Raw genomic sequence first — 56485 nt, forward strand, 5'->3', positions numbered from 1 at the left:
GCCACGGTGGGTGATGCGCACCGTGGCGCTCACTTGCGCGACCGAGTTATCCACAGCGGTTTGAACCGGTGCGGACGTACGCAGGGCAATGCGCACCAGCGCTTCACCGACCTTCACTGTCTTGCTCGCAATCGGTTGCAGCTCGAAGCGCTCACTGTTGGTCAGGATGATCAGGCTCACCAGGCTTTTGCACTGGCGCGCTATGCGGTCCAGATCAAATTGCACCAACGGCTGACCCTCGCTCACCCGTGCGCCATCCTTCACCAGCAAGGCAAAGCCTTCGCCATTGAGCTCCACGGTGTCGATGCCCACGTGCATCAGCACTTCAGCACCGTTGTCGGCGCGGATGGTCAATGCATGACCGGTGCGGGCGACATGGATGATCACGCCGTCACAGGGCGCGTGCAGACAGTCGTTCAACGGGTCGATGGCAATACCGTCGCCCATGGCGCCGCTGGCGAATACTTCGTCGGGGACGCTGTCCAGGGCCAGCACCGGCCCACTCAAGGGGGCGCTGAGGGTCAGTCGATTATTATTGTTGGACATGGGCACGGTACTCATCAGGAAAACGCCGCTTCAGTGGGTGCGGGTGACTTTGCTCAGGTGGCGCGGCTGGTCCGGGTCCATGCCCCGTGCCTTAGCCAGGCCTGCGGCCATCACGTAGAAACTCTGGATCGCCAGGATCGGGTCCAGGCTCGGGTGTTCGGCGCGGCTCAGGGTCAGGTCGCGTTCGGCGATATCGTCGGGCGCGGCCAGCAGCACGCGGGCACCGCGTTGACGCATATCGGCGGCCAGGCTCAGCAAGCCGGCCTGCTCGGCGCCGCGTGGGGCGAACACCAGCAGCGGGTAGTGTTCGTCGATCAAGGCCATCGGCCCGTGGCGCACTTCGGCGCTGCTGAAGGCCTCGGCCTGGATCGCCGAGGTCTCCTTGAGTTTTAGCGCGGCTTCCTGGGCGATGGCGAAACCGGCGCCACGGCCGATTACCATCAAGCGCTGGCTGCCTTTGAGGGCATCGACGGCCAGGCGCCAATCCTGCCTGGCGGCGTCGCGCAGGCCATCGGGCAGCGTCTGGCAGGCTTGCAGCAGATCGGCTTCCTGGTTCCAGTGGCCGATCAACTGCGCGCTGGCGCTGAGGGTGGCGATAAAACTCTTGGTCGCGGCCACGCTGAGTTCCGGCCCGGCGCACAGCGGCACATGAAACTCACACGCGGCTTCCAGCGGCGAGTCTTCGGCATTCACCAGCGAAATGCTCAAGGCCCCGCGTTTGCGCAACAGGCGCAGGCTGTTGACCAAATCCGGGCTCTGCCCCGACTGGGAGAACCCGAACGCCACTTGGCCGCTGACTTTCATTGGCGCCTGCAACAGGGTCACCACCGACATCGGCAACGACGCCACTGGAATGCCCACATGCTGCATGGCCAGGTAGGCGAAGTAGCTGGCGGCATGGTCCGAGCTGCCACGGGCAATGGTCATCGCCACTTGCGGCGGCTGGCGGCGCAGGCGAGCGGCGACTTCCGCCAGCAGCGGGTCCAGGCGTTGCAGTTGTGCGGCGACGGCGTCGCAGGAGGCCAGGGCCTCTTCAAGCATTTTTGAAGTCAATGGCTTCTCCTTCGACCATTACGTCGGTGAGTGTCAGGGAGCGGTCCAGGCGCACGCAGTCGGCAAAGCTGCCCGGTTGCAGGCGGCCGCGCTCTTCCAGGCCCAGGTAGTCCGCGGGAAATTGCGACAGGCGTTGTGAGGCTTCGCTGATGGGCAGGCCGATTTTCACCAGGTTGCGCAGCGCCTGGTCCATTGTCAGGGTGCTGCCGGCCAGGGTGCCGTCGGCCAGGCGTACGCCGCCCAGGCATTTGGTCACGGTGTGGCTGCCCAGCTTGTATTCGCCATCGGGCATGCCGGCGGCGGCGGTGGAGTCGGTGACGCAATACAGGCACGGGATCGAACGCAGCGCCACGCGCATGGCGCCGGGGTGGACGTGAAGCAAATCCGGAATCAATTCGGCGTATTGGGCGTGGGCCAGCGCGGCGCCGACGATGCCCGGCTCGCGGTGATGCAGCGGGCTCATGGCGTTGTACAAATGGGTGAAGCTGGTGGCGCCGGCGGCGAGGGCGGCGACGCCTTCTTCATAGCTGCCCAGGGTATGGCCGATCTGCATGCGCACGCCGCGCTCGCTGAGGGCGCGGATCAGGCCGTCGTGGCCGGCGATTTCCGGGGCGATGGTGATCACCCGGATCGGTGCCAGGCGCAGGTAGGCTTCGACTTCGGCCATCAAGGCGGTGTGGGCGAAGTTGGGTTGGGCGCCGAGTTTGCCCGGATTGATGTAAGGGCCCTCCAGGTGCACGCCCAGGACCCGGGCGCTGCCCGTCGGACGTTGTTCACAGAACTTGCCGAGCTCACCGAGCACTTGGGTGATTTCTGCCACCGGCGCCGTCATGGTGGTGGCCAGTAGCGAGGTGGTGCCAAACCGCACGTGGGTACGGGTGATGGTCTCGAAGGTGTGCGCACCTTCCATGATGTCCGCACCGCCGCCGCCATGCACATGCAGGTCGATAAAGCCCGGCAGCAGGTAGGGCAGTTCGTTGTCGGCCGGGTCGCACGGTGTGCCTTCAATGGCAACCACCTTGCCGTGCTCGTGCACCAGGCGGCCGCGCATCCAGCCGTTGGGCGTGAGGATATTGTCTTCTGACATGGGCAGTTCTCTAGATTCGCAGTTCGGCGGAGTAGTCATGACGACGCAGCTCTACGACAAAGTCGTAGTAGTCGTTGCGGCAGTAGGTGTCTGTGATTTCAATCGGCGTGTTGTCGGCGGTGTAGCCCACGCGGGTCATCAGCAGCATCGCGGTGCCGGGGGCGAGGCCCACCAGCCTGGCGAACTCGTCCGACGCATTGATTGCCTGGATATGCTGCAGGGCGCGCACGACGGGCTTGCCGACGCCTTCCAGGTATTCGTACAGCGAGTTGCCGATGGCTTGCGGCTGGGGCAGCACCGAGGCGGGCAGGGTGGTCATTTCAATCGCCATCACCGTGTCATCCGCTTTGCGCAGACGCTTGAGGCGCGCCACTTTGTCGGTAGGCGACAGGCACAGGCGGATCAGCTCTTCGTGGGTTGGCGGGGTGATGTCGCGTTCCAGCCATTGGGACGTGGGTACAAAGCCTTTGAGCCGCAACATTTCGCTGAACCCCGACAGGCGCGACAACGGTTGTTCCAGGCGCGGCGTGATAAAGGTGCCGGAACCCTGGCTGCGGCGGATCAGGCCCTGGGCAAGCAACACTTCCAGCGCTTTGCGGGCGGTCACCCGCGAGATGCTCAACTGCTCGCTGAGGGCGCGTTCGGAGGGCAGGGCCTGCTCGGATTTCCACTGGCCGGCATGGATCGCCGTTTCAAGGCTGCGGGCCAGTTGCAGGTACAGCGGCGTGGATTGCTTGTCGTCGGGGCGCAGGGCCAGGATGGGATTCATCTGTCAGGTTTCCGATGCGTTATTGGAGTGTTGTCGCCCGGTAATGGCCGGAAATTAATACCACTTAAATACCATGTCAATGCCACCAAAACGGTGCGCGCCTCGGTTTCACGGCCTGTTAACGGTGCGTGGTATCAAGTGGTATTAGAGAGGTCTTTGTTGCGCGCGCAAACGCACGGCGCGCGGGATGAATTGGTATTCACCGGCAGCGCGCTGCTCGGGGCAGGAAATATCTTCGAATTATTTTACGGGCGGTGGCGGATCAGGGCCGAATCTCGATCAGGGTACCGTCCTTGACCAGGCTCCAGACTTCGCGCATGTCCACATTGCGCATGCCGATGCAGCCGTCGGTCCAGTCCAGGGTGTGGAACCACTGTTCCGGGTAGTCTTCGGTGTCGGGCGTGCCGTGGATCATGATCATGCTGCCCGGTTTCACCCCTTCGCGGCGCGCGCGGGCGGCGTCGCTGATATTGGGGTAGGAGATGTGCATGGCCAGGTTGAAGCGTTCGCTGGTCTTGCGCCAGTCGATCCAGTAGAAACCCTCGGGGGTGCGGCGGTCGCCCTCGATCAGCTTGTGGCCTTTGGGGTTTTTACCCAGGGATATGCGATAGGTCTTGAGGGGCTTGCCGTCGTTGATCAGCTGCAACTGGTGGGCGGATTTGAGCACCAGGACCTTTTCGACCGGTTTGCCGCCGAGGGTTTGCACCGTGGAGGCCGAGGACAGGGCAGCGAACGACAGGCAGATCAGAGCAAGCAACCAACGCATTGAAACGATTTCCCTTTGGCGACGAGTGGCCGGCTTGTTATTGGGCGGGCTTGGACTGGGGCGGCACGGACTCGCTGCGCACCGGGAACAGCTGTTGCGCACGGTCAGCGAAGAAGCATTCTAAGGTACGCCCGACCGTGCGGAAAGCCAGCTCGGACCAAGGGATGTCGGCCTCGGCGAACAGCTTCACTTCCAGGCTTTCGATGCCTGCGGCAAAGTCCAGGTCGGCCAGCTCGGCGCGATAGAAAATATGCACCTGATTGATGTGCGGCACGTTGATCAAGGTATAGAGGCTCAGGTCGCGCACGCGGGCGCAGGCTTCTTCCAGGGTCTCGCGCATGGCGGCCTGTTCCACGGTTTCGCCGTTTTCCATGAAGCCTGCGGGCAGGGTCCAGTAACCCAGGCGCGGCTCGATGGCGCGACGGCACAGCAGCACTTTGTCGCCCCATACCGGCACGGTACCGGCGACGATATTGGGATTCTGATAATGAATGGTCGAGCAGTGATCGCACACATGGCGCAGGCGCGCGTCGCCTTCGGGAATGCGTTGGGTGACCGGTTTGCCGCACTGGCTGCAGAAATTCATGCTGGGGTTCCTGGAGAGTGGGCACATCTTGGCTTGGTGCCAGGCGTTCCTGCAAGTTGTCGTTTCGCGACACCCCGGTGGTTTTGGGCTTGGGCGCCTGCGCGCTTTGGTGCATGATGCAAGGTAGCCAACAGACCGAGATGACTCATGCTGGACGAGCTACTTCGCCGGGTAAGCAACCACACCCCCCATACCCTGGAGACCGACGGGCGTTTCCCCGAGGCCGCGGTGCTGGTGCCGATTACCCGCAGTGACGAACCCGAGCTGATCCTGACCCTGCGCGCCAGTGGCCTGTCGACCCATGGCGGCGAAGTGGCCTTTCCCGGCGGGCGCCGTGACCCCGAAGACCCGGACCTGATCTTTACCGCCCTGCGCGAAGCCGAAGAAGAAATCGGCCTGCCGCCGGGTCTGGTCGAGGTCATTGGCCCATTGAGCCCGTTGATCTCCCTGCACGGTATCCGTGTAACGCCCTATGTGGGCGTGGTCCCTGATTACGTCGAGTACCTGGCCAACGACGCCGAAATTGCCGCTGTCTTCAGCGTGCCCCTGGATTTTTTCCGCCAGGACCCACGCGAGCACACCCACCGCATCGACTATCAGGGTCGCAGTTGGTATGTGCCAAGCTACAGGTTCGGCGAATACAAGATCTGGGGCCTGACGGCAATCATGATCGTCGAGCTGATCAACCTGCTCTACGACGACGCCAAGATCAGCCTGCATCAGCCACCCAAGAGCTTCATCAATATCTGAGCCATCGTTTGAATGGCAACGCCGTGAGGGAAAACCATGAAATACCGCCTGGGCGACGCCCGCGTCGAGACGCATCCCAACAGTTGGGTAGCCCCCAATGCCACGCTGGTGGGCAAGGTCAAGCTGGAGGAGGGCGCCAACGTCTGGTTCAACGCGGTATTGCGTGGCGACAACGAACTGATCCTGATCGGCAGGAACAGCAACGTGCAGGACGGCAGCGTGATGCACACCGACATGGGCTACCCGCTGACCCTCGGCACCGGCGTGACCATCGGCCACAACGCCATGCTGCACGGCTGCACCGTCGATGATTACAGCCTGATCGGCATCAACGCGGTGATTCTCAATGGCGCGAAGATTGGCAAGCACTGCATCATCGGCGCCAATTCGCTGATCGGCGAAGGCAAGGAAATTCCCGATGGCTCGCTGGTGATGGGGTCGCCCGGCAAGGTGGTGCGTGAGCTGACCGAGGCGCAAAAACGCATGCTCGAAGCCAGTGCCGCGCACTATGTGCATAACTCGCAACGGTATGCGCGTGATCTGGTCGAGCAGGAACAATGAGTGCGGTTGAACGGCCTGTCGCTTCGCCTTGTGTGAGTATTTGCGCACTGGATGATGACGATATCTGTACTGGTTGCCAGCGTACCGTGGACGAGATTACGCGTTGGAGCCGCATGGACAATGCCGAACGCCGGCTGGTGTTGGGGTTGTGTCATGAGCGGGCGGTGGCGAGTGGGTTAGTGTTTATGGTTTCTGGTAAATCCGGCGCCTGACTGCTGCCCCCCCCTGTAGGAGCGAGCTTGCTCGCGAAAAAACCAAGAACACCGCGTATAGTCAGATTCCCCGCGTCATCGTTAACGTTTTTCGCGAGCAAGCTCGCTCCTACAGGTTTTCGCCCCATGCTCTTCCTGATCGCCTATATCAGCAGCGTCGTGCTGATCAACTTCGCCTTCTCCACCGCCCCGCACCTGGACGTGATCTGGTCCGCCTGGGGTGGCCTGGTCTTCATTCTGCGCGACATGGTGCAAACCCGCTTCGGCCACGGTGCGATCATCGCCATGCTGGCGGCGCTGGTGTTGTCGTATATCACGTCGGACCCGTCCATCGCCCTGGCCAGCGCCACGGCGTTCGCGGTGTCCGAATGCATCGACTGGCTGGTGTTCAGCATCACCCGGCGCCCATTGCACGACCGCCTGTGGATCAGTTCGGCGCTGAGCATTCCCCTGGATACCTTTATCTTCTTCGGCCTGATCGGCGCGCTGACGCCAGCGGTGGCGGGCACGGCGCTGGTGTCGAAATTCGCCGGGGTCACCGTGGTGTGGCTGGTCATGGCCTGGCGCATCCGCCGGCGCGCCGTTGCTAACTGAGGCCAATTTCTACAGTTCATGTAAAATGCCGGCCTTTCTCCCCCATGATCCGCTCCCCTGAGGACCTGAGATGACCCGAATCGGAACTCCATTGTCGCCAACCGCGACCCGCGTTTTGCTGTGTGGCTGCGGTGAGCTGGGCAAGGAAGTGGTAATCGAGCTGCAACGCCTGGGCGTTGAAGTGATTGCCGTGGATCGCTACGCCAACGCGCCGGCCATGCAGGTGGCGCACCGCAGCCATGTGATCAACATGCTCGACGGCGCCGCCTTGCGCGCCGTGATCGAGGCGGAGAAGCCGCACTTCATCGTGCCGGAAATCGAAGCCATCGCCACCGCTACCCTGGTGGAACTGGAAGCCGAAGGCTTCACCGTGATCCCGACCGCGCGCGCCACCTCGCTGACCATGAACCGTGAAGGCATCCGTCGCCTGGCCGCCGAAGAGCTGGACCTGCCGACCTCGCCTTACCACTTCGCCGACACCTTCGAAGACTACAGCAAGGCCGTGCAGGACCTGGGTTTCCCGTGTGTGGTCAAGCCGGTGATGAGTTCGTCGGGCAAGGGCCAGAGCCTGCTGCGCAGCGCGGACGATGTGCAGAAAGCCTGGGACTACGCCCAGGAAGGCGGTCGCGCCGGTAAAGGCCGGGTGATCATCGAAGGCTTTATCGACTTCGACTACGAAATCACCCTGCTGACGGTGCGCCATATCGGCGGCACCACCTTCTGCGCGCCGGTCGGCCATCGTCAGGAGAAGGGCGACTACCAGGAATCCTGGCAGCCCCAGGCCATGAGCCCGATTGCGCTGGCCGAGTCCGAGCGCGTCGCCAAAGCCGTGACCGAAGCCCTGGGCGGCCGGGGTCTGTTTGGCGTGGAGCTGTTTATCAAGGGCGATCAGGTGTGGTTCAGTGAAGTCTCGCCGCGCCCCCATGACACGGGCCTTGTGACCCTGATTTCCCAGGACCTGTCGCAGTTTGCCCTGCACGCCCGCGCCATCCTCGGCCTGCCGATCCCGTTGATCCGCCAGTTCGGGCCTTCGGCTTCGGCGGTGATCCTGGTGGAAGGGCAGTCGACCCAGACCGCATTCGCCAACCTCGGCGCCGCGTTGAGCGAGCCGGATACGGCGTTGCGTCTGTTTGGCAAGCCAGAGGTGAACGGCCAGCGCCGCATGGGCGTGGCGCTGGCGCGGGATGAGTCGATTGAAGCTGCTCGGGCCAAGGCGACCCGGGCTTCCCAGGCTGTGGTTGTAGAACTCTAAAAGCATCGGGGGCAAGCCCCCTCCCACACTTGAATGCGTTCACAAATCAAAATGTGGGAGGGGGCTTGCCCCCGATAGCGGTCTATCAGGCGACCTTGTTCAAATCATTATCCCGCGTCTCTTTCAGGCACAGCACGGCAATCAAGCTCAGCAACGCTGCCGCCGACACATACCCCCCCACATAACTCAGCCCGCCCATCGCCACCAGCTTGGTTGCGAAGAACGGTGCCGCCGACGCGCCCACGATCCCACCCAGGTTATACGCCGCGGAAGCGCCGGTATAACGCACGCGGGTCGGGAACAGTTCCGGCAGCAGCGCACCCATCGGCGCGAAGGTTATGCCCATCAGGAACAGTTCCAGCGCCAGGAACAACGCCACGGCCCAGGTCGAACCGTGGGTCAGCAGCGGCTCCATGGTAAAGCCCGACAGTATTGCCAGGATCGCGCCGACGATCAGCACCGGTTTGCGCCCGTAGCGGTCGCTGGCCAGCGCCGCCAACGGCGTCGCCAGGCCCATGAACAGCACCGCGAAGCACAACAGGCCGAGGAAGGTTTCACGGCTGTAGCCGAGGGTCGACACCCCGTAACTCAGGGAAAACGCCGTGGTGATATAGAACAGCGCATAGCACACCACCATCGACGCGGCCCCCAGCAGCACCGGCAACCAGTGTTGGCTGAACAGCTCCACCAGCGGCACTTTCACCGGTTTTTCATGGGCCACGGCGTTGGCGAACACGGGCGTCTCGTGCAGCTTGAGCCGTGCGTACAGGCCCACCATCACCAGCGCCGCGCTGAGGATGAACGGAATGCGCCAGCCCCAGCTGCGGAACTGCTCGTCGTTCAGGCTCATGGCCAAAATCAGGAACAAACCATTGGCCGCCAAAAAGCCAATCGACGGGCCCAGTTGCGGGAACATGCCGAACCAGGCGCGTTTGCCTTTGGGCGCGTTCTCGGTCGCCAGCAAGGCTGCGCCGCCCCATTCCCCGCCCAGGCCCAAGCCTTGGCCGAAGCGCAATACACACAACAGGATCGGTGCCCAGGCGCCAATGCTGTCGTAGCCGGGCAGCAAGCCGATCAGGGTAGTACACACGCCCATCAGCAGCAGCGAGGCCACCAGCGTCGACTTGCGACCGATGCGGTCGCCAAAGTGGCCGAACAGCGCCGAGCCCAGCGGGCGGGCGATAAACGCGATGCCGAAGGTCAGGAACGACGCCAGCATCTGCGCGGTGCCGGACGTCTGCGGGAAGAACACCGGGCCGATCACCAGCGCGGCAGCCGTGGCGTAGATATAGAAGTCGTAGAACTCGATGGCGGTGCCGACGATGCTCGCGGTCGCCACGCGAGCCGTCGAGTTGGTCGGAGCAGCGGTGGCGGCCTCGTTATAGGGGGTGCTCATGGCGGTAATCCCTGACGTTCATTGCGCGTTTGGACGCGGATTATTATTGGTCGTACACCCATGGATCAGGGTTGTGCGCGGAGCGGCTTGGGTAAGCCGCAGGGATTATAGGAAGGGGGGTGGAATTACAACAAGTGGCTGAAGTAACACAGATCCAATGTGGGAGGGGGCTTGCCCCCGATGGCGGTGTATCAGTCACCAGATGCAGCGACTGACACTCTGCTATCGGGGGCAAGCCCCCTCCCACATTGGATTGTGGTTTATCAGAAAGTCAGGCGGCTACAGGCACATGGCTGGTATGCCAGATCAGCACCTTGCTTACCCGGTTGTCCTCGGTCTCGAGGATTTCCAGGCGATAGCGGCCAATCTTCAGGCATACCGCGCAGTCAGGAATGGTCTCCAGCGCCTCGGTGACCAGGCCGTTGAGGGTCTTGGGGCCGTCGCTGGGCAGGTGCCAGCCCAGGCTTTTGTTCAGTTCGCGGATCGAAGCCGCGCCGTCGATGATGTAGCGGCCGTCCGGCTGGGCTTCGATGTGGGGGTTATCCACCGTCTGATCATTTTCGAATTCGCCGACGATTTCTTCCAGGATGTCTTCCAGGGTGACGATGCCCAACACTTCGCCGTACTCGTCCACCACCATGCCCAGGCGGCGCTGTTGCTTGTGGAAATTCAGCAGTTGCAGCTGCAACGGCGTGCTTTCCGGCACGAAGTAGGGTTCGTGGCAGGCGGCCAGCAGCGCTTCCTTGGTCAGGCTGGCGTCGGCCAGCAGGTGCTGGATCTGCCGTGTGTTGAGCACCGCTTCGACCTGGTTGATGTCACTGTGGAACACCGGCAACCGCGTGCGCTGGGAAGTGCGCAGTTGCTCGATGATGTCCTCGATCGCGTCATCCAGGTTGATGCCGTCCACTTCGCTGCGCGGCACCAGGATGTCATTGACGGTTATGTTGTCCAGGGCATGGATGCCAGGCATGCCGGGCATAGGCTCTTCGTCGGCATCAGGGTGCGGTTCGTCGTGGTGGTCGGACGAAGGCTCGTCGCTGTTTCTCACCACGCCGGCCTTGCGCGCGAACGGGCGCAGCAGCATCAGGCTGATGCCATTGAGCAGCCAGGCCACGGGATACAGGATTTTCAGCGGCACGCCCAGCAGCGCATTGCCGAAACCCAGTATGGCGTGCGGATAGCGGGTAGCCAGGGCGCGGGGCAGGTAGTCGGCGAGGATCAGCAGCAATGCGCAGGCGATCAACCCGCCGAGCCATGGCCCGTTCTGCGCCCAGGCATGGATCGCCAGCAGTGTGCAGAGGATGACCACGGCTGCGCGGCTCAGGCTGTTGCACAGGATCAGGCTGTGGCGCGGGAAGCTCAGGCGTGCCGCAGCCTTGTCACCCTGGCGTGTGCCGGGGCGCAGGGCCAGCAGGTGTTGTTGCGCGGCTTCGATGGCGGTAAACAGTGCCGCCCATAAAAGCAGCAGGGCAATTACGGCGAGCATCGGCCCAAGGGGCAAGTTGTCCATGATCGCCGCTCGTCAGATATGCAGGATGTATTCGCGAACCAGCTTGCTGCCGAAATAGGCCAGCATCAGCAGGCAGAAACCGGCCAGGGTCCAGCGGATGGCTTTGTGCCCGCGCCAGCCGAGGCGGTTGCGACCCCACAGCAATACGCTGAACACGATCCAGGCCAGGCAGGCGAGCAAGGTCTTGTGCACCAGGTGCTGGGCGAACAGGTTCTCGACGAACAGCCAGCCGGAGATCAGCGACAGCGATAACAGCGTCCAGCCGGCCCACAGGAACCCGAACAACAGGCTTTCCATGGTTTGCAGCGGCGGGAAGTTCTTGATCAGCCCGGACGGGTGCTTGTGCTTGAGCTGGTGGTCTTGCAGCAGTACCAGCAGCGATTGGAACACCGCGATGGTGAACATGCCGTAGGCGAGGATCGACAACAGGATATGCGCGAGGATGCCCGGCTCTTCATCGATCACCTGTACGGTGCCGGTGGGGGCGAATTGCGCCAGCAGCACCGTGAGCACGCCCAGCGGGAACAGCAGCACGAGCAGGTTCTCGACCGGAATCCGGTAGCACGCCAGCAGCGTCAGTGCGATCACGGCGGCGGCGATCAGGCTGGCGGCGCTGAAAAAATCCAGGCCCAGGCCGACCGGGGTCATCAGGTGCGTAAACAGACTGGCGGCATGAGCCAGCAGGGCGAGGACGCCAAAGCCTGTCAGCAGGCGTTTGTCCGCTTTGGCGCCTTGGGCCAGACGAGTGCCCTGATAGAGGGTCGCAGCGGCATACAAGAGGGCGGCGGCGAGGCTGGGTAGCAAACTGGGTGACAAGGGGTGCATAAATCCTGATAGACAAGCCCGAAAGGCGCTGAGTTTGGCACACACCTGCGCCGCACGAAAGACTCCCCCGCCAGACAGCGGGTGTGCACGGGCGCAGTCTTCGCTATAATCCGCGACCTGCCCACGCCGCAGGCTCGCCGAGCGCTATGTTTAATAGCGATTTACCACAGCCTGGGCCGCCATTACCTCGGTCTACCAATGCATTTCGTTGAATAGGGCCTGAAAGGATCGCGCATGTTTGAAAACCTGACTGACCGTCTCTCGCAGACGCTGCGCCATGTAACCGGCAAGGCCAAGCTGACCGAGGACAATATTAAAGACACCCTGCGTGAAGTGCGCATGGCGTTGCTGGAAGCCGACGTGGCCTTGCCGGTGGTGAAGGATTTCGTCAACTCGGTCAGGGAACGCGCGGTCGGCACCGAAGTGTCGCGCAGCCTGACCCCGGGCCAGGCCTTCGTGAAAATCGTCCAGGCCGAACTCGAAAGCCTGATGGGCGCAGCCAACGAAGACCTGAACCTCAGCGCCGTGCCTCCGGCCGTTGTGCTGATGGCCGGCCTGCAAGGTGCGGGCAAGACCACCACCGCCGGCAAGCTGGCGCGCTTCCTCAAAGAGCGCAAGAAGAAGTCCGTGATGGTGGTGTCGGCCGACGTATACCGTCCGGCGGCCATCAAGCAGTTGGAAATGCTCGCGGGCGAAGTGGGCGTGACCTTCTTCCCGTCGGACCTGAGCCAGAAGCCGGTCGACATTGCCAACGCGGCCATTAAAGAAGCCAAGCTGAAATTCATCGACGTGGTCATCGTCGACACCGCCGGTCGCCTGCACATCGATGAAGAGATGATGGGCGAGATCAAGGCGCTGCATGCCGCGATCAACCCGGTCGAGACGCTGTTCGTGGTCGACGCCATGACCGGCCAGGATGCCGCCAACACCGCCAAGGCCTTCGGTGACGCGCTGCCGCTGACCGGCGTGATCCTCACCAAGGTCGACGGCGACGCCCGTGGCGGTGCCGCGCTGTCGGTACGTGCCATCACCGGCAAGCCGATCAAGTTCATCGGCATGGGCGAGAAGAGCGACGCGCTCGAGCCGTTCCACCCCGAGCGTATTGCCTCGCGAATCCTCGGCATGGGCGACGTGCTCAGCCTGATCGAGCAGGCCGAAGCCACGCTCGACAAGGACAAGGCCGACAAACTGGCCAAAAAGCTGAAGAAGGGCAAGGGCTTCGACCTCGAAGACTTCCGCGATCAGCTGCAACAGATGAAGAACATGGGTGGCCTTGGCGGGCTGATGGACAAGCTGCCGAACATCGGCGGCGTGAACCTGGCGCAAATGGGCAACGCCCAGGGCGCGGCAGAGAAGCAGTTCAAGCAGATGGAAGCCATCATCAACTCCATGACCCCGGCCGAGCGCCGCGACCCTGAGCTGATCAGCGGTTCGCGCAAACGCCGGATCGCCATGGGTTCCGGCACCCAGGTGCAGGACATCGGTCGCTTGATCAAGCAGCACAAGCAGATGCAGAAGATGATGAAGAAATTCTCCGCCAAGGGCGGCATGGCCAAGATGATGCGCGGCATGGGCGGTATGTTGCCCGGCGGCGGCATGCCCAAGATGTAAAGAATTCGAGCGCGAGCCCAGCTTGCGCTCCGACCCGCAGGGATGCGGGATCTCCAGCAAACCCGCCATTGGCGGGCGCTGACCTGCCGTTTTAACCGACGGCTCTATAGCAGATCTGAATGGCACGCGGGTAGGCGCCGGAAAAAGACATTTGCAAAAGTCCGGATATTCCTTAGAATATGCGGCCTTTCGGGCACCTATGCCCGCTGTGCATTTAGATTTGCAGCACCGACTACAGGAACGATGTTCACATGCTAACAATCCGTCTTGCCCTTGGCGGCTCCAAAAAGCGCCCGTTTTACCACTTGACCGTAACTGACAGCCGCAACCCACGTGACGGCTCTCACAAGGAACAAGTTGGCTTCTTCAACCCGATCGCTCGCGGTCAGGAAGTTCGTCTGTCCGTGAACCAAGAGCGCGTAGCCTACTGGCTGAGCGTTGGTGCACAGCCATCCGAGCGCGTTGCCAAGCTGTTGAAAGACTCGGCTAAGGCCGCAGCCTGAGCAATATGAACGCGACGCCAACTGTTGCTGATGATTTGATCGTTATCGGCAAGATTTACTCTGTTCATGGCGTTCGCGGCGAAGTGAAGGTGTATTCCTTTACTGATCCGACTGAAAACCTGTTGCAGTACAAAACCTGGACGCTCAAGCGCGAAGGCAGCGTGAAACAGGTCGAGCTGGTCAGTGGACGCGGGAGCGACAAGTTCCTGGTCGCAAAGCTCAAGGGTCTTGATGATCGTGAAGAAGCTCGTCTTCTGGCTGGTTATGAGATCTGCGTGCCGCGCAACCTGTTCCCTGAATTGACCGACGGCGAGTACTACTGGTACCAGCTGGAAGGTCTGAAGGTTATTGATCAACTCGGGCAACTGCTCGGGAAAATCGATCATCTTCTGGAAACCGGCGCCAATGATGTAATGGTGGTCAAGCCTTGCGCTGGCAGCCTGGATGATCGCGAACGCCTGTTGCCCTATACCGGGCAGTGCGTGTTGGCCGTCGACCTCGCAGCGGGCGAGATGAAGGTGGAATGGGACGCGGACTTCTAAGCGTGGCTAATTTGCGCATTGAAGTGATCAGTTTGTTTCCCGAGATGTTCTCCGCCATCAGCGAGTACGGCATCACCAGTCGGGCGGTGAAACAGGGGCTGTTGCAGCTTACCTGTTGGAACCCGCGAGACTACACGACGGATCGACATCACACTGTGGACGATCGCCCATTTGGCGGTGGCCCGGGCATGGTGATGAAGATCAAGCCCCTGGAAGACGCGTTGGCCCAGGCCAAGGCTGCCGCCGGGGAGAAGGCGAAGGTTATTTACCTATCCCCTCAAGGCCGTCAGCTGAAACAGGCTGCGGTAGGCGAACTGGCGAATGAGGAGGCACTGATCCTGATTGCCGGTCGCTATGAAGGCATTGACGAGCGTTTTATTGAAGCTCATGTCGATGAAGAGTGGTCGATTGGGGACTATGTCCTGTCTGGCGGCGAGCTGCCGGCGATGGTCCTGATAGATGCGGTTACACGACTGCTGCCTGGAGCTTTAGGGCATGCGGACTCCGCGGAGGAAGATTCCTTCACGGATGGTTTGCTGGATTGCCCGCACTACACCCGTCCGGAGGTGTATGCGGATCAGCGTGTTCCCGACGTATTGCTAAGTGGCAATCACGCACACATCCGGCGTTGGCGTTTACAGCAGTCCCTTGGTCGGACCTATGAACGACGCGCCGATCTTCTGGAAAGCCGCTCGCTTTCTGGAGAAGAGAAGAAGCTGCTCGAGGAATACATCCTCGCGCGGGACGATAGTTAACAACGTATCGATGGTAGGTCCATTGACTTACCTTAGGAGCACAGCATGACTAACAAAATCATCCTTGCACTCGAAGCAGAGCAGATGACCAAAGAGATCCCTACCTTTGCCCCGGGCGACACCATTGTCGTTCAGGTGAAAGTGAAGGAAGGCGACCGTTCGCGTCTGCAAGCGTTCGAAGGCGTGGTAATCGCCAAGCGTAACCGTGGTGTGAACAGTGCTTTCACTGTTCGTAAAATCTCCAACGGTGTTGGCGTAGAGCGTACTTTCCAGACCTACAGCCCGCAAATCGACAGCATGGCTGTGAAACGTCGCGGTGACGTACGCAAAGCCAAGCTGTACTACCTGCGTGACCTGTCCGGTAAAGCAGCTCGCATCAAGGAAAAACTGGCTTAAGTCCAGCTTCCCGATGCAGAAAAAAGCAGCCTGCGGGCTGCTTTTTTGTGCCTGCGATTTGTGCCGTACGCCCTCAGGCCTGACCAGGCTGAATGACTGCCAATAATGTCCATCCCGCCAGCGGTTTCATATCGCTCTCTGGCGTGACCACATGCACCCAGCCGCTGTTATCGCGGGCAAACAGCAGCGTCGCCCGTTCCCCATGCAGTGCCTGATAGTCGCTCCAGCCAAACCCATCGGTCAGTTGCGTGGTATACAGCTCGGCGCCTTGCCCCAGCAGGCTGGCGAGCTTGGTGTAGCTCAGCGGCTGGCTGCCCAGCAAGTGCCCACGGTGCTCGCCGCTGGCCCGGTGCTTGTCGGTGCGACGGCTTTCCTGGCTGTTGGCCAAGGCGAACAGGCGATGCCCGAAGTCATGACGAAAGCGCATGGTGGCCAGGGTATTCAATTCGCCGGAAGGGGACAGCGCGAGCAAATGCCCGAGACCGACCAGGTCCAGATGGGACTCGGCATGCTGTGATGCCGGGTTGCCGAAGTAGGTCGGCAGCCCTTCCATGCGGCTGGCGCGAATGTTTTCCCAGCTTGAATCGGTCAGCAGCACTCGGCTGCCCAACTGTTGCAGGGCTTTGCCGAGGATGCGGGCCGGAGCGTTCGCGCCGACGATCAGAAAGCCGCTAGGCGCGGGCTCGGCCACTTTCAGCAAGCGCGCCAGAGGACGCGCAGTCGCGCTTTGCAGCACCACCGTGCCGATAATCACCGCAAACGTCAGCGGCACCAGCAACAACGCACCTTCGTGGCCTGCCTCATCCAGGCGAATCGCAAAAATCGCCGACACCGCTGCGGCCACAATCCCGCGCGGGGCGATCCAGGCCAGCAGTGCGCGTTCGCGCCAGCTCAGTTTCGAGCCGACGGTCGACACAGCAACGTTCAGCGGGCGCGCAATGAACTGAATGATCAGCAGCAGAATCAGCACAAAAGGCCCCAGGGCGATCAGTGCGTTCAGGTCCAGGCGCGCCGCCAGCAGGATAAACAAGCCGGAAATCAACAGGACGCTGAGGTTCTCCTTGAAGTGCAGGATGTGCCGCACGTCCACGCCCTTCATGTTGGCCATCCACATGCCCATCAGCGTCACCGCCAGCAGGCCGGATTCATGCATGACCTGATTGGAGGCGATGAACACCCCCAGCACCGCCGCCAGGGTGGCCAGGTTATGCAAGTATTCCGGCAACCACTGGCGGCGCATCACCAGGCCCAGCACCCAGCCCCCGGCAATCCCGAACAGGCTGCCGCACAGGATGACGCCACCAAAGGTCAGCAGGCTGTGACTCAAGCCATCGCCCGAGGCGCTGGCGATGATAAAGCTGTAGACCACCACGGCCAGCAGCGCGCCGATGGGGTCGATGACAATGCCTTCCCAGCGCAGGATGTTGGCGATGGACGCCTTGGGGCGTACCACGCGCAACATCGGCACGATGACGGTCGGGCCTGTGACCAGCGTCAGGGTGCCGAACAGCAGTGCCAGCATCCAGTCGAAACCCAACAGCCAGTGGGTTGCCAGGGTAATCACCGCCCAGGTCGTCAGTGCGCCAAGGGTCACCAGTCGGTGAACCACGCTGCCGATTTCCTTCCATTCCGACAGATGCAGCGTCAGGCTGCCCTCAAACAGGATCAATGCCACGGCCAGCGACACCAATGGCATCAGCAACGGGCCGAACATTTCCTGCGGATCGAGCCAGCCAAGTACCGGCCCCGCCAGGATTCCGCTCAATAACAGAAACAGAATCGCCGGCAATTTCAGGCGCCAGGCCAGCCATTGGCAACCGAGCGCGGCCACACCGATACCGCCGAAAGCCAACAAGATCTGTTGTTCGTTCATTAAAGCTTCCTGTTCCTAGAAGTAGCGGGCTATGAAAGACTAGTGGCCCTTGCCACAGTTCACTAAATAAAAGGGCGCCGAGCCCCGTGCCGCGTCGCTTGAGTAACCATGCCCGCCATTGACCACCCCCTGATCGACCGCTTCCTTGACGCCCTTTGGTTGGAAAAAGGCCTCTCCGACAACACGCGCCAGGCTTACCGCAGCGACCTGGCCCTGTTCAACGGGTGGCTGCAGGAGAAAAACCTGGAGTTGATCAATGCCGGGCGCGAGCTGATCCTCGATCACTTGGCCTGGCGCCTCGAGCAACATTACAAGCCGCGATCCACCGCGAGATTTCTCTCCGGTGTGCGTGGCTTTTATCGCTACCTGTTGCGTGAAAAGCTCATAGCAGTCGATCCAACTCTACAAGTGGATATGCCGCAATTAGGTAGGCCTCTTCCTAAATCCTTGTCGGAAGCTGACGTGGAGGCTCTGTTGGCCGCGCCGGATCTCAGTGAGGCCATCGGCCAGCGCGACCGCGCCATGCTGGAAGTGCTCTACGCCTGCGGCCTGCGGGTCACCGAGCTGATCAGCCTGACCCTGGAGCAGGTCAACCTGCGCCAGGGCGTGTTGCGGGTGATGGGCAAGGGCAGCAAGGAACGCCTGGTGCCGATGGGCGAGGAGGCGATTGTGTGGGTCGAGCGTTACCTGCGCGATGCGCGTCACGAACTGCTCGGTGGTCGTCCCAGCGATGTGCTGTTCCCCAGCCTGCGCGGCGAGCAGATGACCCGCCAGACCTTCTGGCACCGGATCAAGCACCAGGCCAAAGTGGCCGGGATCGACAAGTCCCTGTCGCCGCATACCTTGCGTCATGCGTTCGCCACCCACTTGCTCAACCATGGCGCGGATCTGCGCGTGGTACAGATGCTGCTCGGCCACAGCGACTTGTCCACCACCCAGATCTACACCCATGTGGCACGGGCGCGCTTGCAGGAGATGCACGCCAGGCACCATCCACGCGGCTGAAAAATCCCGATTTTTCCGGCTGCGGGCTGCCCTGCGGCCCAACTGTGGTAGGCTTTGTCGGTTCGCAAAGGCGACGGTCCACACCCTGGTTTCCAATCGGCGTGGCGGCCCCCGTCCCTGCATCTGCCTTCAGGAGTTACCATGCGCTTGACCCAGATTATTGCCGCCGCAGCCATTGCGTTGGTTTCCACCTTTGCCGTCGCCGACGATGCGGCCGAGCAGGCCATTCGCAAGAGCCTGGTCAACCTGCAACTCGATACCCCCATCGAAAGCATCAGCGCCAGCCCCATGGCCGGTCTGTACGAAGTCAAGCTCAAGGGCAGCCGCGTGCTGTACGCCAGTGCCGACGGCCAGTACATCGTCCAGGGCTACCTGTTCCAGCTCAAGGACGGCAAACCGGTCAACCTGACCGAGAAAGCCGAGCGCCTCGGCGTGTCCAAGCTGATCAACGGTATTCCGGTGGCGGAGACCGTGGTGTACCCGGCCATTGGTGAAACCAAGACCCACATCACCGTGTTCACCGACACCACCTGCCCGTACTGCCACAAGCTGCACGCCGAAGTGCCGGCGCTGAACAAGCTCGGTGTGGAAGTGCGCTACGTCGCGTTCCCGCGCCAGGGCCTCGGTTCGCCGGGTGATGAGCAGTTGCAGGCGGTCTGGTGCTCGGCCGACAAGAAGGCGGCCATGGACAAGATGGTCGATGGCAAGGAAATCAAGGCGGCCAAATGCGCCAATCCGGTTTCCAAGCAGTTCGCCCTGGGCCAGTCCATCGGCGTGAACGGCACACCGGCCATCGTTTTGGCCGACGGCCAGGTGATTCCGGGCTACCAGCCGGCACCACAAGTTGCCAAACTGGCACTGGGTGCCAAGTAAGCATTAATCGTCGAGCCTTTGACGAGCATGGTCCGCCGAACCGTCGGCGGGTCATTAATTGAGAGCCGCAGTTGTGCGGCGGTGTTCCACGGCCGACCTCGCGTCGGCCGTTTCATGGGGAGTTTTCAGTGAAACCGGTCAAAGTAGGCATCTGTGGGTTAGGGACCGTCGGTGGCGGCACCTTCAACGTACTTCAGCGTAACGCCGAAGAAATTTCCCGCCGTGCAGGGCGCGAGATTGAAGTGGCGCAGATCGCCACGCGTTCGCCAAAGCCTCAGTTCGAAACGACCGGTATTGCGATTACCAACGATGTGTTCGCCGTGGCCACCAACCCTGACATCGATATTGTCATCGAGCTGGTAGGCGGCTATACCGTGGCCCGCGAGCTGGTGCTCAAGGCCATCGAGAACGGCAAGCACGTGGTCACCGCCAACAAGGCGCTGATCGCCGTGCACGGTAACGAAATCTTCGCCAAGGCCCGTGAGAAGGGCGTGATCGTAGCGTTCGAAGCAGCCGTGGCCGGCGGCATCCCGGTGATCAAGGCGATTCGTGAAGGCCTGTCCGCCAACCGCATCAACTGGGTGGCCGGCATCATCAACGGCACCGGTAACTTCATCCTGACCGAAATGCGCGAAAAGGGCCGCACCTTCGAAGACGTGCTGGCTGAAGCCCAGGCCCTGGGTTATGCCGAAGCCGACCCGACCTTTGACGTGGAAGGTATCGATGCGGCGCACAAGCTGACCATCCTGGCGTCCATCGCCTTTGGCATCCCGCTGCAGTTCGACAAGGCCTACACCGAAGGCATCACCAAACTGACCACCGCCGACGTGAACTACGCCGAAGCCCTGGGCTACCGCATCAAGCACCTCGGTGTGGCGCGCAGCACCCCGGCCGGTATCGAATTGCGTGTGCACCCGACACTGATCCCGGCCGACCGCCTGATCGCCAACGTCAATGGCGTGATGAACGCGGTGATGGTCAACGGTGACGCCGCCGGCTCCACCCTGTTCTACGGCGCCGGTGCCGGGATGGAGCCGACCGCTTCGTCGGTAATCGCCGACCTGGTGGACGTGGTTCGCGCCATGACCAGCGACCCGGAAAACCGCGTGCCGCACCTGGCCTTCCAGCCGGATTCGCTGTCGGCCCACCCGATCCTGCCGATCGAAGCCTGCGAAAGTGCCTACTACCTGCGCATCCAGGCCCAGGATCATCCCGGCGTGCTGGCCCAGGTGGCGAGCATCCTGTCGGAGCGCGGGATCAACATCGAGTCGATCATGCAGAAGGAAGTCGAGGAGCAGAACGGCCAGGTGCCGATGATCCTGTTGACCCACCGCGTGCTCGAGCAGCATATCAACGATGCCATTCGGGCTCTTGAAGCGCTCCAGGGCGTGGTAGGGCCGGTGGTCCGTATCCGCGTCGAACATTTGAATTAATTCAGCTGCAAGCGGTTAGCTGCAAGCTGCAAGTAAAAGCCGATTCGCTCTAACTTGCCGCTTGTAACTTGAAGCTTGAAGCCCAAACCGAAGGTTTGCCCCTATGCGCTATATCAGCACCCGCGGCCAGGCACCGGCCCTGAATTTCGAAGACGTTCTGCTGGCGGGCCTTGCCACTGACGGCGGCCTGTACGTGCCGGAAAACCTGCCACGCTTCACCCAGGAAGAAATCGCTTCCTGGGCCGGCCTGCCGTACCACGAGCTGGCGTTCCGGGTGATGCGCCCGTTCGTCACCGGCAGCATTCCGGACGCGGATTTCAAGAAGATCCTGGAAGAGACGTACGGCGTGTTTTCCCACAGCGCCATTGCGCCCCTGCGCCAGTTGAACGGCAACGAGTGGGTGCTTGAGCTGTTCCACGGCCCGACCCTGGCGTTCAAGGACTTTGCCCTGCAATTGCTGGGTCGCCTGCTCGACTACGTGCTGGAAAAGCGCGGCGAGCGCGTAGTGATCATCGGCGCTACCTCCGGCGATACCGGTTCGGCGGCCATTGAAGGCTGCAAGCACTGCGAAAACGTCGACATCTTCATCCTGCACCCGCACAAGCGCGTCTCGGAGGTGCAGCGTCGCCAGATGACTACCATTTTCGGTGAGAACATCCACAACATCGCCATCGAAGGCAACTTCGATGACTGCCAGGAAATGGTCAAGAACAGCTTCGCCGACCAGAGTTTCCTCAAGGGCACGCGACTGGTGGCGGTGAACTCGATCAACTGGGCGCGGATCATGGCCCAGATCGTCTACTACTTCCACGCCTCCCTGCAGTTGGGCGGCCCGGCGCGCTCGGTGTCGTTCTCGGTGCCGACCGGCAACTTCGGCGACATCTTCGCCGGCTACCTGGCGCGCAACATGGGCTTGCCGATCAATCAGTTGATCGTCGCGACCAATCGCAACGACATCCTGCACCGCTTCATGAGCGGCAATCAGTACGTCAAGGAAACCCTGCACGCCACGCTGTCGCCGTCCATGGACATCATGGTCTCGTCGAACTTCGAACGCCTGCTGTTCGACATGCACGGGCGCAATGGTGCAGCGTTGGCCGAACTGATGAGCAGTTTCAAGCAAGGTGGCGGTTTCAGCGTCGAGCAGGAGCGCTGGACCGAAACCCGCAAGCTGTTCGACTCCCTGGCCGTGGACGATGCGCAGACCTGCGAAACCATCGCCGAGGTCTACGCCCAGACCGGCGAGCTGCTCGACCCGCACACGGCCATCGGCGTGAAGGCCGCCCGCGAGTGCCGTCGCAGCCTGGATATCCCGATGGTGATCCTTGGCACTGCGCACCCGGTGAAATTCCCCGAGGCAGTGGAAAAGGCCGGTGTTGGCAAGGCGCTGGAACTGCCGCAGCACCTGGCTGATCTGTTCGAGCGTGAAGAGCGCTGCACGGTGTTGGCTAACGACCTGAAAGCGGTGCAGGCGTTTGTCAGCCAGCATGGCAATCGGGGCAAGCCGCTGTAAGGCATACCGCGTAGACAAAAACGCCGCTTTCCCTTCCCAGGGGCAGCGGCGTTTTTTGTTTGTGGCAGGCCCGGAAACACGGTGTTTATTGAAGCAATTTAATAGCCACCCCAGTGATTGAAGCAATTGTTGCGACCACGGCCATTGCTACGCCCATGGGGTACCAGAAAGTTTCGCAATTTATCTTCAGTGATTCCGACTTGAGCTTGTCCTGCTCAGCCTGCATACGTGATATTTCGGCATAGATGCGCCGTACATCGGCATGCATCTTCTCCATCGACGCTTGCTGTTCATTCTGTTCCAACATCATCTTCATCCTTCGCAATAAGGGCCTTATGACATGCACTCTGCCTGCACGGCGGAGTGATCAGCGCTCACCGAGTATAGGATTCACTTTTGGCCTGCGCGCCCGGCGCACCCCAAAACCGCAACCCATTGCGTAAGCAGTTATGTGCCTCCGTTTTTTACCTGTCATGTTGCAAGCGCATGCTGGATACGTCATCCCCGCACAACCCTTGAAAGACGAAAAAGCGAACTTTCCTACGTTACGACCAGTCACTTAGGAGAGATGCAGCACCCGTTGAAACGATTGTTCCCGAACTATTGAGTGGTGATCGAGATGGAAAGTATCAGCCTGTTGCTCGAAGAAGCACTGAGCCCTTATCTGGTTACGCTGACCACCTCTGGTGTGCAGGGCGAATGCCTGGTGACCGTGAAGAACCCCGGTGGCGCCATCATGGTCGAGCGCGAAGTCAACCGCGCTCAGTTGACCGACAAACGCGCGTTGGTGGATGTGGTGGATTGCCTGCTGCGTGATTTGAAAATCGCTGAAGGTCGACTCGAGCCCTCGGTCATTGCAGCCCTGCGAAACGCCGCCATGACACGAACCCCTGCCTGCGCATGAAGAATTATTTATCCTTCGAAACTTCCTACAACACGGCCGGTCAGAGTTTGTAACAGCAAGAGCAAACATTGTGCTCCGGTGTTTGTGGCTTGTTGTACTGGTCTTTGTAGATCACGTTTAACCCCGAGTTGTCTCCCCACTCCTCGGGGTTTCTTTTTGCCCGAAATTTGGCACTGCGGCGCGCTCAGATCGCGCCATCCGTACGCAAGCGGGCGATGGCCGCCGCGTCATAGCCCAGGGCGTTGAGCAGCACACCGTTGTGCTCGCCCAATTGCGGACCCACCCATTCACAGCTGCCTGGCGTATCCGACAGCTTGGGCACGATGCCGGGCATCTTGAAATCCTTGCCGCCCGGCAGTTGCGCGCTGAGGAACATCTCCCGGGCCAGGAATTGCGGGTCGCCCAGCATGTCCTCGGCACTGTAGATGCGGCTGGCGGGCACTTGGGCCTGGTTCAACTGCGCCATGACCTGCTCCAGCGGCAGAGCGTTGACCCAGCGATCGATCACCCCGTACAGCTCATCGCGGCGGCTGTCACGCCCGTCATTGCTGGCAAGCGCCGGGTCGTTCGCCAGGTCGTCGCGGCCGATGGCGGCCATGAAGCGCTTGAAGATCGCGTCGCCATTGGCGCCAATCTGCACATGTTTGCCGTCGGCGCTGGTGTGGATCGAGGAGGGCGTAATACCGGGCATGATATTGCCGGTGCGTTCGCGAATGAAGCCGAACACATCGAACTCGGGAATCATGCTTTCCATCATGGCGAAAATGGCTTCGTACAGCGCCACGTCGACCACCTGGCCGAGGCCGCCGTTGACTTCACGATGACGCAGGGCCATCAGCGCGCCGATCACCGCCCACAGCGCGGCAATCGAGTCACCGATGGAAATCCCGGTGCGCACGGGCGGGCGGTCTTCGAAGCCGGTGATGTAGCGCAGGCCGCCCATGGACTCGCCCACCGCGCCAAACCCCGGCTGGTCTTTCATCGGCCCGGTCTGGCCGAAGCCGGAGAGGCGCACCATCACCAGCCTTGGGTTCAGTGCGTGCAGGGTTTCCCAGCCCAGGCCGAGCTTTTCCAGCACGCCGGGGCGGAAGTTTTCGATCAGGATGTCGGCGTCGGCGAGCAATTGCTTGAGGATCGCCAGGCCATCCGGGTGCTTGAGGTTGAGGGTCAGCGACTGCTTGTTGCGCGCCTGCACGAACCACCACAGCGAGGTGCCTTCATACAGTTTGCGCCATTTGCGCAGGGGGTCGCCGCCGTCCGGGGATTCGACCTTGATCACTTCGGCGCCGAACTCGGCGCAGATACGTGAGGCAAACGGGCCGGCAATCAGGGTGCCGAGTTCGATGACTTTCAGGCCGGCAAGCGGTTTGGCATTAAGCGACATGGGGATCCTTGAGCGCGCGGGACGGTGACGTACTGCTTTTTAACATAGGCGGGCAGCCTGGATGCAGCGCAGTATTCGTTGATTGGCCTCGCCATCGGTTAGACTGGCCGTCTTTCCCTGTCTCCAGAGCCCGTTCATGGCCCAGCCGTCCACGACCTACAAATTCGAACTCAACCTCACCGACCTTGACCGTTCGGTGTACGAGAGCGTTAAACAGACCATCGCCCGCCACCCTTCGGAAACCGAAGAACGCATGACCGTGCGCCTGCTGGCCTACGCCCTCTGGTACAACGAGCAGTTGGCGTTCGGCCGTGGCTTGTCGGATATCGACGAGCCGGCCCTGTGGGAAAAGAGCCTGGATGATCGGGTGCTGCACTGGATCGAAGTCGGCCAGCCGGATGCAGACCGCCTGACCTGGTGCTCGCGTCGCACCGAACGCACCAGCCTGCTGGCATACGGCAGCTTGCGGGTGTGGGAAGGCAAGGTGGTGCCGGTGGCGAATAACCTCAAGAACGTGCACATCGCTGCCGTGCCGCAGGAGATTCTGGAGGTGCTGGCCAAGGACATGCCGCGCGTGATCAAGTGGGATGTGATGATCAGCGAAGGCACGATCTTCGTCACCGATGACCGTGGCCAGCATGAAGTGCAGTTGCAATGGCTGGTGGGCGGGCGTGATTGAAAAAAATGTGGGAGGGGGCTTGCCCCCTCCCACATTTGATCTTGTTGAATTTTGAATTGTTGTTTATCCGTTGAATCAGTAGAGAAGTCATCACCCCCCGTATGCGTATCGATCCCCGTCCCTTGCCCGCCGTCCTGCCATTCCTCGGTGAATTGCCACCGCTGCTGACCCGTCTCTACGCCGCGCGCGGGGTGCAATCGGAAGCCGAGCTGGACAAGAGCCTGGCGCGGTTGATTCCGTATCAGCAGCTCAAGGGCATCGATGCCGCCGTCGACCTGTTGGTGACGGCGCTGGAGCAGCGCCAGCGGATCCTGATCGTCGGTGACTTCGACGCCGACGGCGCCACCGCCAGCACCGTAGGCACACTGGGCCTGCGTTTGCTCGGTGCGGCCCATGTCGATTACCTGGTGCCCAACCGTTTCGAATACGGCTACGGCCTGACGCCGGAGATCGTTGCGGTGGCGCTGCAGCGCGAGCCGCAGTTGCTGATCACGGTGGACAACGGTATCTCCAGCGTCGAAGGCGTGGCGGCGGCGAAGGCGGCGGGGCTGAAGGTGCTGGTGACCGATCACCACTTGCCGGGCGACGAACTGCCGGCGGCGGACGCGATCGTCAATCCGAACCAGCCAGGCTGTACGTTCCCCAGCAAGGCACTGGCCGGTGTGGGCGTGATCTTCTACGTACTGATGGCCCTGCGCGCGCGTTTGCGCAGCCTGGGCTGGTATGACAACAGCCCGCAGCCGAACATTGGTGAACTGCTCGACCTGGTGGCCCTGGGCAGCGTCGCCGACGTGGTGCCGCTGGACGCCAACAACCGTATCCTGGTGCATCAAGGGTTGGAGCGTATCCGCGCCGGTCGCGCACGGCCGGGGATCAAGGCGATCCTCGAAGTGGCCAAGCGCGATCATGCCCGCATCACCTCCACCGACCTGGGCTTCATTCTCGGCCCACGGCTCAATGCGGCCGGGCGCCTGGACGATATGAGCCTGGGCATCGAATGCCTGCTGACCACCGATGTTGCCGCAGCGCGGGAAATGGCCGCACAACTGGACGGCATGAACCAGGACCGCAAATCCATCGAGCAGGGCATGCAGCGCGAAGCCCTGGCGCAACTCAAGGATTTGCCGGTGGAGTCAATGCCGTACGGCTTGTGCCTGTTCGACCCGGAGTGGCACCAGGGGGTGATCGGGATTCTGGCGTCGCGCATGAAAGAGCGTTATTTCCGTCCCACCATCGCGTTTGCCGATGCCGGTGATGGCCTGCTCAAAGGCTCCGGGCGTTCGGTACAGGGCTTTCATATCCGTGACGCGCTGGCGGTGGTTGCCAGCCAGCATCCTGACTTGATCAGCAAATACGGCGGTCACGCGATGGCGGCGGGGCTGACTCTGCCCGAAGCGAACTTTCCCTTGTTTGCCGAGGCTTTCGATGCCGAGGTGCGTCGGCAACTGCGCGAAGAAGACCTCACCGGACGCCTGCTCTCCGATGGCACCCTGGCGGTGGAAGAGTTTCACCTGGAACTGGCCCGTGCACTGCGCCATGCCGGCCCGTGGGGGCAACACTTTCCCGAGCCGTTGTTTCACGGTGTGTTTCAGCTGGTGGAACAGCGGGTAGTGGGCGAGCGGCACTTGAAGGTGGTACTCAAGAGCGAGTGCGGGGCGGTGAAGCTCGATGGCATTGCGTTTGGGGTAGACCGTGAAGTCTGGCCTAACCCGACCGTGCGCTGGGTGGAGTTGGCCTACAAGCTGGATGTGAACGAGTTTCGTGGGAATGAAACGGTGCAGTTGATGATTGCGCATATCGAGCCGCGCTAAGTCTTAGCCACACCACAAAGCAAATGTGGGAGGGGGCTTGCCCCCGATAGCGGTAGACCAGTCACAACATCATTGACTGACACCCTGCTATCGGGGGCAAGCCCCCTCCCACATTGGGTTTTGTGTATAGCCTGGGATTACTCGGTCTTGGCCTGGTGCTTGACGATGATATCCACCAACCGCTTGGCCAGCGCCGGGTAGTTCTCATCGAAGTGATGCCCGCCCGGCAGCTTCATGGCTTCGCCCACGGCGGTCTTGTCGGTGCAGCCGCTCTCGTCGACTTCTTCCGCGCCATAGATGCACACCACTTTCTCGGGGGGCAGCTTGGCCATTTCCGGGCCGGTCGCGGCTTCCTTGCCGGCATTGCCCAGCCAGCCTTCCACTTCAATTTCGAAGCTGCCGGTGCGGGCGAAGGCCAGCAGGATGATCGCGTCGACCCGTTGCTGTTCGTTTGCCGGCATCCGGTTGTAGATGGCCGGCAGGACGTCGGCACCGAACGAATAACCGGTCAGCACGAAGCGCTTGGTGCCCCATTTCTGCCGGTAGTGCTGCATCAGTTCGGTCAGGTCCTTGGCGCTTTGTTCCGGGGTTTTGTGCTGCCAGTAGTAGCGCAGGGTATCGATGCCGACCACCGGGTAGCCGATCTTCGCCATTTCGCCGGCCACGTCACGGTCCAGGTCACGCCAGCCGCCGTCCCCGGAGAGGAACAGGGTCACGGTGTCCTTGGCCTGGCCGGCCGGCACTTCCACTACAGGGATCGCCAGGCCGCCGTTGTCCGAACCTACCAGCTGCTTGCGCAGCTCGTTGTTCAGCACTTGCGGGTAATGAATGTCGTAGTCGCTGATGCTGGTGGTGGCGCGCGGTGTGTCACGTACGAAGCTGGCGCTTTCATCGTCGGGGTTATCATTCCAGGCCACCAGCCAGTTGCCATGGGCGGCGGTTTTCGGCAGCGGGTCGTTGCAGCCTTCCTGTTTCAGGGCGAAGCCGACGGAAATGGCGTTGGCCTTGTCGTCGCTCTGTGTGGCCAGCCAGCGCCAGGCGAGCGCCGCGCCAGGGCCGATGCCGCTGACCAGGGTCGCCGGGCCTTTAAGCTGGGCCAGGGCGCTTTGCAGCGCTTGCTCCTGCAGCTTGCAGTCATCCTTGGGCAGGATCACCTGGACGAGCTGCGCCGAGCCACCCTGGCTGAGGGCGATCAGTTGGCTGTCGGTCAGGGTTGCGTCGGCCATCACGGCCACTGCCACGCGGGCCTTTACCGTGCCGGCAGGGCTTACGCGGGTCATCACCGAGCCATCGGCCTGGGGCATCTGCTCCAGGGTCGGCTGTGGGGCGGGGCGGTTCCAGTACCAGTAACCGCCGCCCAGGACCAGCGCGAGCAGCACTACAACAGCCAATACATACCGCCAGGAGCGTCGAATCATCAGCGTTTCACCAATCCAGTCAAGCCGCCCGCGATCAGGGCGGCGGTATCGGCCAGTGCCACCAGCGGATCAAGTCCTGCGGGCACGGCCATGTAACGGGGTTCCCAGTCAGGCTGGAACTTGTCTTTGAAGCGGCGCAAACCTTGGAAGTTATACAGTTGCTCGCCACGGCGGAACACCATCGAGCCCAAGCGTTGGGTCAGTGGCGCGCCACGCCGGGGTTGCAGGCCCGACAACGGCACCATGCCGAGGCTGAAGCGTGCGTAGCCGTGGTTCTTATAATGTTGAATCAGGCCGACCATCATGAATTCCATGGTCAGCTTCGGTGCGTCCGGGTGGGCGCGCATCAGGTCGAGACTGGCCAGGTCATGGTTGTACGTCTCGAGCAGGTTGGCGAAGGCCACCGGCCGCCCTTCGAAGCGAATGATCGCGATACGGAAGTGCTTGAGGTAGTCGTCGCTGAAGCGGCCCAGGGAGAAGCCTTTTTCGCGCACATTCTTACCGGTAAGCCAGGCGTCCGAGATAACTTTTAATTCATCCATCGGCGCCGTGCCCGGCTCGCAGATCTCCAGGGACAGACCGTCGCGGGTGCCGCGGTTCCAGGTGTAGCGCAAATCCTTCATTTCTTTGCCCTTGGCTTCCAGGTCAAAGCGTTTCAGGTCGACGCGGGCTTCTTCGCCCAGCTTGATCGCGGTGAGTCCGATATCCATGTAGTACGGCAGGTTCTCGGCACGCACTTGATAGAACACCGGCCGTGCGTGGTGGATGTCGCACAGGTCGCGGAACTGCCAGATCATCTCGGCGCGCGGCTGGGTCGGGCCGATCGGATCATACAAGGCCACCAGGCTGCGCCCGCGCCGGGCATACATCAGGAAGGCTTCGTCATTGGGGTGGAACAGCAATGCCTTGTCGCCGGTCAGCGCCAGGCCGCCGTCGGGTTGGGACGAGGCCATCAGGATTTTGGAGGCGCGTTCGAGTTCGTCCGGGGTCGGCAGATGGATGACCGGGCGCGCGGTACGCAGCAGCCAGGTCAGCGACACGATCACCAGCAGGACGGCGGCGCCCAGCAACGAACGCAGGCCGCGCGGGGCGTTGGCGTCGAGGGTGAACTGCCACCACAGTTGATGACTGTAGGGCACGTCCTGGTAGGCGAACAGCAGCAGCCAGATCGACGCGCCCAGCACACACACGCTGGCCACCAGGTACAGCGGCGAGAAGGGCAGTTCGGTCAAGCGACTGGCGCGGTAGAACGAGCGTCGGAAGATCGCCAGCAGCACAGCGGTCATGGTCATCAGGCTGGCTTCTTCCCAGTCGAAGCCCTTGAGCAGCGAGAGCAGGGCGCCTACCAGCAGCAGCACCATGGTCAGCATCCAGGCCGCCGACAAACGTCGACGCAAGCCTTGGGCCAGCAACAGGCACAGCACGCCGATCAGGCTGGCGCCGAAGTGCGACGCGTCAATCAGGCGGTGGGGAATCAGGAAGCCGATGTTTTCCAGGCGTGAATCGATCTCCGGCGTGGCGCCGGAAAACAGCAGGACCACGCCGGACAAAAAAACCAGTACGGCCAGCACCGGTGCCGCAAGGCCGGAGGCGACGCGCAGGCTCTGCTGGGTCTGGAACAGGCGCTGGGCCTCGTTGACCAGCAGGAAGATACAGGCGATCAACAGCGGCAACACCACATAGATCATCCGGTACAGCAGCAGGGCGGCGGCCAGTGGCGCAGCGCCGAGTTTGTCGGCGAAGGCCGCCAGCAGGATCGCTTCGAACACCCCCACGCCACCCGGTACATGGCTGAGCACGCCGGCGGCGAGGGCCAGCAGGTACACCAGCAGGAACGGGCCGAAGGGCGGCGCTTCCGGCAGCAACATATACAGAACCGTGGCGGCGGCGGCGACATCCAGTGCGGTGATGATCAACTGCAGGAACGTCAAGCGACGGCCCGGCAGGCGCAGGGTGCGGCGCCCGGCCTTGACCAGCAGGTTATCCGGGTAGGGTTGTTCCGGCAGGCGGCGGCGATAAATACCGATACACAACATGGCCGACAACAGCAGCACGGCACCGGCAACACCGCCGAGCAGGCTTTGCGACAAATGCAGGTAGGTCGAGGCCGCCGGCAGGTTACTCAGCGTGGCCAAAGCGGCCAGGGGAGGGAGCGCGCAGCCCAGCGCCAGACTGGCGAACACGGTCATGTGGGCGACTTCCGAAGCACCGATGCCGTGACGTGCATATAGACGGTAGCGCACCGAGCCGCCCGAGAGCATCGACAAGCCAATGGCGTTGCCGATGGCAAAAGCGGTGAAGCCCCCCAGTGCCAGGGTCTTGGCGGGCAGTTTTACGCCAGCATAACGTGCGCCGGAGAATTCATAGCCCAACAGAATGATGAAACCGGCCACCGCCGCCGCAAATGCGCCGAGCAAGGCAGGCTTGGGCACTTCCAGGATCGAGTCGTGGAGGGCGTAGAGATCGAGTTCCAACAACAGATGTCGGCAGGCGATCAGGGCAATGGCAAACAGCAGCAAGGTCACGGCCAGGCCGATGGGCTGACGGTATTTGCTCAACAGATCCAGCCAACGCAAACGGGTGGGAGGGATCGGTTGTTCCGCTGTGACAGTGTCTTGTGGTTCAGACGAGTTGGCGCGCATCAATCACCTCGTGGATTGTGCGCGACAGGATGGGGGTATCCAGCCAAGTTACCAATCCCTATGGACAAAATAATTACAAATATTAACGCGGATCACCGAGTGCGGCGACTGCGGCCATTGGTCGTAGAGGGTAGCGCTTGAGCATAGCGCATAGCGTGCAATGAGATGGACTCTGCAAACCGTCTACGGTTTCATGAAAGATGCCATGCCATTGTTTCAGAAGAACTTTTTTACCGGATACAAAAAAGGCCACTCTTTCGAGTAGCCTTTTTTGATGTTTGGTTGCGGGAGCCGGATTTGAACCGACGACCTTCGGGTTATGAGCCCGACGAGCTACCAGACTGCTCCATCCCGCGTCTGTGGGCGGCATTCTACAGTCCAGCGCCGAGGTGTCAACCGTTAATGCGGCAATGGCTCAAATAAGTGGGTTTTATTCAAAATCAAGGCCTTGGCACCGCCCATTGTAGGAGCGAGCTTGCTCGCGAAGAGCGTCAACGATAACGCAGCGTTTCAGTAGCCAGCGGTGTCTTGAGTTTTTCGCGAGCAAGCTCGCTCCTACAAGGGGAGGGGTAAAAACAGGCGCGCACAAAAAAGGCCACTCTTTCGAGTAGCCTTTTTTGATGTTTGGTTGCGGGAGCCGGATTTGAACCGACGACCTTCGGGTTATGAGCCCGACGAGCTACCAGACTGCTCCATCCCGCGTCTGTGTGTCGGCATTCTACAGAGGAACGCGAGTGTGTCAACCCTAAAATCGAACAAAAGCGCTTGTGGTTCAATTGGTTAGCTCTCCAAGGCAGGTGTCGAAAGGGCGCCGGGCCAGTCAGGCCAGGGCTTCCAGCTCTATTGGAAGGTTGAATTCGATTGAGAAAACCAATTCATCTGAGATATTTCCTACCGCTCGGACGGAAGATTCAAACTACTGGTGCTATATACAGGGGTGAATGCGATACTGGCCACCCGTTGGTTCACACCCCGTTTATATGACGCAGCGCAAAATCATCCACGTCGACTGTGATTGCTTCTACGCCGCCATCGAGATGCGCGATGACCCGAGCCTGGCGCAAAAGCCCCTGGCTGTCGGTGGCTCGGCGGACCGGCGCGGGGTGATCGCTACGTGCAATTACGAAGCGCGGGCTTACGGGGTGCGCTCGGCGATGTCATCGCGTCACGCATTGAAGCTGTGCCCGGACCTGACGATCGTCAAGCCGCGTATGGATGCCTATAAAGAAGCGTCGAAGGAAATCCAGACGATCTTTCGTGACTACACCGACCTGATCGAGCCGTTGTCGCTGGATGAAGCCTACCTCGACGTCTCCGACAGCCCGCACTTTGGCGGCAGTGCCACGCGCATCGCCCAGGACATTCGCCGGCGTGTGTCCAATCAGTTGCACATCACCGTGTCCGCGGGCGCTGCGCCCAACAAGTTTCTGGCCAAGATCGCCAGCGACTGGAAGAAACCCAACGGCCTGTTTGTGATTACCCCGGACCAGGTCGAAGAGTTCGTCTCGCAGTTGCGGGTGAGTAAATTGCACGGTGTGGGCAAGGTCACCGCCGACAAGCTGGCGCGCCTGGGCATTGAGGATTGCCTGCAACTGCGCGAGTGGAACAAGCTGGCGCTGGTGCGCGAATTCGGCAGTTTCGGTGAGCGTCTCTGGAGTCTTGCCCGTGGGATCGATGACCGCGTGGTGCAGAACGACAGCCGGCGGCAATCCATCAGTGTGGAAAATACCTACGATGTGGACCTGCCGGATCTTTCAAGCTGCCTGGCCAAGCTGCCTGAGTTGCTGGAAACCCTGGCGGGGCGCATGGCGCGTATCGACAGCAGCTACCGGGCAGGCAAGCCGTTTGTGAAGGTCAAGTTTCATGACTTTACCCAGACCACCCTGGAGCAGGCCGGGGCGGGGCGGGATCTGGAGAGTTATGAGCAGCTGATGACCCAGGCATTTAACCGTGGGGGTAAGCCGGTGCGGTTGTTGGGGATTGGGGTGAGGTTGCTGGATTTGAGCAGTGGTAACGAACAGCTCGAGTTTTCCTGGTAGAACCCAGGATAAAAAAATGTGAGAGATTCAAATGTGGGAGGGGGCTTGCCCCCGATTGCAGTGTGTCAGTCAGTACATCTGACACTGACACTCCGCTATCGGGGGCAAGCCCCCTCCCACATTTGGATCTTTGAACGGTCTGAAAACTCAGCGCGCGCCGGGATCTGCGACGAGTCGCCCCGCATCCTTGGCCAGTGCCTGCAAAAACTCCTGCTGCAATTCCGGATCGTTGCGCGTCAGTTCAATCAGGCTTTGCTCCAGTTCGCTGGCTTCTTCTTCCAGGCCCAGCTCCGAGAGGCGCTTGACCCGGTGCACCCACTGGTTGACTTCGTCGTCTTCCAAATCGTCATAGATCAGGCCATGGGCTTCCAGCAATTTGCCGCGCAGGGTGTTGCTGACCGCCAGCGTAGAATCCGTGTGCACATCGTCCTGGCCGTCTTCCACGCTGATCTTCAAGGTGGTGATGCGGTTCAGGTCCTGCTCGGCAAACGGACTGTCCAACAGGTTCAGGCGCAGCACGCCGTCGCGATCGGTGGTCAGTTCATGGGTTTGTTTGCCGGCGGTGACCTGTACCGGGCGTTCGCTCCAGGGCAGGCTCGAATATTCCAGGCGCTTGTCACGCTGCACTTCATCGATAGCCGCGAGGTTCTGTTGCGCACGTCCGTGGGATTGCACGTTCATGAACGGGTTGATGCCGTCCACGCCGTAGCTCAGCCAATCGCGCGTCATGCTCGCAGGCAGGTTGCCGAGGGCGAAGATATTCGCCACATTGGCGCCCGCGCCGGCCACCAAGGCAACGGCACCCAGTGGCATCTCATAGAGTTTGCGCCAGGGCTGGTAGGGTGTGTAGCGGTCGTAACGCCGTGTGACTTCGAATTCGGTGACCTCGAACGTCTTCTGTTCGTGAATCCGAACCCGGCGTTGCGGCAGCTCCAGCACTTTCGGCTCGCCGACATCGATCTGCAGGCTGTGGTCGAGCAACTTGCGCTCGACCCGCTCCTCGTGCTCACTGCGTTGCGACATCTGGTTGGCGCAGCCGCTGACCAGCAGGGCGCCGCACAAGGCGGCGCCCCCCAGGGCTCTGGTGTTTCGCTTGAACATGACTTCTCTTGATCTGGTTTTCAGCGACGAATACGCGCCTGAAGGAAAGACAGCACGTCAGCCACCGGCAACGGTTGGGCTTCGGCTTCGGTCCGGCTCTTGTATTCCAGATTGCCATCGGCCAGGCCGCGGTCACTGACCACGATCCGGTGCGGGATGCCAATCAGCTCCATGTCGGCGAACTTGATGCCCGGGCTGGTTTTCTTGTCCCGGTCATCAAGCAGCACTTCAAAACCGGCGGCCGTCAGTTCGGCATACAGTTTGTCGGTGGCTTCGCGTACTTGCTCGGTTTCATAGCGCAACGGCACCAGCGCCACCTGGAACGGCGCCAGGGCGTCGCTCCAGATGATGCCTTTCTCGTCGTTGTTCTGCTCGATGGCGGCGGCGACCACACGGGAAACGCCAATGCCGTAGCAGCCCATGTCCAGGGTGATCGGCTTGCCGTTCTCGCCCAGCACTTCGCACTTCATCGCCTTGCTGTACTTGTTGCCCAGCTGGAAGATGTGCCCGACTTCGATGCCGCGCTTGATCTCCAGGGTGCCCTTGCCATCCGGGCTCGGGTCGCCGGCCACGACGTTACGCAGGTCGGCCACGGTCGGCACCGGCAGGTCGCGCTCCCAGTTCACACCGAAGTAGTGCTTGTCGTCGATGTTGGCGCCGATACCGAAGTCGCTCATCAGTTCGACCGAACGGTCGATGATGATCGGCAGCGGCAGGTTCAGCGGGCCCAGGGAGCCGGCGCCGGCGCCAATGGCGTCGCGCAGTTCGGCATCGCTGGCCATGACCAGCGGGCTGGCCACGCCAGGTTGCTGGGCCGCCTTGATTTCGTTGAGCTCGTGGTCGCCACGGATCACCAGGGCGATCAGCTTGCCTTCTTCTTCGGCGTGCACGATCAGGGTCTTGATGGTCTTTTCAATCGGCAGATTGAATTTCTCCACCAGGGCCGCGATGGTCTTGGTGTCCGGGGTATCGACCAGGCGCAGCTCTTCAGTCGGAGCCGGGCGCGAGGTTTCACGCGGTACGGCTTCGGCTTTTTCGATGTTCGCCGCGTAGTCCGAACCATTGCTGAACGCAATGTCGTCTTCGCCGGATTCGGCCAGCACGTGAAACTCGTGGGAGCCGGCACCGCCGATGGAGCCGTTGTCCGCTTCAACCGGACGGAATTTCAGGCCCAGGCGCGTGAAGATATTGCAGTAGGCCTGGTGCATGCGGTCGTAGGTCGCCTGCAATGACGCCTGGTCGGCGTGGAACGAATAGGCGTCCTTCATGATGAATTCACGGCCGCGCATCAGGCCGAAGCGTGGGCGGATTTCATCACGGAATTTGGTCTGGATCTGATACAGGTTCAGCGGCAATTGTTTATAGCTGCTCAACTCGTTGCGCATCAGGTCGGTGATGACTTCTTCGTGGGTCGGGCCGGCGCAGAAATCGCGGCCGTGACGGTCCTTGAAGCGCAGCAGCTCGGGGCCGTACTCTTCCCAACGTCCGGATTCCTGCCACAGTTCAGCCGGTTGGGTGCTCGGCATCAACACTTCCAGAGAGCCGGCGGCGTTCATTTCTTCACGAACGATGGCTTCGACCTTGCGCATCACCTTCAAGCCCATGGGCAGCCAGGTGTACAGGCCCGAGGCCAGTTTGCGGATCATGCCGGCGCGCAGCATCAGCTGATGGCTGATCACAACCGCGTCGGAAGGCGTTTCTTTCTGTGTGGCGAGCAAATATTGACTGGTACGCATGGTAGGCCGTTGTCGGTTGCTTGGACTTGAAATGACTTGGGATTGTACGGGCGGTTGCCGCTGGAGTACAGGCGTGACATTGCCGGGGATCTGACCGGCTATGGAAGTTCCAAATGTGGGAGGGGGCTTGCCCCCGATAGCGGTGTGTCAACTGCAAGATACTCAGCTGTTCCACCGCCATCGGGGGCAAGCCCCCTCCCACATTGACCGAGGCGTGTCAGTCTTCGACGGGGGGATTCAGCCGAATCCGCCGGTTCTCCTGGAACCAGTGCAGCGCAATCAGGAACAGCGTCGGCAACCCCAGCAGGCAGGTGATCATGAAGAAGTTGTGATAGCCGAACTTCTCCACCATCACCCCCGAATACCCGCCGATCAGGCGCGGCAGCAACAGCATGATCGAGCTGAGCAGGGCGTATTGGGTGGCGGAGAACTTGAGGTTGGTCAGGCTCGACAGGTAAGCGACGAACGCCGATGTGGCCAGGCCCGAGCTGAAGTTATCCAGGGAAATGGTGACGATCAGCATCTGCAGGTCGGGGCCCATGTCGGCGAGCATCACAAACAACAGATTGGTGCCGGCCGAGGCCACGCCGCCGATGAACAGGATCGGCAGGATCCCGAACCGCACGATCAACAGGCCACCCATACCGGCGCCGACCAGGGTCATGATCAGGCCGAAGATCTTGCTGACCCCGGCGATCTGGTCCTTGGTAAAACCCTGGTCGATATAGAACACGTTGGCCATCACGCCCATGACGGTGTCGGACATGCGGTAGGTGGCGATCAAGCCGAGCAGCAGCAACGCCTGCCAGCGATAGCGCAGGATGAAGTCGTTGACCGGCGTCAGCACCGGCGCCAGGCCACGTCGGCCCATGGCGGAGAGACACATTGCAGTGAGCAGGATATAGAGGATGGCGCGCAGGAACGCGCGGTCTTCCATCAGCAATTCCCACAGGCTCACGCCCTGGAACAGCACGCTGGCGAAGTCAGTGTTGTATAGCTGGGTAAACATCGCCGGCACAGACACCAGCAGCACGATCAGCACGAACACCGACACCAGCTGATGCGCGAAGCTGTAGCGCCCGGCCTGCAACTGGGTGCGCAGCGGCACGTTGGGCTCGCGCATGAACAGCGTGGTGAGCAGTGCCGGGACCATCAGCACGCCGAACAGCACATAGGTGCCGGTCCAGGCCGAATGCTTATAGTTGAACCCGGTGGAGCCGAAGCCTTCGGCAAAGAACAGTGCACCGGCCGTGGCGAGCAGGGCGGCGATGCGATAACCGGACATATAACTGGCAGCCAGGGCCGCCTGGCGGCTGTCGTCGGCGATTTCCAGGCGATAGGCATCGACGGCGATGTCCTGGGTGGCCGACGCGAAGGCCACGACGACGGCAATGGCGATCAGCCAGGACAAGTGTTTTTGCGGGTCACAAAAGCCCATGCCGATTAATCCGAGGATCACCAGCGACTGGGCGAGCACCAGCCAGGAACGTCGGCGCCCGAGTTTTCCGAGCAATGGCAGGCGCCATTGGTCGAGCAGCGGCGACCAGACCCATTTGAAGGCGTAGGCCAGCCCGATCAGGCTTGCATAACCGATGGTCTCGCGGGCAACGCCGGCTTCGCGCAGCCACACCGACAGCGTCGAGAACACCAACATATAAGGCAGGCCGGCAGCGAAACCGAGCAACAACAGCACTAACGTCGAGGGGCTGGCATAGGCGGCGAGCGCGGCGCGCCAGGTTTTACGGGGCATGGGCTGGAGTCTGCCTCAGATTTGCGGAAACAAAGCGCGCACTCTAACCGCTGTGCTCTACCGGACGCCAGCCATGGCGCTGAATATCAACACGATTGTTCAGGATAGTGACGCCTTCGCTGCGTAAACGCGCACGTTGCTCGTCACCGGATGCACTGCCCGGCGGCAGACTTATCCGACCACCGGCACCCAGCACACGGTGCCAGGGCAATCGGGTATCGGCGGGAAGCTGGCTCAAGGTGCGCCCGACCCAGCGCGCGGCGCGGCCCAGGCCTGCCAGGTGCGCCAACTCGCCATAACTGACCACGCAACCTGGCGGTACTTGCGCCAGCGTCAGGTAAAGCGCGGTGCGGCGCATGTCGGCGGGGCTTTGCGGGGTGTCGGCGGGTTCATTCACTGTGAGGCTATCCGTTTGGAACGTCGGTGTTTTGTGAGAAACGTCTGTAAACTTGCAGTTGAGAATTGAACTCAATATAAATAGTTGAGTCAGTTCAGGCTATCTAACACGATAGCGTCTTCTTTTCGCCAACCCCGAGCCCCGTATCCGCTTATGTTGTCCAGAACCCTGCTGTGCCTTGCTGTCCTCAGTGCTTCCACGCCCTTGCTCGCCGATACCGTCTGGTTGAAGAACGGTGACCGCCTGACCGGCAAGATCAAAGTCTTCGACGGCGGCAAGCTGCTGATCCAGACCAGCTACGGCGGGGCTATCCCGGTGGACTGGAAGCAGGTGAAAACCCTGGAGAGTGATCAGGAGTTGCTGGTCAAGCAGGACGCCTATGCCGGTGAAAAGGCCAAGTCCCTCAAGCCTGCAGAGGATGGCAAAGTCGTGCTGGCCAATGGCGAAGCGCCCAAGACCGTGGAGTTGGCCAGCATCCAGCAGATCCTCAAGCCCAAGCCTGTGATCGAAGACCTGGTCTGGAAGGGCAACGTCGACCTGGCGCTGGACTACAAGCGCGCCGACAAAGACACCAACGACTACGACATCGACTTCAAGACCTCGGCCCGTCACGGCCAGTGGCGCCACACGGGCAAGGGCGAATACAACCGCGAGTTCCAGGACGACGTCACCACCACCGACAACTGGGCCCTGGAATACGACCTGGACCGCTTCTTCACCGAGCACTGGTTCTGGCAGGGCCGCCTGACCTACAAGCGCGACAAGATCGAAGACCTGGCACGCCAACGCACCGTCGGTACGGGCCCTGGTTATCAGTTCTGGGACGATGAACTGGGCGCGTTCTCCCTGGGCTCGCTGGTCAACCGCACCGATTACGAATACGCCGATGGCGGCAAGGACAACTTCTACTCCCTGGCCATGAAGTGGAACTACAACCGCTACCTGGTGGGCAAGACCGTTGAGTTCTTCACCAACGGCGAGGTGGGCAAGCCGCTGGACGGTCCGGCCGAGTATTCCCTGGATGCCGAGATGGGCCTGCGCTACAAAGTCACCGAATGGGCGTCGCTCAATCTCAAGGCTGAGCGCGATGTCATCAGCGGCGACTCCAACAGCAGCTTGAGCAAGACCCGCTACACCGCAGGTTTTGGTGTGGCCTGGTAAAGCGACACGCTGGCAACCTGCGTGGATATTGATTACCTTGTGTTGAGATCCATTCCCATATGCCATGGGCGGCGGGACAACCCAGGAGTCATACATTGAGCGCGCACGTTGCCAGGAACGCCCGAGAGCTGTTGCTCAAGGAATACCGTGGGGCCTTGGCCACACTGTCCAAAGCCATGCCCGGTTTTCCCTTCGGTTCGGTCGTGCCGTACTGCCTCGACGCACACGGCCAGCCGCTGATCCTGATCAGTCGCATCGCCCAGCACACGCACAATTTGCAGAAGGACCCCAAGTGTTCGTTGCTGGTCGGGGAGCGCGAAGCCGACGATGTGCAGGCCGTCGGGCGCCTGACCTACCTGGCTGAAGCCCACAAGCTGGAAGACGCCGCCGCCATCGAAGCCGCCGCCGAGCGCTACTATCGCTACTTCCCTGACTCGGCCAATTACCACCAGGCCCACGATTTCGATTTCTGGGTGCTCAAGCCGGTGCGCCACCGTTATATCGGTGGGTTTGGCGCGATCCACTGGGTCGATCAACTGACCCTGGCCAATCCGTTCGCCGGCAAGGCTGAGCGCAGCATGATCGAACACATGAACAGCGATCATGCCAAGGCCATCGCCCATTATGTCGACCTCGCCGGTTTGCCGACGACCGAGCCTGCGCAACTGGCCGGCATCGACAGCGAAGGCATGCACCTGCGCATTGGCCAGTCCCTGCACTGGTTGCCGTTTGCCGAGTCTTGCAACACGCCGACACAAGTACGCGAAGCCCTGGTTTCATTGGCTCACGCGCAGACCTGGCCGAAAAAATCAGACATTAGCGCTTGAATTCACGAAAAGGCGACGTCATCTAGGGTGAACTAGCAAGGCATTCTTGCGTTGAGGAACCATTTGATGCGCCCTTTTTTGTTGCTTTTTCTATTGTTCCCGGTGCTGGAGCTGTTCGTATTCGTTCAAGTCAGCGGTGCGATCGGATTTTTCCCGGCACTGTTACTGATCATTCTCGGCTCGATGCTCGGCGTCCTGGTGCTGCGCGTCGCCGGCCTGGCGACCGCCCTGCGCGCCCGTGAAAGCCTGAACCGCGGTGAGCTGCCCGCCCAGACCATGCTCGAGGGCCTGATGATGGCCCTGGCCGGTGGCCTGTTGATCCTGCCGGGCTTTATCAGCGACGTGGTCGGTCTGGTGATGCTGCTGCCGGTTACGCGCAAACTGCTGGCCGGCAAGATGCGCCAGCGTGCCGAAGAGGCGGCCGTGCGCCAGCGCGCGTTTGCCGACGACCTGCAACCCCGTGGCGGCCCGGCCCCGCGCCAGCCTCTGGGGCGAGAAGGTGATGTGATCGAAGGCGAATTCGAACACCGCGACAGTAAATGACCGCTTCACCGGCACGGCATCTTCGGGTGCCGTGTTGCCTTCTTCCCTGAGCAAAACACAAAAAAATTCATTCGCTGCCCCTTGTAATAAGCCTGGCCGCCCTTATGTAACGGTCACCGCAAGGTTTCTGGTGGTGACACTAGACAGACTTCCGCGGTTCGCCCTGCGAGCCGCGACCGGCACCGCCGGAATTTAACCCGCCGGAATTGATACCGGCCGATGAAACATACAATTAGGAGAGATCGACAATGAGCAAGCTTCGTCCTCTGCACGACCGCGTCGTCATCCGTCGCAGCGAAGAAGAAAAGAAAACCGCCGGTGGGATCGTCCTGCCAGGTTCGGCTGCTGAAAAAGCCAACCACGGCGTGATCGTCGCTGCTGGCCCAGGCAAGACCCTGGAAAACGGTGAAGTACGTGCGCTGGCCGTGAAAGTGGGTGACAAGGTTGTTTTCGGCCCTTACTCCGGCAGCAACACTGTGAAAGTCGACGGCGAAGACCTGCTGGTGATGGACGAGAAAGAGATTCTCGCTGTACTGGAAGGCTGATTCCCCGCTCATTTTCCCGTTACTACAAAGTATTTAAGGAATATCGATCATGGCTGCTAAAGAAGTTAAATTCGGCGATTCCGCCCGCAAGAAAATGCTCACCGGTGTCAACGTCCTGGCTGATGCAGTAAAAGCGACCCTGGGCCCGAAAGGCCGTAACGTGATCATCGAGAAGAGCTTCGGCGCTCCGACCATCACCAAGGACGGCGTTTCCGTAGCCAAGGAAATCGAGCTCGAAGACCGTTTCGAAAACATGGGCGCGCAGCTGGTCAAAGATGTTGCCTCCCGTGCCAACGATGACGCCGGCGACGGCACCACCACCGCGACCGTGCTGGCCCAGGCCATCGTCAACGAAGGCTACAAGGCCGTCGCTGCCGGCATGAACCCGATGGACCTCAAGCGCGGCATCGACAAGGCGACCATCGCCATCGTTGCCGAGCTGAAAAACCTGTCCAAGCCATGCGCTGACACCAAGGCTATCGCTCAGGTAGGCACCATCTCCGCCAACTCCGACAGCTCCATCGGCGACATCATTGCCGAAGCCATGGAAAAAGTCGGTAAAGAAGGCGTGATCACCGTTGAAGAAGGCTCGGGCCTGGAAAACGAACTGTCGGTTGTAGAAGGCATGCAGTTCGACCGTGGCTACCTGTCCCCGTACTTCGTCAACAAGCCGGACACCATGGTTGCCGAGCTGGACAGCCCGCTGATCCTGCTGGTCGACAAAAAGATCTCCAACATCCGCGAAATGCTGCCAGTGCTGGAAGCCGTCGCCAAAGCCGGCCGCCCACTGCTGATCGTTTCCGAAGACGTTGAAGGCGAAGCCCTGGCGACCCTGGTTGTGAACAACATGCGTGGCATCGTCAAAGTCGCAGCCGTCAAGGCTCCAGGCTTCGGCGACCGTCGCAAGGCCATGCTGCAGGACATCGCCGTATTGACCGGCGGTACCGTCATCTCCGAAGAGATCGGCCTGAGCCTGGAAAGCGCCACCCTGGAAAACCTGGGTAGCGCCAAGCGCGTGACCATCTCCAAGGAAAACACCATCATCGTTGACGGTGCTGGCGTTGAAGGCGACATCGAATCGCGTATCGCCCAGATCCGTGCCCAGGTGGCCGAGACGTCCTCGGACTACGACCGTGAAAAACTGCAAGAGCGTCTGGCCAAGCTGTCCGGCGGCGTTGCAGTGATCAAGGTTGGCGCCGGTTCCGAAGTTGAAATGAAAGAGAAGAAGGCCCGCGTTGAAGACGCCCTGCACGCAACCCGTGCAGCCGTTGAAGAAGGCGTGGTACCTGGCGGTGGCGTTGCGCTGATCCGTGCTCTGGAAGCCCTGACCAATCTGACCGGCGACAACGCTGACCAGAACGTCGGTATTGCTGTACTGCGCCGTGCCGTTGAAGCACCGCTGCGCCAGATCGCTGCCAACTCCGGCGACGAGCCAAGCGTTGTGGTCAACGAAGTCAAGAACGGCAAGGGTAACTACGGTTACAACGCTGCGACTGGCGTCTACGGCGACATGATCGAAATGGGCATCCTGGATCCAACCAAGGTGACTCGTTCCGCGCTGCAGGCAGCTGCTTCCATCGGCGGTCTGATCCTGACCACCGAAGCGGCCATCGCCGACAAGCCAAAGGCTGAAGGCGCAGGTGGCGGCGGTATGCCAGACATGGGCGGCATGGGTGGCATGGGCGGCATGATGTAAGCCAGCCTTACCCGGCTACTGAAAAACCCCGCCTGCAGTGATGCAGGCGGGGTTTTTTATGGCGCCGGTTTTATCATTCAGCCCATGGCACGCCGTCGCAGCAGCTTCTTGAGTATCATCCCCCGCGCGAACATCAACGGCGCGCGCAGCACATAGGCCATGGTGCCCTGCGCAGCAGCTTCAGACAGTGGCTGATATTCAGACAGGTGCGTGGGCTTTTTTTGAAGCGCCGGACTGGGCCGCTCCCAATGCCCGGACATGACGACCATGCCCAGCAGTTTGAGGGCATTGGCATAATAATCATGGGACCTCAACGAGCGGCGTTGCAGGTTGTCCCAGATGTTATTCAACCAAGGCTGATTATCAGGGCTGATCATCGCGCTGACGCCCGGTACGGCGATGAACACTGGATCGTCAGGGGCTTCGTCAAGTGGTCTGCCATCTACCCGGTAGCCGCTGTTGAACGCCGCCGGTGGCGTCACCGCAGTCTTGGCAGGAGAGCAACGGGGTAAAACCGCGCCCGTCACGAGGCACAGCGACAGCATCAGGGCAAGCGCGGATTTCTTGGTGAAACACATGAAAGGGCTCTCCGACCTGGTTCAGGCGCAGAGGTTACAAGCTATCGCAAAGCCCTACTGTCACCGGCTGTAACGCCCCGGTCATTGCGGGCGCAGCGGCAGGACCAGGCTCACGCGTGCGCCGCCCAGCGGGCTGCGAGTCACTGACAGTTCACCACGCAGCCACTGGGTGGCGCGTTTTGCCAGCGCAAGACCGAGGCCGTAGCCGCCGGGTTCATCGCCGCCCATGGCGAGCCGGACAAAGGGTTCGAAGATTTTTTCGCGGTTTTCCGCGACCACGCCCGGGCCGTCGTCATCGACATGCAGTACCAGATGATGCGGGTCGTGGTACGCCGCACTGACACGCACCTGATCGCGAGCGTAGGTGATGGCATTGCTCAGCAGGTTGCGCACAATCAGATGCAACAAGGCGCGGTCACCGATCAGCTCCAGGTGCAATGGCTCGATTTCCAGGCTCAGACGACGATGGTGCCCGTCAAGCAGGGCAAACTCCTGATGCAACCAGTCACGGATGGGGATCGGCTCATAGTGCAGGTCGCTCGGCGCCCCGGCCATCCGCGCAAAGGCCAGGCTGGCGCGAACCAGGGCCTCGAGTTCCTCGACATCAATTTGCAGGCGTTTCTCCAGGCGGTTGCGCGTGGCGGCGTCTTCACTCTTGCCGAGCAAGGTCAAGGCGAAGCGCATGCGCGCCAGTGGCGTGCGCAGTTCGTGGGATACGGCCTGGGAAACTTCGCGATGGCGCTCGCCCATGGCGGTGATGTGTTGCGCATGTTGTTGCAGGGTGTGCAGCAACGGCGTCCATTCCTTGCCCATGGCCGGCAGCAGGGCATTGGGCGTATGGGCCAGTTCACCCAGGCAGCCATTGAGCGTATCAAGGTCGAGGCTGCGCTGGCGGCGTATGCGCAGGCTGATCCAGAGCAGCAACACTAAAGGCAGGGCGGCGATGCAGGCCGTCACCCAATATACCGGAAATGTCAGCAGGTCCTTGACCTCGGCGGTGCCCCATAGCGGGCCGAATTGGATGGCTGTTTCGTCGTCGAAGGGGAAGTAAGTCATGTCTTCATCGCTGTTTTGCGCGGGTTGCTGATGCTTCAACATGATCAGCGCTTCCGGTGGCATCTCGACATCCTTCAGCTTTATCAGGGCCACCGGGTATTGGAAGCGTTCGCGCAGCGTCTGCATGCGCGCCTCGCGTTGATCGGCAGGCAAGGTTTTGAGTTGTTCCGCCACCAGGTAGCCTGGCCCCGCCATCAAGCGCAAAAAGCTGTACTCACCCACATACACGGCGGTATTGGCACACAGCCATAACAGATAAAAGGTCAAGCCGGCCCAGCCTGCTCCGGCCACCAGTGCCATCCAGGGTTTGAACTTACTCGACATGTCGACCGCCCTGAGGAATTTCGACAAACAGATAGCCTTGTGCGGTGATGGTTTGGATGGTCACGGGGCACGCCAGGCTCATGAGCTTTTTACGCAAGCGCGAAACACGCATATCGACAGAGCGATTGAGCCCGTCGTACTCCAGGCCGCGCAGGCTTTGAAGCAGTTTCTCCCGTGTGAGCAACACGCCGCTGTGCCGGGCGAAAATCGCGAGCAGTTCGAACTCGGCGACCGAGAACTGCAAGGGCTGCTCGTCGAGCCAGGCGAAATGGCTATTGAGCTCCAGCCGAAAGCTGTGCCACTGGTAAAACGCCCGTGGCGCCTGCGGGTGGCGGCGCAGTAATGAGCGGATCCTGGCCAGCAGCAGCAGCGGGTCGACCGGCTTGACCACATAGTCGTCCGCCCCGGCATTGAACCCGGTCAATTGCTCGGCGTTTTCATCCAGCGAGGTCATCATCAGGATCAAGCCGCAATACTGGGCGCGGATCTGCCGGCACAGGGAGAAACCGTCAAGGCCGGGCAACATCACGTCCAGAATCAATAATGCCGGCTGCTCGTCGACAATGCGTTGCGCCGCGCGGTCACCACGATGTTCCACCGCAACGGTAAAACCTTCCGCGCGCAGGAACTCGGCCGTCAATGCGGCCAATGGGCGATCATCTTCGATCAACAGGAGGGTGTCGGACATGAGCGGGCGTCGTTGCAGGAAAGGACGCAAGTGTTACGCCCTTGCCTGGTGTCAGGCAAGGGCTGCGTAGGGCCGTCAGCGTGTGCTGATGGCCGGCGTCGTATCCTTGGGCGCTTTCCAGCTCAACAGCTGCTGCTTGTACCCATAACTGGCCGCTTGGTAGTAGGTGATCGCCCGTTGGATCAACGGGTCGTCGCTGCCGACGCGCAGTTCCTGGCTCTCGCCCAGCGCCTGGTCATGGCGACGCAGGCCCTTGCGTGGGCTGAGGATGGCGAGGTTGGTGCCGTCAAACAGACCCAGATGTTGGTAATTGCCGAGCACTACGCGCGGTGGCAGCGGGTTGTCCTGCAACAGATTGCGGCCGAAGAAGGTCGATTCGTAGCTCAGGTTGATCAATCCCAACAACGTCGGCGCCAAGTCGATCTGGCTGGCCAGTTGCGCGGTTTCCCGGGCCTCGATCAGCTTCGGCGCATAGATAAACAGGGGGATCTGGTAGTTGGCGATGGGCAGGTCTTCCTTGCCTGCGCTGCCGGCCGTGTGGTCGGCGACGAACACGAAGATGGTGTTATCGAACCAGGGCTTCTGGCGCGCAGCGTCGAGGAATTGACCGATGGCGTAATCGGTGTACTTCACCGCGCCGTCGCGGCCGTTGCCGGATTTGATATCGATGCGCCCGTCCGGGTAGGTGTAGGGGCGATGGTTGGAGGTGGTCATCAACTGCAACAGGAACGGCTGCTGGCGGGCGTAGTCGGCATCGGCCAGGTTCAGGGTTTGTCGGTAGAGATCTTCGTCGGCCATGCCCCAGGCGTTTTTAAATGAAATTTGCGACTCGGGCACGCTGCTCTGGTCCACCACGCGATAGCCGTTGCCACTGAAAAACGCGTTCATGTTGTCGAAGTAACCGCGTCCGCCGTAGACAAACACGCTGTCGTAGCCAACGGCACCGAGCTGCTGCCCCAGGCTGGCGAAACCGCTTTCGCGGCCGATGCGCTTGACGATAGAGCGCCCGGGCGTAGGTGGAATCGCCAGGGTAATGGCCTCCAGGCCACGGTCGGTACGGGTGCCGGTGGCGTAGAAGTTATTGAAGTACAGGCTCTGTTGGCGCAGCGCATCGAGGTTGGGCGTGAGATTGCGCTCGTCACCGTTGCTGCCCATGTATTTGGCACTGAAGCTCTCGATGGTGACCAGCACGATATTGGGTTTGCGCAGCGTGCCAGGGTGGGTGATGGCGCGACGGATATCGAGTGGGTCCTGGCCGATGAAGCGGGCGTTGGGTTCACTGAGTTCGGCGCGCAATTGCTTGGCGACAACGTCAGTTGGCAGGCTTTTGTAGAACTGGGTGTAGTCCAGTTCGTTGTTACGAAACGCGGCAAAGAACTGATAGGGACCATTGCTCGCCAGTTCGTTGTTGTAGGCGTTGCCGCCCTGGGTGCGCGGGTGGTCCTGGCTGATCAATTGCAGGCTGATGCCGGCGACTGCCAGCAAGGCCAGGGCATTGACCAGGCGGCCACGCATTGCCGGTAACGGCGCGGCCATCGCGGCGTTGAAGGGCCTGCGCAGGGCCACGCTCAGGATCAGTGCGAGCATTGCCAGCAGACTGAGCAGCTTACCGATCGGGTAGGACTCCAGCAGGTTGTTCAAGACCTCGTCGGAGTACACCAGGTAATCAACGGCGATGAAGTTGAAGCGCACGCCGAACTCATCCCAGAACAGCCATTCAGCCACCGCAGTGAACAGCATCGCAAACAGGCTTGCGCTGAGCAGCGCTTGCAGGAACCAGCGATGCCCGCGGCGACGCCACAGCGCGGGTGGGCACAGCAACACGTACAGTCCCAGCGGCAATGCCGCATAAGCCAGAAACCCCAGGTCGTAGACCAAACCCACGCCAAATACCGGCAGCAGGTTGCCGCCGACTTCATTCAGGTGAGTCACGAGCAGCACGCTGCGGGTGAGCAGGAAAATAACCAGCCAGGTACCGGTTACCAACAACAGATAGCGCATAGGCGCTGTTTTGGGGAATCCCATGTGCAACTTCCTTTTATCGATGGGAGCGATGTTCACGCTGACGCTGTCGTCGGCGTGTGAAGCGATAGTGAAAAACTCGTTCAGCCGGCTAATCAGTTGAAAACCTTTATCGACCGGCCCGGCAGGCCTATCCCTGAACTGCACTTGGCCTTAAGCTGCGCGAGCCAACACGGCTGTTACCGCGTACGGAGCACTGCCCATGCGAATTTTATTGGTTGAAGACAACCGCGATATTCTGGCCAACCTGGCCGATTACCTGGGGCTCAAAGGCTACACAGTGGATTGTGCCCAGGACGGCCTGTCGGGCCTGCACCTGGCGGCAACCGAGCATTACGACTTGATCGTGCTCGACATCATGCTGCCTGGCATCGATGGCTACACCCTGTGCAAACGCCTGCGCGAAGATGCACGCCGCGACACACCGGTGATCATGCTGACCGCCCGTGACCAGTTGGACGACCGGCTGCAGGGCTTCAAGTCCGGCGCCGATGACTACCTGCTCAAGCCATTCGCCTTGTCGGAGCTGGCCGCTCGCATCGAAGCGGTGCTGCGCCGTGCCCAGGGGGGGGGACGTCGTGCCCTGCAAGTGGGCGACCTCAATTATGACCTGGATACGCTGGAGGTGACCCGTGAAGGGCGCCTGCTCAAACTCAACCCGGTCGGCCTGAAGTTGCTGGCGGTGTTGATGCAGAAAAGCCCGCACGTATTGCGTCGGGAAATCCTCGAAGAAGCCTTGTGGGGCGATGACTGCCCGGACAGCGACAGCCTGCGCAGCCACGTCCACCAATTGCGCCAAGTGATCGACAAACCCTTCGCCAAGCCGTTGCTGCAAACGGTACACGGTGTGGGTTATCGCCTGGCCGAGGGCCGTGATGGAGTTTAAGCAAAGCCTTGCCCAACGGATCATCATCGCCTTTGCCTTGATGAGCGCGTTGGTCGCGGGGGCCTTCGCCATGGGCATTGTCGCGACCGTGCACCTGGTGGAAGAGAAGTTGATTTCAGCGGGCCTGGGCGGCGACCTGCAACGTCTGCTGTTGATGGACAGCATGGAAGACTGGCGACATCGGCCCGAGCCTGACCAGTTGTTCTATTTCAGCGGCGGCCCCGGCGATTTCGAGTTGCCCAAGGATTTGCGGCATCTGGACCCGGGCTTTCATGAAGTATTTCGCGAGTCGCTGTCCTACCACGCCATGGTCGAAGTGATCGACGGCCGACGTTACGTGCTGCTGCAGGACCAAAGCGATTTCGAAGAGCGCGAGCGGGTGCTGTTTGCCGTGGTGCTGGTGGGCTTTGTGCTCAGCCTGGCACTGGCGGTGTTCCTGGGTTGGGTGCTGGCGCGCAAGGTGATGGCGCCGGTGGTGCGCCTGGCCCGCCAGGTGCGCCATCGCGACCAGTTGCTGGGGCTTGCGCCACCGTTGGCACCGGACTACGCGGCCGACGAAGTGGGCGAATTGGCCGTGGCGTTCGACGCCACCCTGGGCCGCTTGCGCCAGGCGCTGTCTCGCGAACAGTTGTTTACCAGCGATGTCAGCCATGAATTGCGTACACCCTTGATGGTGTTGGCCAGTTCCTGCGAGTTGCTGCTGGAGAATCCGGCCATCGATCAACGCGGGCGCAACCAGGTCCAGCGCATCGCCCGGGCCTGTGAAGAGATGCGCGAACTGGTGCAGACTTTCCTGATGCTGGCCCGCGCCAAGCATGACGATGCCGCCATGTCGGCCCAGGTCAACCTGACCCAGGTCGCCGAGGACCTGCTCGGCATCTGGCGCGGGCCCATCGAGCAAAAGGGCCTTGAGTTGATCTACTGCCCGGGCGACCCGCTGGAGACACGCTACAACACAACGTTCCTGCATGCGGTGATGGGCAATCTGTTGCGCAATGCACTGCATTACACCGAGCAAGGGTTTATCCGCCTGACCCTGGAACCGAGCGGCTTTGTGGTGGAGGACACCGGTGTGGGCATCCCGGAAGACAAGCGTGAAGCGATGTTCGAGCCGTTCGTGCGTGGCAGCGAGAAGCGCGGCGAGGGTCTGGGACTGGGCTTGTCGCTGGTGCAGCGTATCTGTGAGAGCCAGGGCTGGAGCGTGACCCTGAGCACCATGGAGCCCAACGGCTGCCGTTTTCATGTCGAACTGGGCCAAGTCAAAACCTGACCGAACAGTCTGTCATTTTGCTGCTGCACGACGCCTGCTTTTCGGCGAAGATGGCCCGATGCTACTGAATGTTTCTGTAAAGTCTTGAAATGTATGGGATTGGACAGGACAAGTTTTTCACAACGAGTTGACCTGTTGATCACAGTTCGCTGCTTAGGGTTGTAGGCATCAGTTACCGGAGACGTAAGATGCCTTCCCCGATCAAGTTGGAATTCTCAGAAAAGTACGACGATCAACACGCGCGGCAATATTTGCTCAAGCACCAGGACAATCTGGCTCGCCGGTTGTCCCACAAGCGCGATGAGCAACTGGCGCGCGGTGCGCTGGCCATGGCCGGTGAACCGGGCCTGGTGCTGGACCTGCCGTGTGGTGCCGGGCGCTTTTGGCCATTGCTGGCCGAGAAACCCAATCGTGTGATCATCGGGGCCGACAATTCGGCGTCGATGTTGAAGGTCGCCACGGTGGCCCAACCGGCGGAAGTCGTCAAACGGGTACGCCCTTTGCAGACATCTGCCTTTGATATCGATTTGCCAGATAACTCGGTCGACAGTATTTTCTGCATGCGTTTGATGCACCACATCGGTGACCCGGCGCACAGGATGACAATACTTCGGGAGTTTCAGCGGGTTAGCCGTGACAGTGTGATTATTTCGCTGTGGGTCGACGGCAATTTCAAGGCCTGGAAACGCAGGCGCGCCGAGGTACGGCGTCGTAAGAAAGGTGAGCAGGAAGGTTACCAAAACCGGTTTGTGTTACCGGCTGCTACTGTCGAGGCAGAATTCGAGCAGGCCGGTTTCCGGGTTCAGGAATCCCTGGACTTCATGCCGCTCTACGCCATGTGGCGAGTCTATGTATTGCGCAAGAGGTAACAGGATGGCAGTTGAGTGCGTAGTCGGCAGTCATATAGCTCCCGAAGAACGATTTGATTTTTTCTGGCGTCAGCAGGGCGAGTGGGTGGAAGAACCCAATCGTCGGCGTGGCGGTGAAAGTGGCGTACAGCGGGTGATCAGTCCCAATGGGCGATTGCTCTATTGCAAACGCCAGACTGGCCATATCTACCGCAGTTGGTTGCATCCGTTTGGACGTCCGACCGTACTGCGCGAGCGTGATGCCCTCAAGGGCCTGCGCCTGCTGGATGTACGTGTGCCGGAGTTGGTGTTCTGCGAGGCGCGACGCGACCCGCAGCATCAGTGGAAAGCGTTGCTGGTCACCGCGTCGCTGGACGGTTTCGACGAGATCGAAAACTGGTACGCCGCCGGTGGCCGTGAGCAATACGGCGAGGCGGTCCACGAGCGCTTGCTCGAGGAATTGGCCGGTACCCTGGCGCGCATGCACAAAGGCCGCTGGCAGCACGGTTGCCTGTATATCAAGCACATCTTCGTTCGGGTAACCGGCGAGGGCGATGGGGTGAACGTTGAAGTGGCGCTGCTGGACTTTGAAAAATGCCGCCAGCGTTTGACCGCTTATCGGGCCGCCTCCCATGACATGCTGCAATTGCGCCGCCATTCGTCGTGGAACGATACCGACTGGAAAAAACTCAGCTACTTTTACGAGACGGCGTTTGGCAGCGCTATCAAGGGTTTAACCAGATGAAGCTAGAAATAGCACGAGGTTTGTTCCTGGTCGGGGCGTTGGCGGTTACGGCCCTGGCCCTGGCGGCATGGGAACAGCCTCGCACACAGGTACTCAGTGCGACGCAAGGCGGCGGGCAATGCCTGCTGCCACGTGTGGCCAAGGTCAGTGTGGCGGCCAAACCCGATCATGAGTTGCTGTTATTCATGTTCGGGATGTCTCAAGCGATGAGGCCGCAGAGTTGAAACGATTAAAACCCCCACAAAAGGGCTTCGCGATGCGAGGCCCTTTTTTTATGGCGCCCTGTTTCAGGACTAGGCAGCGCTATCGGGTCAGTGCCCTGGCTGTGTTGTCCGCTTTGGTCAGCGTCGTATACACCGTAGGCAGGACGAATAGGGTGAACAGGGTGCCGATCGACATGCCGGTGGCGATCACCATGCCGATATCGAACCGACTGACCGAGCCCGCGCCGCTGGAGAAAATCAGCGGCACGACGCCCATTACGGTGGCCAGCGTGGTCATCAGAATCGGCCGCAGACGGGTCGCGGCAGCTTGTTCGACCGCAGCCCGCGCGGACAGGCCTTGTTGCTTGCGCAGTTGATTGGCGAACTCGACGATCAGGATGCCGTGTTTGCTGATCAGGCCGATTAACGTGACCAGGCCGATCTGCGTGTAGATATTCAGGGTGGACCAACCCAGAAACAGCGCGATCAATGCGCCGCACACCGACAGCGGCACGGTCAGCAGTATTACCAGTGAATCACGCAGGCTTTCAAACTGCGCCGCCAGCACCAGGCCAATGATGGCCAGTGCCAGGCCGAACGTGCCCCATAGCGCATTGCCCTCCTGCACGAACTGGCGCGTAGCGTTGCTGTAATCGAAGCTGTAATCCGCTGGCGCCTCGTCCTGGGCAATGGTTTGCAAGGTCTGCAATGCGTCGCTCATGCCGACAATCGGAAAGGCCGACACGGTGACCGAATTGAGTTGCTGGAACTGATTCAACCGCTGGGGACGAACCTGCGGGCTGGAGACGGTGATCAGCGTCGACAAGGGCAGCAATTGGCCCTTGGCGTTCTTTACCGCGTACTGGCTCAGCCATTGGGGGTTGTCCCGGTAATTGCGCTCGACTTGGGCTATCACTTTGTAGAGATGCCCGTCGATGCTGAACCGGTTGATTTGCGCCTCAGCCAGAAGGGTGGTGAGGGTCAGGTCCAGGTCCTCCATGGATACGCCCATCTGGGCGGCCTTGGTCCGGTCAATGTCGACCATGACTTCCGGGCGGTCGAAGGCCAGGTCGATATCCACATAGGCAAACTTCCCCGAGTCGATCGCTCGTTGCTTGATGCGCTCGGCCACGTCCATCATCGAACTGTGGTCCTGCTGGGAACTGATGACAAAGCCGAAGGGCAGCCCTTCACCGGTCCCCGGCAGGGAGGGCAAATTGAATGCGAAGACTTGCAGGCCGGGGTTGCTGTCGAGTTTTTCACGTACGTCTGTCAGGACTTGCATTTGTGTGCGCTCACGTTCCTCCCAGGGTTTGAGCAGGAAGCCGCCGACGCCTGAATGTAATCCGTCCAGGCCGTTGATCTGGAAGGATGAATGATATTCGGGCACGGTATTGAACGGTTCGATAAAGTCCTGGGTGTAGCGATTCAGGTAGGCCAGGTTCGTTGCCTGGGGCGCGCTGGACAGGATGAAAATCAGGCCTTTGTCCTCGTCGGGCGCCAATTCCGAGAGGGTGAACGTGAGCATGGCGGGTATCAGGCAGAGCACGAGCGCGGCGAAAACCAATACCACCGACCGCGCTCGCATGATCTGGCGCAGGCGCCGTCGATAGCGTTTTTTCAGGGCATTGAAAAAACGCTCCAGAGCCAGCGACAGGCCCGTTGGCTGTTCTTCAGGCCGCAGTAAAATGGCGCACATCATCGGTGACAGCGTCAACGCCACGATCCCGGAAATCACCACAGCGCCGGCCAGGGTCAGGGCAAACTCCTTGAACAGCGCCCCGGTCAAACCCTGCATGAAGCCGATAGGCGCAAAAACCGCAGCCAGCGTGATGGTCATGGACACCACCGGAACGCATACCTCTCTTGCCCCCTTGATGGCGGCCTCAAGTGGCGATTTGCCTTTTTCGATGTGCCGGTGGATGTTTTCCATCATCACGATGGCGTCGTCGACCACCAGGCCGATAGCCAGGACCATGGCCAGCAGCGTCAGCACGTTGATGGAATAGCCCAGCAGTTGCATGAGGAACAAAGTGCCAAGCAGCGACAGTGGAATGGTGATGACTGGAATGATCACTGAGCGCAACGAACCCAGGAACAAAAACACCACCAACACCACAATCAGCAAGGCTTCCGTCAGGCTGGACAGCACCTGTTCGATCGAAGCGTTGATATACAGCGTCGAATCGTAGGCGATATCCGAGTGCAGGTCGGGTGGCGCCTGCGCCTGCAATTGGGGCATCAGTTCGCGAACACGCTTGCCCAACTCCAGGGGGTTGGCATCGGGTGTGGCTTGAATGCTGATATAGACCGCCGGGGTGCCATTGAAGGTGCTGAAACTGTCGTAGTTTTGCGAGCCCAGCTCAACGCGCGCCACGTCCCCCAGGCGCACCTGGTTGTCGCCCTCGGTTTTCACTGGAATGGCACTGAACCCCTCGACCGATTGGAGTTCGGTGTGGGTGGTCGCGCTGGTGACGACATATTCGCCGGTAAGGTCCCCCGCGACAGGTTGTACGTTGTAGCGTTTGATTGCCTGGGTTATGTCACTGGCGCCCAGACCAAACCCGGCGAGTTTTATCGGGTCGAGCCACAGGCGCATGGCGAAGCTCTGGCTGCCGATAATCTGCGCTTGCGCCATGCCCGGCAGTGTCACCAACCGAGGCTGGACCACCCGCTGCAGATAGTCGGTGATCTGCGCGTTGTTCATGGTTTTGCTGGAAAAGCTCAGGTACATCAGCGCGGTACTTTCCACTGCAACTTTGCTCAATACCGGATCTTCGATGCCGCTGGGCAACTGGTTCCTGACTTCATTGGACTTGGCCAGCAGTTCGGTGAACAGGCGGTCGCTGTCGGCGCCGACCCGACTGTAGATGGAGATGAATGAAATATTCTGACGGCTGGACGAGGTCATATAGTCGATGCCTTGTGCGCTGGCCAGGCTCTGTTGCAAGGGCTGGGTGACGTAACTCTGGATGGTTTGCGCACTCAGTCCCGGTGCGACCGTGGTGACCGTAACCAGTGCGTTTTGCATCTGTGGAAACTGGCGCAGTTGCAGTTTTTCGTAGGCCTGGCATCCAAGCAGCACGATCAGCAGGCTGACGACCACGGCCAGCACCGGGCGACGAATGAACAGGTCGGTGAAGGTCATTGCGCACCCTCCTGATGAGGCATCGGCAGCGTCACCTCCGGCTGGCTTCGGTCGATACTGATACGCACAGGAGTGCCGTGTTTGAGTTTGAGCTGGCCGGCAGTGACCACCTGTTCGCCCTTGTGCAGCCCCTTGGAAACCACCACCAGGCCATTGCGCCGTTCGCCTGTTTCGACCAGGCGCTGCTCGGCGATCAGTTGCGGCGTATCGCCGGCATCGGAGGCGTGCGGCTCGCCGTGGTTACTGGGTGTTATTACGAAAATGTACTGGCCATAAGGACTGAAGGCGATCGCACTTTCCTGGATCACGGTGTGTGCAGTCGGTTCGTCCAGCAGCACCCGCAGATGGGCGAACATTCCCGGCAACAGCTCATCGCGCGGGTTGGGCAGCGTTGCGCGCACCAACACGTTTCGCGTGCTGTCATCGACAAGCGGGTTGATGGCACTCACCTTGGCGAGGCTGAAGCTGCCGGGGCGTGCCGAGATTTCAACCTGAACCGACTGCCCCTTCCTGATCAGTTGAACGGCTTGCTCGGGCACATAAAAGTCAACGTAAAGCTGGCGTGTGTCCTGCAGACTGGCGATAACCTGGGTACTTTGCAGGTAATCGCCCGCATTGACCTGGCCAATGCCAATGGTGCCGGTGAAGGGCGCGACGATGCGCTTTTTTTCCAGCGCCGCAGTACGCTGTGCCACCACGGCGGTGTTGCGATTGAGTTCAGCGCCGAGCCGGTCGAACTCGCCTTTGGAGATGGCGCTGATTTCCACCAGTTTGCGGCCCCGCTCAAAGTTCTGAAGGGCCAGGCGCTGGTCGGCCTTTGCCACGTCCAATTCGGCCTGCTCGGTCTGGTACTCAAGCTGCAGCAGGGGCTGCCCGGCCTCGACCCTTTGCCCTGACTCAAAGTGCAGCTGTGTCACGACACCGGGCACCTCAGCCCTCAGGTCGATACCTTGCAATGCCTTGAGCGTGCCCGCCGCTGGCATCTGGCGCTGCCAGGGTATTTCAAAGGCACTGGACGTCGCCACGCTGACCGGTGGCTTTGGCCCATGCAAAAGCTGCAACTGTTGATAAATCCAGTGCGCCTTGTAGCCGGCGAGCATCAGGACGACGGACAGAACGAGGCTGAGCATGATAATCATCCGGCGGCCCGGCATGGTCATAGTGGGGTTCCTTGTGAAACCTGTGCAGGTTGAACGAAGCGCGAGCACGCAAGAGCAGGCGGCGCTGCACTGAGCGCCGCAGTCTTGATCAGGACGGGGACGGGGATAAGGAGTGGTTTCGCAAGTTATTGTGAGAACACTGTTCCCCGTGTAAGGGACAGTTCCACAGCTTGTGTAGGAGATGTGCCAAACGGCTGTCGGCGGATAGGCTCCCGGGCGTCAGCGCAGGAGCGTTGCGATCAAGATGGGGGGTTACGTCATGAGATGCAGGTGGTTGTCCCACAACCCTGCCGGCAGGGTCAGCGGGGTCGCCACCGGCTGTTTCTGACGGCAATCGTAGAAGCGGCAGCGCCCCTGGCCCGAGGTCACGACAAAGCCGTCCGCCACCGCACCCACGCCGGCACAGTCCGGCAATGGCCCGTCCAGGCGCAACTCGCCGCTGTCCATGTCCCAGATAAAGAAGCGATTGCCACGTGGCGCCGTCAGCGCTACCAGGCGCAGCTCGCTGTGCAC

At 60.9% G+C, this 56485-nt stretch carries 53 protein-coding genes and 2 tRNA genes (2 of these 55 cut by a window edge); 28 read left to right on the top strand and 27 right to left on the bottom strand.

The features are described 5' to 3' along the window. The 6 genes from ptsP to BFP89_RS21795 form a co-directional block, all read right to left on the bottom strand. Positions 1 to 546: the 5' end (the start) of a phosphoenolpyruvate--protein phosphotransferase gene (ptsP, locus tag BFP89_RS21770; protein ID WP_065887511.1), read on the bottom strand. The gene continues 1965 nt to the left of window position 1, outside the view; only the first 546 of its 2511 coding nucleotides appear in the window; its start codon is at positions 544 to 546; its stop codon lies beyond the left edge, outside the window. A gap of 30 nt (positions 547 to 576) precedes the next feature. Then, positions 577 to 1599 carry an SIS domain-containing protein gene (locus tag BFP89_RS21775; RefSeq protein ID WP_141689125.1) on the bottom strand — a complete coding sequence of 341 codons (1023 nt, stop codon included), beginning with the start codon at positions 1597 to 1599 and terminating at the stop codon, positions 577 to 579. Further along, the gene (gene nagA, locus BFP89_RS21780; protein ID WP_065887513.1) at positions 1580 to 2686 is read right to left on the bottom strand and encodes an N-acetylglucosamine-6-phosphate deacetylase; all 1107 of its coding nucleotides are present in this window, start codon (positions 2684 to 2686) and stop codon (positions 1580 to 1582) included. The genes BFP89_RS21775 and nagA overlap by 20 nt, the downstream gene beginning before the upstream one ends. A 10-nt stretch (positions 2687 to 2696) precedes the next feature. Beyond that, positions 2697 to 3455, bottom strand: a complete 759-nt coding sequence (locus BFP89_RS21785) for a GntR family transcriptional regulator (RefSeq protein WP_065887514.1) — start codon at positions 3453 to 3455, stop codon at positions 2697 to 2699. 262 nt (positions 3456 to 3717) lie between these two features. Next, on the bottom strand, positions 3718 to 4221 hold the full coding sequence (locus BFP89_RS21790) for a L,D-transpeptidase family protein (RefSeq protein WP_065887515.1): 504 nt from the start codon (positions 4219 to 4221) through the stop codon (positions 3718 to 3720). Positions 4222 to 4258: 37 nt separating this feature from the next. Further along, entirely contained in the window at positions 4259 to 4807 is a 549-nt protein-coding gene (locus tag BFP89_RS21795; RefSeq protein ID WP_065887516.1) for an NUDIX hydrolase, read from the bottom strand. 147 nt (positions 4808 to 4954) lie between these two features. On the opposite strand from BFP89_RS21795, the gene BFP89_RS21800 reads away from it, so the two are divergent. The 5 genes from BFP89_RS21800 to purT all read left to right on the top strand — a co-directional run bounded on the left by BFP89_RS21800 (position 4955) and on the right by purT (position 8176). After that, a complete protein-coding gene (locus BFP89_RS21800; RefSeq protein ID WP_065887517.1) occupies positions 4955 to 5557 on the top strand; it encodes a CoA pyrophosphatase in 603 nt (200 codons plus the stop codon). Between the two features lie 36 nt (positions 5558 to 5593). Then, positions 5594 to 6118 carry a gamma carbonic anhydrase family protein gene (locus tag BFP89_RS21805; protein ID WP_065887518.1) on the top strand — a complete coding sequence of 175 codons (525 nt, stop codon included), beginning with the start codon at positions 5594 to 5596 and terminating at the stop codon, positions 6116 to 6118. Continuing rightward, positions 6115 to 6330, top strand: coding sequence for a DUF1289 domain-containing protein (locus BFP89_RS27885; RefSeq protein ID WP_083208130.1), 216 nt, complete (start codon positions 6115 to 6117; stop codon positions 6328 to 6330). Before BFP89_RS21805 ends, BFP89_RS27885 begins: the two co-directional genes overlap by 4 nt. Positions 6331 to 6456: 126 nt before the next feature. After that, positions 6457 to 6924 carry a VUT family protein gene (locus tag BFP89_RS21810; RefSeq protein ID WP_065887519.1) on the top strand — a complete coding sequence of 156 codons (468 nt, stop codon included), beginning with the start codon at positions 6457 to 6459 and terminating at the stop codon, positions 6922 to 6924. Between the two features lie 70 nt (positions 6925 to 6994). Then, positions 6995 to 8176: a formate-dependent phosphoribosylglycinamide formyltransferase gene (gene purT, locus BFP89_RS21815; RefSeq protein ID WP_054918313.1), complete on the top strand. Its 1182-nt coding sequence runs from the start codon at positions 6995 to 6997 to the stop codon at positions 8174 to 8176. Positions 8177 to 8261: 85 nt separating this feature from the next. Here purT and BFP89_RS21820 read toward each other — a convergent pair whose 3' ends face one another. From BFP89_RS21820 to BFP89_RS21830, 3 genes are all read right to left on the bottom strand, one after another. Further along, the gene (locus tag BFP89_RS21820) at positions 8262 to 9572 is read right to left on the bottom strand and encodes an MFS transporter (protein WP_065887520.1); all 1311 of its coding nucleotides are present in this window, start codon (positions 9570 to 9572) and stop codon (positions 8262 to 8264) included. A 271-nt stretch (positions 9573 to 9843) separates the two neighbouring features. After that, the gene (locus BFP89_RS21825) at positions 9844 to 11082 is read right to left on the bottom strand and encodes a transporter associated domain-containing protein (RefSeq protein WP_065887521.1); all 1239 of its coding nucleotides are present in this window, start codon (positions 11080 to 11082) and stop codon (positions 9844 to 9846) included. A 12-nt stretch (positions 11083 to 11094) separates the two neighbouring features. Further along, entirely contained in the window at positions 11095 to 11907 is an 813-nt protein-coding gene (locus BFP89_RS21830) for a cytochrome C assembly family protein (RefSeq protein WP_065887522.1), read from the bottom strand. Positions 11908 to 12141: 234 nt separating this feature from the next. Between BFP89_RS21830 and ffh the strand changes: the two genes are divergently transcribed. The 5 genes from ffh (at position 12142) to rplS (ending at position 15714) form a co-directional block, all read left to right on the top strand. Then, on the top strand, positions 12142 to 13518 hold the full coding sequence (gene ffh, locus BFP89_RS21835; protein WP_065887523.1) for a signal recognition particle protein: 1377 nt from the start codon (positions 12142 to 12144) through the stop codon (positions 13516 to 13518). Between the two features lie 251 nt (positions 13519 to 13769). Further along, the gene (gene rpsP, locus BFP89_RS21840; RefSeq protein WP_003238923.1) at positions 13770 to 14021 is read left to right on the top strand and encodes a 30S ribosomal protein S16; all 252 of its coding nucleotides are present in this window, start codon (positions 13770 to 13772) and stop codon (positions 14019 to 14021) included. Between the two features lie 5 nt (positions 14022 to 14026). Then, positions 14027 to 14563 (top strand): ribosome maturation factor RimM, encoded by a 537-nt coding sequence (gene rimM / locus BFP89_RS21845; protein ID WP_057723919.1) that lies wholly within the window; start codon positions 14027 to 14029, stop codon positions 14561 to 14563. Continuing rightward, a complete protein-coding gene (gene trmD, locus BFP89_RS21850) occupies positions 14545 to 15318 on the top strand; it encodes a tRNA (guanosine(37)-N1)-methyltransferase TrmD (RefSeq protein WP_170876018.1) in 774 nt (257 codons plus the stop codon). The genes rimM and trmD overlap by 19 nt, the downstream gene beginning before the upstream one ends. A 45-nt stretch (positions 15319 to 15363) precedes the next feature. Next, positions 15364 to 15714, top strand: coding sequence for a 50S ribosomal protein L19 (rplS, locus tag BFP89_RS21855; RefSeq protein ID WP_003175895.1), 351 nt, complete (start codon positions 15364 to 15366; stop codon positions 15712 to 15714). 73 nt (positions 15715 to 15787) lie between these two features. On the opposite strand, the gene BFP89_RS21860 is transcribed toward rplS, so the two are convergent. Further along, positions 15788 to 17587 (bottom strand): cation:proton antiporter, encoded by a 1800-nt coding sequence (locus BFP89_RS21860; RefSeq protein WP_065887524.1) that lies wholly within the window; start codon positions 17585 to 17587, stop codon positions 15788 to 15790. A 108-nt stretch (positions 17588 to 17695) separates the two neighbouring features. Between BFP89_RS21860 and xerD the strand changes: the two genes are divergently transcribed. From xerD to thrC, 4 genes are all read left to right on the top strand, one after another. Continuing rightward, the gene (xerD, locus tag BFP89_RS21865; RefSeq protein WP_065887525.1) at positions 17696 to 18592 is read left to right on the top strand and encodes a site-specific tyrosine recombinase XerD; all 897 of its coding nucleotides are present in this window, start codon (positions 17696 to 17698) and stop codon (positions 18590 to 18592) included. 141 nt (positions 18593 to 18733) lie between these two features. Then, complete coding sequence (locus BFP89_RS21870) at positions 18734 to 19465, top strand: thioredoxin fold domain-containing protein (protein ID WP_057723916.1); 732 nt, start codon at positions 18734 to 18736, stop codon at positions 19463 to 19465. Positions 19466 to 19593: 128 nt separating this feature from the next. After that, complete coding sequence (locus BFP89_RS21875; RefSeq protein WP_065887526.1) at positions 19594 to 20898, top strand: homoserine dehydrogenase; 1305 nt, start codon at positions 19594 to 19596, stop codon at positions 20896 to 20898. Between the two features lie 103 nt (positions 20899 to 21001). Then, positions 21002 to 22411: a threonine synthase gene (thrC, locus tag BFP89_RS21880; RefSeq protein ID WP_065887527.1), complete on the top strand. Its 1410-nt coding sequence runs from the start codon at positions 21002 to 21004 to the stop codon at positions 22409 to 22411. A gap of 85 nt (positions 22412 to 22496) precedes the next feature. Here thrC and BFP89_RS21885 read toward each other — a convergent pair whose 3' ends face one another. Continuing rightward, the gene (locus tag BFP89_RS21885) at positions 22497 to 22718 is read right to left on the bottom strand and encodes a hypothetical protein (RefSeq protein WP_065887528.1); all 222 of its coding nucleotides are present in this window, start codon (positions 22716 to 22718) and stop codon (positions 22497 to 22499) included. A 312-nt stretch (positions 22719 to 23030) separates the two neighbouring features. On the opposite strand from BFP89_RS21885, the gene BFP89_RS21890 reads away from it, so the two are divergent. Continuing rightward, on the top strand, positions 23031 to 23315 hold the full coding sequence (locus BFP89_RS21890; protein ID WP_065887529.1) for a DUF3509 domain-containing protein: 285 nt from the start codon (positions 23031 to 23033) through the stop codon (positions 23313 to 23315). A gap of 184 nt (positions 23316 to 23499) precedes the next feature. On the opposite strand, the gene BFP89_RS21895 is transcribed toward BFP89_RS21890, so the two are convergent. Beyond that, complete coding sequence (locus tag BFP89_RS21895; RefSeq protein WP_065887530.1) at positions 23500 to 24699, bottom strand: CaiB/BaiF CoA transferase family protein; 1200 nt, start codon at positions 24697 to 24699, stop codon at positions 23500 to 23502. Between the two features lie 136 nt (positions 24700 to 24835). Between BFP89_RS21895 and BFP89_RS21900 the strand changes: the two genes are divergently transcribed. Together BFP89_RS21900 and recJ are read left to right on the top strand one after the other, a co-directional pair. Then, positions 24836 to 25378 carry a YaeQ family protein gene (locus BFP89_RS21900; protein WP_065887531.1) on the top strand — a complete coding sequence of 181 codons (543 nt, stop codon included), beginning with the start codon at positions 24836 to 24838 and terminating at the stop codon, positions 25376 to 25378. 101 nt (positions 25379 to 25479) lie between these two features. After that, positions 25480 to 27189, top strand: a complete 1710-nt coding sequence (gene recJ / locus BFP89_RS21905; RefSeq protein ID WP_065887532.1) for a single-stranded-DNA-specific exonuclease RecJ — start codon at positions 25480 to 25482, stop codon at positions 27187 to 27189. Between the two features lie 137 nt (positions 27190 to 27326). Here the strand turns inward: recJ and BFP89_RS21910 are convergent, their stop codons facing one another. The 4 genes from BFP89_RS21910 to BFP89_RS21925 form a co-directional block, all read right to left on the bottom strand. Next, complete coding sequence (locus tag BFP89_RS21910; protein WP_065887533.1) at positions 27327 to 28607, bottom strand: virulence factor family protein; 1281 nt, start codon at positions 28605 to 28607, stop codon at positions 27327 to 27329. Then, entirely contained in the window at positions 28607 to 31249 is a 2643-nt protein-coding gene (gene mprF, locus BFP89_RS21915; RefSeq protein ID WP_065887534.1) for a bifunctional lysylphosphatidylglycerol flippase/synthetase MprF, read from the bottom strand. The genes BFP89_RS21910 and mprF overlap by 1 nt, the downstream gene beginning before the upstream one ends. 279 nt (positions 31250 to 31528) lie before the next feature. After that, positions 31529 to 31605, bottom strand: a tRNA-Met gene (locus tag BFP89_RS21920). A gap of 269 nt (positions 31606 to 31874) precedes the next feature. Then, positions 31875 to 31951, bottom strand: a tRNA-Met gene (locus BFP89_RS21925). A 278-nt stretch (positions 31952 to 32229) separates the two neighbouring features. Here BFP89_RS21925 and dinB point away from each other — a divergent pair. Then, a complete protein-coding gene (gene dinB / locus BFP89_RS21930) occupies positions 32230 to 33288 on the top strand; it encodes a DNA polymerase IV (protein WP_065887535.1) in 1059 nt (352 codons plus the stop codon). A 147-nt stretch (positions 33289 to 33435) separates the two neighbouring features. On the opposite strand, the gene BFP89_RS21935 is transcribed toward dinB, so the two are convergent. From BFP89_RS21935 to BFP89_RS21950, 4 genes are all read right to left on the bottom strand, one after another. Next, complete coding sequence (locus tag BFP89_RS21935) at positions 33436 to 34389, bottom strand: hypothetical protein (protein ID WP_065887536.1); 954 nt, start codon at positions 34387 to 34389, stop codon at positions 33436 to 33438. A gap of 20 nt (positions 34390 to 34409) precedes the next feature. Then, complete coding sequence (locus BFP89_RS21940) at positions 34410 to 36125, bottom strand: proline--tRNA ligase (protein WP_065887537.1); 1716 nt, start codon at positions 36123 to 36125, stop codon at positions 34410 to 34412. A 217-nt stretch (positions 36126 to 36342) separates the two neighbouring features. Further along, a complete protein-coding gene (locus BFP89_RS21945) occupies positions 36343 to 37875 on the bottom strand; it encodes an AmpG family muropeptide MFS transporter (RefSeq protein ID WP_065887538.1) in 1533 nt (510 codons plus the stop codon). A 43-nt stretch (positions 37876 to 37918) separates the two neighbouring features. Further along, the gene (locus BFP89_RS21950; protein WP_240995416.1) at positions 37919 to 38233 is read right to left on the bottom strand and encodes an MGMT family protein; all 315 of its coding nucleotides are present in this window, start codon (positions 38231 to 38233) and stop codon (positions 37919 to 37921) included. 192 nt (positions 38234 to 38425) lie between these two features. Between BFP89_RS21950 and BFP89_RS21955 the strand changes: the two genes are divergently transcribed. The 5 genes from BFP89_RS21955 (at position 38426) to groL (ending at position 43044) form a co-directional block, all read left to right on the top strand. Then, positions 38426 to 39433, top strand: coding sequence for a DUF481 domain-containing protein (locus tag BFP89_RS21955; protein ID WP_065887540.1), 1008 nt, complete (start codon positions 38426 to 38428; stop codon positions 39431 to 39433). 95 nt (positions 39434 to 39528) lie between these two features. Then, the gene (locus BFP89_RS21960) at positions 39529 to 40260 is read left to right on the top strand and encodes a HugZ family pyridoxamine 5'-phosphate oxidase (RefSeq protein ID WP_065887541.1); all 732 of its coding nucleotides are present in this window, start codon (positions 39529 to 39531) and stop codon (positions 40258 to 40260) included. Positions 40261 to 40326: 66 nt separating this feature from the next. Then, positions 40327 to 40803, top strand: coding sequence for an FxsA family protein (locus BFP89_RS21965; RefSeq protein ID WP_065887542.1), 477 nt, complete (start codon positions 40327 to 40329; stop codon positions 40801 to 40803). 248 nt (positions 40804 to 41051) lie between these two features. Continuing rightward, entirely contained in the window at positions 41052 to 41348 is a 297-nt protein-coding gene (gene groES, locus BFP89_RS21970) for a co-chaperone GroES (RefSeq protein ID WP_065887543.1), read from the top strand. Positions 41349 to 41397: 49 nt separating this feature from the next. Beyond that, a complete protein-coding gene (gene groL / locus BFP89_RS21975) occupies positions 41398 to 43044 on the top strand; it encodes a chaperonin GroEL (protein WP_065887544.1) in 1647 nt (548 codons plus the stop codon). Between the two features lie 77 nt (positions 43045 to 43121). Here groL and BFP89_RS21980 read toward each other — a convergent pair whose 3' ends face one another. The 4 genes from BFP89_RS21980 to BFP89_RS21995 form a co-directional block, all read right to left on the bottom strand. Next, complete coding sequence (locus BFP89_RS21980) at positions 43122 to 43622, bottom strand: hypothetical protein (protein ID WP_065887545.1); 501 nt, start codon at positions 43620 to 43622, stop codon at positions 43122 to 43124. Between the two features lie 81 nt (positions 43623 to 43703). After that, positions 43704 to 45002: a sensor histidine kinase gene (locus BFP89_RS21985; RefSeq protein WP_065887546.1), complete on the bottom strand. Its 1299-nt coding sequence runs from the start codon at positions 45000 to 45002 to the stop codon at positions 43704 to 43706. After that, positions 44992 to 45690, bottom strand: coding sequence for a response regulator transcription factor (locus tag BFP89_RS21990; protein ID WP_065887547.1), 699 nt, complete (start codon positions 45688 to 45690; stop codon positions 44992 to 44994). The genes BFP89_RS21985 and BFP89_RS21990 overlap by 11 nt, the downstream gene beginning before the upstream one ends. 75 nt (positions 45691 to 45765) lie before the next feature. Further along, complete coding sequence (locus tag BFP89_RS21995) at positions 45766 to 47715, bottom strand: LTA synthase family protein (RefSeq protein WP_065887548.1); 1950 nt, start codon at positions 47713 to 47715, stop codon at positions 45766 to 45768. 199 nt (positions 47716 to 47914) lie between these two features. On the opposite strand from BFP89_RS21995, the gene colR reads away from it, so the two are divergent. From colR to BFP89_RS22020, 5 genes are all read left to right on the top strand, one after another. After that, positions 47915 to 48598: a two-component system response regulator ColR gene (gene colR, locus BFP89_RS22000; protein WP_003208587.1), complete on the top strand. Its 684-nt coding sequence runs from the start codon at positions 47915 to 47917 to the stop codon at positions 48596 to 48598. After that, on the top strand, positions 48588 to 49868 hold the full coding sequence (locus tag BFP89_RS22005; protein ID WP_065887549.1) for a sensor histidine kinase: 1281 nt from the start codon (positions 48588 to 48590) through the stop codon (positions 49866 to 49868). Before colR ends, BFP89_RS22005 begins: the two co-directional genes overlap by 11 nt. Before the next feature lie 188 nt (positions 49869 to 50056). Further along, entirely contained in the window at positions 50057 to 50737 is a 681-nt protein-coding gene (locus BFP89_RS22010; RefSeq protein WP_065887550.1) for a class I SAM-dependent methyltransferase, read from the top strand. Between the two features lie 4 nt (positions 50738 to 50741). Next, entirely contained in the window at positions 50742 to 51461 is a 720-nt protein-coding gene (locus BFP89_RS22015; protein WP_065887551.1) for a lipopolysaccharide kinase InaA family protein, read from the top strand. Then, positions 51458 to 51685, top strand: a complete 228-nt coding sequence (locus BFP89_RS22020; protein WP_065887552.1) for a hypothetical protein — start codon at positions 51458 to 51460, stop codon at positions 51683 to 51685. The genes BFP89_RS22015 and BFP89_RS22020 overlap by 4 nt, the downstream gene beginning before the upstream one ends. A gap of 79 nt (positions 51686 to 51764) precedes the next feature. On the opposite strand, the gene BFP89_RS22025 is transcribed toward BFP89_RS22020, so the two are convergent. The 3 genes from BFP89_RS22025 to BFP89_RS22035 form a co-directional block, all read right to left on the bottom strand. After that, positions 51765 to 54812, bottom strand: a complete 3048-nt coding sequence (locus BFP89_RS22025; RefSeq protein WP_065887553.1) for a multidrug efflux RND transporter permease subunit — start codon at positions 54810 to 54812, stop codon at positions 51765 to 51767. Next, on the bottom strand, positions 54809 to 55966 hold the full coding sequence (locus BFP89_RS22030; RefSeq protein ID WP_065887766.1) for an efflux RND transporter periplasmic adaptor subunit: 1158 nt from the start codon (positions 55964 to 55966) through the stop codon (positions 54809 to 54811). The genes BFP89_RS22025 and BFP89_RS22030 overlap by 4 nt, the downstream gene beginning before the upstream one ends. A 258-nt stretch (positions 55967 to 56224) precedes the next feature. Further along, positions 56225 to 56485, bottom strand: partial view of a DUF1513 domain-containing protein gene (locus tag BFP89_RS22035; protein WP_065887767.1) — the end only. 840 nt of this gene lie beyond the right edge of the window; the window shows 261 of its 1101 coding nt (coding positions 841-1101); its start codon lies beyond the right edge, outside the window; its stop codon occupies positions 56225 to 56227.

This window comes from Pseudomonas sp. 31 R 17 (assembly GCF_900004915.1).
Classification (GTDB): Bacteria; Pseudomonadota; Gammaproteobacteria; order Pseudomonadales; family Pseudomonadaceae; genus Aquipseudomonas; species Aquipseudomonas orientalis_A.

Excerpts from the sequence above, each read along its gene's own strand:
- BFP89_RS21940 (WP_065887537.1), bottom strand. The coding sequence starts at position 36,125 with ATGCGTACCAGTCAATATTTGCTCGCCACACAGAAAGAAACGCCTTCC.
- purT (WP_054918313.1), top strand. The coding sequence starts at position 6,995 with ATGACCCGAATCGGAACTCCATTGTCGCCAACCGCGACCCGCGTTTTG.
- BFP89_RS22015 (WP_065887551.1), top strand. The coding sequence starts at position 50,742 with ATGGCAGTTGAGTGCGTAGTCGGCAGTCATATAGCTCCCGAAGAACGA.
- xerD (WP_065887525.1), top strand. The coding sequence starts at position 17,696 with ATGCCCGCCATTGACCACCCCCTGATCGACCGCTTCCTTGACGCCCTT.
- recJ (WP_065887532.1), top strand. The coding sequence starts at position 25,480 with ATGCGTATCGATCCCCGTCCCTTGCCCGCCGTCCTGCCATTCCTCGGT.
- BFP89_RS21785 (WP_065887514.1), bottom strand. The coding sequence starts at position 3,455 with ATGAATCCCATCCTGGCCCTGCGCCCCGACGACAAGCAATCCACGCCG.
- mprF (WP_065887534.1), bottom strand. The coding sequence starts at position 31,249 with ATGCGCGCCAACTCGTCTGAACCACAAGACACTGTCACAGCGGAACAA.
- BFP89_RS22025 (WP_065887553.1), bottom strand. The coding sequence starts at position 54,812 with ATGACCTTCACCGACCTGTTCATTCGTCGCCCGGTGCTGGCCGTGGTC.
- BFP89_RS21800 (WP_065887517.1), top strand. The coding sequence starts at position 4,955 with ATGCTGGACGAGCTACTTCGCCGGGTAAGCAACCACACCCCCCATACC.
- BFP89_RS21955 (WP_065887540.1), top strand. The coding sequence starts at position 38,426 with ATGTTGTCCAGAACCCTGCTGTGCCTTGCTGTCCTCAGTGCTTCCACG.
- colR (WP_003208587.1), top strand. The coding sequence starts at position 47,915 with ATGCGAATTTTATTGGTTGAAGACAACCGCGATATTCTGGCCAACCTG.
- BFP89_RS21995 (WP_065887548.1), bottom strand. The coding sequence starts at position 47,715 with ATGGGATTCCCCAAAACAGCGCCTATGCGCTATCTGTTGTTGGTAACC.
- BFP89_RS21870 (WP_057723916.1), top strand. The coding sequence starts at position 18,734 with ATGCGCTTGACCCAGATTATTGCCGCCGCAGCCATTGCGTTGGTTTCC.
- BFP89_RS21810 (WP_065887519.1), top strand. The coding sequence starts at position 6,457 with ATGCTCTTCCTGATCGCCTATATCAGCAGCGTCGTGCTGATCAACTTC.
- thrC (WP_065887527.1), top strand. The coding sequence starts at position 21,002 with ATGCGCTATATCAGCACCCGCGGCCAGGCACCGGCCCTGAATTTCGAA.
- BFP89_RS21860 (WP_065887524.1), bottom strand. The coding sequence starts at position 17,587 with ATGAACGAACAACAGATCTTGTTGGCTTTCGGCGGTATCGGTGTGGCC.
- BFP89_RS21945 (WP_065887538.1), bottom strand. The coding sequence starts at position 37,875 with ATGCCCCGTAAAACCTGGCGCGCCGCGCTCGCCGCCTATGCCAGCCCC.
- BFP89_RS21820 (WP_065887520.1), bottom strand. The coding sequence starts at position 9,572 with ATGAGCACCCCCTATAACGAGGCCGCCACCGCTGCTCCGACCAACTCG.
- rpsP (WP_003238923.1), top strand. The coding sequence starts at position 13,770 with ATGCTAACAATCCGTCTTGCCCTTGGCGGCTCCAAAAAGCGCCCGTTT.
- rimM (WP_057723919.1), top strand. The coding sequence starts at position 14,027 with ATGAACGCGACGCCAACTGTTGCTGATGATTTGATCGTTATCGGCAAG.
- BFP89_RS21965 (WP_065887542.1), top strand. The coding sequence starts at position 40,327 with ATGCGCCCTTTTTTGTTGCTTTTTCTATTGTTCCCGGTGCTGGAGCTG.
- dinB (WP_065887535.1), top strand. The coding sequence starts at position 32,230 with ATGACGCAGCGCAAAATCATCCACGTCGACTGTGATTGCTTCTACGCC.
- BFP89_RS21980 (WP_065887545.1), bottom strand. The coding sequence starts at position 43,622 with ATGTGTTTCACCAAGAAATCCGCGCTTGCCCTGATGCTGTCGCTGTGC.
- nagA (WP_065887513.1), bottom strand. The coding sequence starts at position 2,686 with ATGTCAGAAGACAATATCCTCACGCCCAACGGCTGGATGCGCGGCCGC.
- BFP89_RS21950 (WP_240995416.1), bottom strand. The coding sequence starts at position 38,233 with ATGCGCCGCACCGCGCTTTACCTGACGCTGGCGCAAGTACCGCCAGGT.
- BFP89_RS21830 (WP_065887522.1), bottom strand. The coding sequence starts at position 11,907 with ATGCACCCCTTGTCACCCAGTTTGCTACCCAGCCTCGCCGCCGCCCTC.
- BFP89_RS21990 (WP_065887547.1), bottom strand. The coding sequence starts at position 45,690 with ATGTCCGACACCCTCCTGTTGATCGAAGATGATCGCCCATTGGCCGCA.
- BFP89_RS21805 (WP_065887518.1), top strand. The coding sequence starts at position 5,594 with ATGAAATACCGCCTGGGCGACGCCCGCGTCGAGACGCATCCCAACAGT.
- BFP89_RS21985 (WP_065887546.1), bottom strand. The coding sequence starts at position 45,002 with ATGTCGAGTAAGTTCAAACCCTGGATGGCACTGGTGGCCGGAGCAGGC.
- BFP89_RS21825 (WP_065887521.1), bottom strand. The coding sequence starts at position 11,082 with ATGGACAACTTGCCCCTTGGGCCGATGCTCGCCGTAATTGCCCTGCTG.
- rplS (WP_003175895.1), top strand. The coding sequence starts at position 15,364 with ATGACTAACAAAATCATCCTTGCACTCGAAGCAGAGCAGATGACCAAA.
- BFP89_RS21795 (WP_065887516.1), bottom strand. The coding sequence starts at position 4,807 with ATGAATTTCTGCAGCCAGTGCGGCAAACCGGTCACCCAACGCATTCCC.
- BFP89_RS22005 (WP_065887549.1), top strand. The coding sequence starts at position 48,588 with ATGGAGTTTAAGCAAAGCCTTGCCCAACGGATCATCATCGCCTTTGCC.
- groES (WP_065887543.1), top strand. The coding sequence starts at position 41,052 with ATGAGCAAGCTTCGTCCTCTGCACGACCGCGTCGTCATCCGTCGCAGC.
- BFP89_RS22030 (WP_065887766.1), bottom strand. The coding sequence starts at position 55,966 with ATGCCGGGCCGCCGGATGATTATCATGCTCAGCCTCGTTCTGTCCGTC.
- groL (WP_065887544.1), top strand. The coding sequence starts at position 41,398 with ATGGCTGCTAAAGAAGTTAAATTCGGCGATTCCGCCCGCAAGAAAATG.
- BFP89_RS21900 (WP_065887531.1), top strand. The coding sequence starts at position 24,836 with ATGGCCCAGCCGTCCACGACCTACAAATTCGAACTCAACCTCACCGAC.
- BFP89_RS21790 (WP_065887515.1), bottom strand. The coding sequence starts at position 4,221 with ATGCGTTGGTTGCTTGCTCTGATCTGCCTGTCGTTCGCTGCCCTGTCC.
- BFP89_RS27885 (WP_083208130.1), top strand. The coding sequence starts at position 6,115 with ATGAGTGCGGTTGAACGGCCTGTCGCTTCGCCTTGTGTGAGTATTTGC.
- BFP89_RS22010 (WP_065887550.1), top strand. The coding sequence starts at position 50,057 with ATGCCTTCCCCGATCAAGTTGGAATTCTCAGAAAAGTACGACGATCAA.
- BFP89_RS21910 (WP_065887533.1), bottom strand. The coding sequence starts at position 28,607 with ATGATTCGACGCTCCTGGCGGTATGTATTGGCTGTTGTAGTGCTGCTC.
- trmD (WP_170876018.1), top strand. The coding sequence starts at position 14,545 with ATGGGACGCGGACTTCTAAGCGTGGCTAATTTGCGCATTGAAGTGATC.
- BFP89_RS21885 (WP_065887528.1), bottom strand. The coding sequence starts at position 22,718 with ATGTTGGAACAGAATGAACAGCAAGCGTCGATGGAGAAGATGCATGCC.
- BFP89_RS22020 (WP_065887552.1), top strand. The coding sequence starts at position 51,458 with ATGAAGCTAGAAATAGCACGAGGTTTGTTCCTGGTCGGGGCGTTGGCG.
- BFP89_RS21935 (WP_065887536.1), bottom strand. The coding sequence starts at position 34,389 with ATGTTCAAGCGAAACACCAGAGCCCTGGGGGGCGCCGCCTTGTGCGGC.
- BFP89_RS21890 (WP_065887529.1), top strand. The coding sequence starts at position 23,031 with ATGGAAAGTATCAGCCTGTTGCTCGAAGAAGCACTGAGCCCTTATCTG.
- BFP89_RS21895 (WP_065887530.1), bottom strand. The coding sequence starts at position 24,699 with ATGTCGCTTAATGCCAAACCGCTTGCCGGCCTGAAAGTCATCGAACTC.
- ffh (WP_065887523.1), top strand. The coding sequence starts at position 12,142 with ATGTTTGAAAACCTGACTGACCGTCTCTCGCAGACGCTGCGCCATGTA.